49 protein-coding genes are annotated in these 57,466 nt (G+C 68.5%); 34 read left to right on the plus strand and 15 right to left on the minus strand.

Going from position 1 to position 57,466, the window contains the following annotated elements:
- Positions 1-31: 31 nt before the first annotated feature.
- The 5 genes from CIK77_RS11975 to CIK77_RS11995 form a co-directional block, all read right to left on the minus strand.
- Positions 32-760 (minus strand): SDR family oxidoreductase, encoded by a 729-nt coding sequence (locus CIK77_RS11975; protein WP_087054046.1) that lies wholly within the window; start codon positions 758-760, stop codon positions 32-34.
- A 76-nt stretch (positions 761-836) separates the two neighbouring features.
- The gene (locus CIK77_RS11980; protein ID WP_087054047.1) at positions 837-1,826 is read right to left on the minus strand and encodes an ABC transporter substrate-binding protein; all 990 of its coding nucleotides are present in this window, start codon (positions 1,824-1,826) and stop codon (positions 837-839) included.
- A gap of 88 nt (positions 1,827-1,914) precedes the next feature.
- Complete coding sequence (locus CIK77_RS11985; RefSeq protein ID WP_212647441.1) at positions 1,915-3,003, minus strand: ABC transporter permease; 1,089 nt, start codon at positions 3,001-3,003, stop codon at positions 1,915-1,917.
- The gene (locus tag CIK77_RS11990; RefSeq protein ID WP_087054048.1) at positions 3,000-3,764 is read right to left on the minus strand and encodes an ATP-binding cassette domain-containing protein; all 765 of its coding nucleotides are present in this window, start codon (positions 3,762-3,764) and stop codon (positions 3,000-3,002) included. The genes CIK77_RS11985 and CIK77_RS11990 overlap by 4 nt, the downstream gene beginning before the upstream one ends.
- A 13-nt stretch (positions 3,765-3,777) precedes the next feature.
- Positions 3,778-4,827: a class I mannose-6-phosphate isomerase gene (locus tag CIK77_RS11995; protein WP_140403492.1), complete on the minus strand. Its 1,050-nt coding sequence runs from the start codon at positions 4,825-4,827 to the stop codon at positions 3,778-3,780.
- Positions 4,828-5,157: 330 nt separating this feature from the next.
- On the opposite strand from CIK77_RS11995, the gene CIK77_RS12000 reads away from it, so the two are divergent.
- From CIK77_RS12000 to CIK77_RS12025, 6 genes are all read left to right on the plus strand, one after another.
- Positions 5,158-6,027, plus strand: coding sequence for an SIS domain-containing protein (locus CIK77_RS12000; protein ID WP_087054255.1), 870 nt, complete (start codon positions 5,158-5,160; stop codon positions 6,025-6,027).
- A 93-nt stretch (positions 6,028-6,120) separates the two neighbouring features.
- Positions 6,121-7,461 (plus strand): ABC transporter substrate-binding protein, encoded by a 1,341-nt coding sequence (locus CIK77_RS12005; protein ID WP_087054050.1) that lies wholly within the window; start codon positions 6,121-6,123, stop codon positions 7,459-7,461.
- A 2-nt stretch (positions 7,462-7,463) separates the two neighbouring features.
- A complete protein-coding gene (locus CIK77_RS12010) occupies positions 7,464-8,375 on the plus strand; it encodes a carbohydrate ABC transporter permease (RefSeq protein ID WP_258861475.1) in 912 nt (303 codons plus the stop codon).
- A complete protein-coding gene (locus CIK77_RS12015; RefSeq protein ID WP_087054052.1) occupies positions 8,372-9,283 on the plus strand; it encodes a carbohydrate ABC transporter permease in 912 nt (303 codons plus the stop codon). The genes CIK77_RS12010 and CIK77_RS12015 overlap by 4 nt, the downstream gene beginning before the upstream one ends.
- The gene (locus CIK77_RS12020; protein WP_087054053.1) at positions 9,280-10,245 is read left to right on the plus strand and encodes a carbohydrate kinase family protein; all 966 of its coding nucleotides are present in this window, start codon (positions 9,280-9,282) and stop codon (positions 10,243-10,245) included. Before CIK77_RS12015 ends, CIK77_RS12020 begins: the two co-directional genes overlap by 4 nt.
- Positions 10,242-11,195: a PfkB family carbohydrate kinase gene (locus tag CIK77_RS12025; RefSeq protein WP_114347261.1), complete on the plus strand. Its 954-nt coding sequence runs from the start codon at positions 10,242-10,244 to the stop codon at positions 11,193-11,195. Before CIK77_RS12020 ends, CIK77_RS12025 begins: the two co-directional genes overlap by 4 nt.
- Positions 11,196-11,206: 11 nt before the next feature.
- Here the strand turns inward: CIK77_RS12025 and CIK77_RS12030 are convergent, their stop codons facing one another.
- Positions 11,207-12,025, minus strand: a complete 819-nt coding sequence (locus CIK77_RS12030) for a DeoR/GlpR family DNA-binding transcription regulator (RefSeq protein WP_087054256.1) — start codon at positions 12,023-12,025, stop codon at positions 11,207-11,209.
- A 125-nt stretch (positions 12,026-12,150) separates the two neighbouring features.
- Between CIK77_RS12030 and CIK77_RS12035 the strand changes: the two genes are divergently transcribed.
- The 6 genes from CIK77_RS12035 (at position 12,151) to CIK77_RS12060 (ending at position 17,887) form a co-directional block, all read left to right on the plus strand.
- Positions 12,151-13,467: an alpha-glucosidase/alpha-galactosidase gene (locus CIK77_RS12035; RefSeq protein WP_087054055.1), complete on the plus strand. Its 1,317-nt coding sequence runs from the start codon at positions 12,151-12,153 to the stop codon at positions 13,465-13,467.
- On the plus strand, positions 13,464-14,315 hold the full coding sequence (locus tag CIK77_RS12040; protein ID WP_087054056.1) for a class II fructose-bisphosphate aldolase: 852 nt from the start codon (positions 13,464-13,466) through the stop codon (positions 14,313-14,315). The genes CIK77_RS12035 and CIK77_RS12040 overlap by 4 nt, the downstream gene beginning before the upstream one ends.
- Before the next feature lie 41 nt (positions 14,316-14,356).
- Complete coding sequence (locus CIK77_RS12045) at positions 14,357-15,226, plus strand: endo alpha-1,4 polygalactosaminidase (protein ID WP_087054057.1); 870 nt, start codon at positions 14,357-14,359, stop codon at positions 15,224-15,226.
- Positions 15,227-15,258: 32 nt separating this feature from the next.
- Positions 15,259-16,383: an amidohydrolase family protein gene (locus CIK77_RS12050; protein ID WP_087054058.1), complete on the plus strand. Its 1,125-nt coding sequence runs from the start codon at positions 15,259-15,261 to the stop codon at positions 16,381-16,383.
- Positions 16,384-16,421: 38 nt separating this feature from the next.
- Complete coding sequence (locus CIK77_RS12055; protein WP_087054059.1) at positions 16,422-16,958, plus strand: AAA family ATPase; 537 nt, start codon at positions 16,422-16,424, stop codon at positions 16,956-16,958.
- A 203-nt stretch (positions 16,959-17,161) separates the two neighbouring features.
- Positions 17,162-17,887: an SDR family oxidoreductase gene (locus CIK77_RS12060; RefSeq protein ID WP_087054060.1), complete on the plus strand. Its 726-nt coding sequence runs from the start codon at positions 17,162-17,164 to the stop codon at positions 17,885-17,887.
- Here the strand turns inward: CIK77_RS12060 and CIK77_RS12065 are convergent.
- Positions 17,881-19,056: a Gfo/Idh/MocA family protein gene (locus tag CIK77_RS12065; protein WP_087054061.1), complete on the minus strand. Its 1,176-nt coding sequence runs from the start codon at positions 19,054-19,056 to the stop codon at positions 17,881-17,883. The genes CIK77_RS12060 and CIK77_RS12065 overlap by 7 nt on opposite strands.
- On the minus strand, positions 19,053-19,895 hold the full coding sequence (locus CIK77_RS12070; RefSeq protein WP_087054062.1) for a class I fructose-bisphosphate aldolase: 843 nt from the start codon (positions 19,893-19,895) through the stop codon (positions 19,053-19,055). The genes CIK77_RS12065 and CIK77_RS12070 overlap by 4 nt, the downstream gene beginning before the upstream one ends.
- A 108-nt stretch (positions 19,896-20,003) precedes the next feature.
- On the opposite strand from CIK77_RS12070, the gene CIK77_RS12075 reads away from it, so the two are divergent.
- Both CIK77_RS12075 and CIK77_RS12080 read left to right on the plus strand, forming a co-directional pair.
- Positions 20,004-21,047 (plus strand): carbohydrate kinase family protein, encoded by a 1,044-nt coding sequence (locus CIK77_RS12075; protein WP_170934056.1) that lies wholly within the window; start codon positions 20,004-20,006, stop codon positions 21,045-21,047.
- 228 nt (positions 21,048-21,275) lie between these two features.
- Positions 21,276-22,271 carry a LacI family DNA-binding transcriptional regulator gene (locus CIK77_RS12080; protein WP_087054064.1) on the plus strand — a complete coding sequence of 332 codons (996 nt, stop codon included), beginning with the start codon at positions 21,276-21,278 and terminating at the stop codon, positions 22,269-22,271.
- Positions 22,272-22,360: 89 nt separating this feature from the next.
- Here the strand turns inward: CIK77_RS12080 and CIK77_RS12085 are convergent, their stop codons facing one another.
- The gene (locus CIK77_RS12085) at positions 22,361-23,296 is read right to left on the minus strand and encodes a sugar-binding transcriptional regulator (protein WP_087054065.1); all 936 of its coding nucleotides are present in this window, start codon (positions 23,294-23,296) and stop codon (positions 22,361-22,363) included.
- A gap of 168 nt (positions 23,297-23,464) precedes the next feature.
- Between CIK77_RS12085 and CIK77_RS12090 the strand changes: the two genes are divergently transcribed.
- From CIK77_RS12090 to CIK77_RS12125, 8 genes are all read left to right on the plus strand, one after another.
- Positions 23,465-25,045, plus strand: coding sequence for a sugar ABC transporter ATP-binding protein (locus CIK77_RS12090; RefSeq protein ID WP_087054257.1), 1,581 nt, complete (start codon positions 23,465-23,467; stop codon positions 25,043-25,045).
- Positions 25,042-26,025 carry an ABC transporter permease gene (locus tag CIK77_RS12095; protein ID WP_087054066.1) on the plus strand — a complete coding sequence of 328 codons (984 nt, stop codon included), beginning with the start codon at positions 25,042-25,044 and terminating at the stop codon, positions 26,023-26,025. The genes CIK77_RS12090 and CIK77_RS12095 overlap by 4 nt, the downstream gene beginning before the upstream one ends.
- Positions 26,026-26,067: 42 nt before the next feature.
- Positions 26,068-27,126 (plus strand): substrate-binding domain-containing protein, encoded by a 1,059-nt coding sequence (locus CIK77_RS12100; RefSeq protein ID WP_087054067.1) that lies wholly within the window; start codon positions 26,068-26,070, stop codon positions 27,124-27,126.
- A 248-nt stretch (positions 27,127-27,374) separates the two neighbouring features.
- Complete coding sequence (xylB, locus tag CIK77_RS12105) at positions 27,375-28,856, plus strand: xylulokinase (protein WP_170934057.1); 1,482 nt, start codon at positions 27,375-27,377, stop codon at positions 28,854-28,856.
- Positions 28,853-29,554: a hypothetical protein gene (locus tag CIK77_RS12110; protein ID WP_087054069.1), complete on the plus strand. Its 702-nt coding sequence runs from the start codon at positions 28,853-28,855 to the stop codon at positions 29,552-29,554. Before xylB ends, CIK77_RS12110 begins: the two co-directional genes overlap by 4 nt.
- A complete protein-coding gene (locus CIK77_RS12115; protein WP_087054070.1) occupies positions 29,551-30,600 on the plus strand; it encodes an NAD(P)-dependent alcohol dehydrogenase in 1,050 nt (349 codons plus the stop codon). Before CIK77_RS12110 ends, CIK77_RS12115 begins: the two co-directional genes overlap by 4 nt.
- Positions 30,597-31,361, plus strand: a complete 765-nt coding sequence (locus CIK77_RS12120; protein WP_087054071.1) for an SDR family NAD(P)-dependent oxidoreductase — start codon at positions 30,597-30,599, stop codon at positions 31,359-31,361. The genes CIK77_RS12115 and CIK77_RS12120 overlap by 4 nt, the downstream gene beginning before the upstream one ends.
- 125 nt (positions 31,362-31,486) lie before the next feature.
- Positions 31,487-32,509, plus strand: coding sequence for a zinc-dependent alcohol dehydrogenase (locus CIK77_RS12125; protein ID WP_087054072.1), 1,023 nt, complete (start codon positions 31,487-31,489; stop codon positions 32,507-32,509).
- A 92-nt stretch (positions 32,510-32,601) separates the two neighbouring features.
- Here CIK77_RS12125 and CIK77_RS12130 read toward each other — a convergent pair whose 3' ends face one another.
- Positions 32,602-33,186, minus strand: coding sequence for a hypothetical protein (locus tag CIK77_RS12130; RefSeq protein ID WP_087054073.1), 585 nt, complete (start codon positions 33,184-33,186; stop codon positions 32,602-32,604).
- 243 nt (positions 33,187-33,429) lie between these two features.
- On the opposite strand from CIK77_RS12130, the gene CIK77_RS12135 reads away from it, so the two are divergent.
- From CIK77_RS12135 to CIK77_RS12160, 6 genes are all read left to right on the plus strand, one after another.
- On the plus strand, positions 33,430-34,299 hold the full coding sequence (locus CIK77_RS12135; RefSeq protein WP_087054074.1) for a sugar phosphate isomerase/epimerase family protein: 870 nt from the start codon (positions 33,430-33,432) through the stop codon (positions 34,297-34,299).
- Between the two features lie 38 nt (positions 34,300-34,337).
- Positions 34,338-35,312, plus strand: coding sequence for an ABC transporter substrate-binding protein (locus CIK77_RS12140; RefSeq protein WP_087054075.1), 975 nt, complete (start codon positions 34,338-34,340; stop codon positions 35,310-35,312).
- Positions 35,313-35,320: 8 nt separating this feature from the next.
- Positions 35,321-36,883 (plus strand): sugar ABC transporter ATP-binding protein, encoded by a 1,563-nt coding sequence (locus CIK77_RS12145; protein ID WP_087054076.1) that lies wholly within the window; start codon positions 35,321-35,323, stop codon positions 36,881-36,883.
- The gene (locus CIK77_RS12150) at positions 36,883-37,884 is read left to right on the plus strand and encodes an ABC transporter permease (RefSeq protein ID WP_087054077.1); all 1,002 of its coding nucleotides are present in this window, start codon (positions 36,883-36,885) and stop codon (positions 37,882-37,884) included. Before CIK77_RS12145 ends, CIK77_RS12150 begins: the two co-directional genes overlap by 1 nt.
- A gap of 119 nt (positions 37,885-38,003) precedes the next feature.
- The gene (locus CIK77_RS12155; RefSeq protein ID WP_087054078.1) at positions 38,004-38,531 is read left to right on the plus strand and encodes an adenine phosphoribosyltransferase; all 528 of its coding nucleotides are present in this window, start codon (positions 38,004-38,006) and stop codon (positions 38,529-38,531) included.
- A gap of 134 nt (positions 38,532-38,665) precedes the next feature.
- Positions 38,666-39,745, plus strand: a complete 1,080-nt coding sequence (locus tag CIK77_RS12160; protein WP_087054079.1) for a VanZ family protein — start codon at positions 38,666-38,668, stop codon at positions 39,743-39,745.
- 25 nt (positions 39,746-39,770) lie between these two features.
- Here CIK77_RS12160 and CIK77_RS12165 read toward each other — a convergent pair whose 3' ends face one another.
- The gene (locus CIK77_RS12165) at positions 39,771-41,207 is read right to left on the minus strand and encodes an NCS2 family permease (RefSeq protein ID WP_087054080.1); all 1,437 of its coding nucleotides are present in this window, start codon (positions 41,205-41,207) and stop codon (positions 39,771-39,773) included.
- Between the two features lie 143 nt (positions 41,208-41,350).
- On the opposite strand from CIK77_RS12165, the gene CIK77_RS12170 reads away from it, so the two are divergent.
- On the plus strand, positions 41,351-42,103 hold the full coding sequence (locus tag CIK77_RS12170) for an SDR family NAD(P)-dependent oxidoreductase (RefSeq protein WP_170934058.1): 753 nt from the start codon (positions 41,351-41,353) through the stop codon (positions 42,101-42,103).
- Positions 42,104-42,118: 15 nt separating this feature from the next.
- On the opposite strand, the gene CIK77_RS12175 is transcribed toward CIK77_RS12170, so the two are convergent.
- The 4 genes from CIK77_RS12175 to CIK77_RS12190 form a co-directional block, all read right to left on the minus strand.
- Positions 42,119-43,054, minus strand: coding sequence for a 2-hydroxyacid dehydrogenase (locus CIK77_RS12175; RefSeq protein WP_087054081.1), 936 nt, complete (start codon positions 43,052-43,054; stop codon positions 42,119-42,121).
- Positions 43,055-43,176: 122 nt separating this feature from the next.
- A complete protein-coding gene (locus CIK77_RS12180) occupies positions 43,177-47,946 on the minus strand; it encodes a metallophosphoesterase (RefSeq protein WP_087054082.1) in 4,770 nt (1,589 codons plus the stop codon).
- Between the two features lie 215 nt (positions 47,947-48,161).
- A complete protein-coding gene (locus CIK77_RS12185) occupies positions 48,162-49,178 on the minus strand; it encodes a LacI family DNA-binding transcriptional regulator (RefSeq protein WP_087054083.1) in 1,017 nt (338 codons plus the stop codon).
- Positions 49,179-49,301: 123 nt separating this feature from the next.
- Positions 49,302-50,981 (minus strand): glycoside hydrolase family 13 protein, encoded by a 1,680-nt coding sequence (locus CIK77_RS12190; protein WP_212647442.1) that lies wholly within the window; start codon positions 50,979-50,981, stop codon positions 49,302-49,304.
- Between the two features lie 138 nt (positions 50,982-51,119).
- On the opposite strand from CIK77_RS12190, the gene CIK77_RS12195 reads away from it, so the two are divergent.
- The 5 genes from CIK77_RS12195 (at position 51,120) to CIK77_RS12215 (ending at position 57,408) form a co-directional block, all read left to right on the plus strand.
- Entirely contained in the window at positions 51,120-52,355 is a 1,236-nt protein-coding gene (locus tag CIK77_RS12195; RefSeq protein ID WP_087054084.1) for a sugar ABC transporter substrate-binding protein, read from the plus strand.
- 112 nt (positions 52,356-52,467) lie between these two features.
- A complete protein-coding gene (locus tag CIK77_RS12200; protein WP_087054085.1) occupies positions 52,468-54,090 on the plus strand; it encodes an ABC transporter permease subunit in 1,623 nt (540 codons plus the stop codon).
- Positions 54,090-54,971, plus strand: coding sequence for a sugar ABC transporter permease (locus tag CIK77_RS12205; protein ID WP_087054086.1), 882 nt, complete (start codon positions 54,090-54,092; stop codon positions 54,969-54,971). The genes CIK77_RS12200 and CIK77_RS12205 overlap by 1 nt, the downstream gene beginning before the upstream one ends.
- Before the next feature lie 207 nt (positions 54,972-55,178).
- Positions 55,179-55,718, plus strand: a complete 540-nt coding sequence (locus CIK77_RS12210) for a PadR family transcriptional regulator (RefSeq protein ID WP_087054087.1) — start codon at positions 55,179-55,181, stop codon at positions 55,716-55,718.
- A gap of 10 nt (positions 55,719-55,728) precedes the next feature.
- Complete coding sequence (locus tag CIK77_RS12215) at positions 55,729-57,408, plus strand: ABC1 kinase family protein (RefSeq protein ID WP_170934079.1); 1,680 nt, start codon at positions 55,729-55,731, stop codon at positions 57,406-57,408.
- Positions 57,409-57,466: the final 58 nt, after the last annotated feature.

Genomic DNA, 57,466 nt, shown 5'->3' on the forward strand with positions numbered 1-57,466 from the left:
TAGGAACGAGTGAGTCGCGGGGCGCCATCGCTCAGATGTCCTGGTCGGTGGGCAGGATCACGACGTCGCGCAGAGTGACGTGGCGCGGACGGGTGAGCATGTAGTCGATCGCATCGGCGACGTCGTCGCTGGTGATGCCCGTGCGGTCGGCGACCTTCTCCGCGACGCGGTCGGTCTCGTTCTCCTGATAGCCCCACAGCTCGTTGAGCACGACGCCAGGCGCGATCGCACCCATCCGGACGCCCGTGCCGACGAGCTGCTGGCGCACCGCGTGGGTGAACGCCTGCATGGCGTGTTTGGTGGGGGAGTACACCGGTTCCCACTGCACGTCGATGTGCCCGGCGACCGAGCTGGTGACGACGACGTCGCCCGTGCCATGGGCCACGAGGTGGGGAAGCGCCCCGCGCACCGTGGTCATCACACCGGTGACGTTGGCCTGCACAGTCGCGGCGATCTCGTCGTAGCTGGCGGTGAGGAAGTCGCCGCCGAGATACAGCCCCGCATTGGCGAGCACGATGTCGAGACGGCCGAACCGCTCCGTCGCGGTGCGCACCGCGAGCTCGATCGTGGCGCCGTCTGCGACGTCGCCCTCGACGACCGCCGACTCGGATGTGAGGGAGGCCGCCACCGGCTCGAGGCGTGCGGCCGAGCGGCCGACGAGCACCGTGCGCACGCCGCGGTCGGCGAGTCGGCGTGCGGCGGCGCGCCCGATGCCCGAGCTGGCGCCGGTGATGATCGCGACCTGTCCGTCGATGGTCATGGTTTCTCCTTCGAATCAGCGTGGGTCCGGTGGGCGCCGCGCGAGGCGCAGGCGACGCCCACCGGAGTCGGAACGATCAGCAGGTCGACTGGTAGACGGCTTCGCCGCCTTCGCCATCGATGTTGTCCTGCGTGATGACGGTGAACCCGGTCTGGATCTCCGCCGTCGTCTCCTCGCCGTCGAGAGCGGCGACGGCCTGCTCGACCGCCTGCTCGCCGATCGACGCGGGCTCCTGGGCGACGAGCGCCTGCACGATGCCGTCGCGCAGCTGCTCCACCTGGGCGGGGCCCGCGTCGAAGCCGACGACGGTGACGTCGTCGCGGCCGGCCTGCTGCACACCGGTCGCCGTGCCCTCGGCTGCGAACAGGTTCGCGGCGAAGATGCCGACGAGGTCCTTGTCACGCTGCAGCGCGGCCGTCACGATTCGGGCGGCCTCATCTGGCTGATTGTGGCTGTACTCGATGCCGACCGATTCGAACTTGTCGTTCTCGGCGACGGCGGCCTCGAAGCCCTCGGCACGAGCATCCGACGTGGTGATGCCGGGGTCGATGGAGACGACGAGCACCTTTCCGCCCTCGGGGTGGGCCTCCTCGATCGCCGCGAAGGCGGCCTCGCCCCCGCCGTAGTTGTCGCTCGCGATGGCGGATGCCGCGAACGACGGGTCCTCCACCGTGGTGTCGACGAGCACGACCTCGACGCCGGAGTTCGCCGCAGCCTCGATGGGCGCCTGCATGGCCGACTGATCCGTCGCGGCGATGAGCAGAGCATCCGGGCTCGAGGCGACAACCGAGTCGACGAGCGGCTTCTGCAGGGCGGGGTCGAACTGCTTCGCGCCCTGCGTGTCGACCGAGACGCCGAGCTCTTCGGCTTTCGCCTCGACGCCGCACTGCATCGAGATGTAGAACTCGTCGCCGGCGACGCCCTGTACGAACGCCAGTTCGTAGCCGCCGTCGCCGTCTCCGCCGGCATCGCCGCCGGATCCGCCGTCGCCTGACGAGCATCCGGCGAGGGCGAGAGCGCCGACCGCTCCGATTGCTGTGATGGACAGTGCCTTGGACCACTTCATCGTGTCCTCCTTGTTGGTGAAAGGTGAGGGATATGGGCTGTTGGGGGCTGTGGCGGGCGCCCGCGTTCGCGGCGGAGGCCCGCCTGGCTCATCCGCGTCTGCGGGCGAACAGGTGCTTCCAGACGCTGACGTCGCCGCCGCGGGACGCCTGTGCGCGACGCACCTGGTCGACGTACACGGCGACGATGAGCACGGCGCCGACGGCGACCTGCTGCCAGAAGGGCTGCACGCCGAGGATGACGAAGCCGTTCTGCAGCACGGCGGGGATGAACAGGCCGACGATCGAACCGATGATCGTGCCGATCCCGCCGAACAGCGAGGTGCCTCCGATGACCACCGCGGTGATCACGTTCAGGTTGGTCTCGGTCTGACCGGCGATCGCCGTCGTGGAGAACTGCGCCAGCGACATGATCCCGGCAAGGCCCGCGAGTCCGCCGGTGAGGGCGTACACCGCGATCAGCCGACGGTCGACCTTGACGCCGACCCGCCTGGCCGACTCCTCGTTCGAGCCGACGGCGTAGGTGTGCAGGCCGAATCGCGTCCGATGCAGCACGATCGCTCCGATGACGATCACGACGAGTGCGATGACCGAGATGATCGGGATCGTGCCGAAGACGTTGCCGTAGCCGATGGACTCCGTGAGCACCTGAGGCACCTCGCGGATGTCGACGCCGCCTGTGAGGATCTGTGCGAGGCCGAGCGCGATCCCCATCGTGCCCAGCGTCACGATCAGCGGCGGCACCTTCAGCTTCGCGATCACGAAGCCGTTGAAGAAGCCCCAGAACAGGCCGGCGGCGATCGAGACCACGATCCCGACGATGGCGGTTCCCCAGCCGTCGCCGCCGATCGTGCGCATGGCGATCGCCGCGGCGACGCCGGAGAAGACCAGGACGGAGCCGATCGACAGGTCGATTCCGCTGGTGATGATCACGAATGTGATCCCGACGGCGAGGACGGCGAGGATCGATGCGTTCTGGATGATCAGGCGCACATTGCCCCAGTGCGGGAACGTGTCAGGCGCCATGACCGAGAAGACCACGACGATCGCGATCAGCACGATCAGGATCTGCAGCCACTGGGTGCGCGCGAGCCGCGCGAACAGGGTCTCCTTCGCATCGACCCCCGCGATCGCGGTGGTCTCCGGGCCCATCTTCGGTGTTCTGGCGTCGAGGCTCATGCTGCCGCGTCTCCCGCGTTCGCGCCGGTCATCAGACCGACGAGCTCTTCCATGCTGGTCTTGTCGGCTTCGAGCGTGGCGACGCGATGACCGAGACGGATCACCTGCACCCGATCGGCCACCTCGATCACGTGCGGCATCGAGTGGCTGATCAGGACGACGGCGATGCCGGTGTCGCTGACGCGCCGGATGAGGTCGAGCACGTTCTTCGTCTGACGCACGCCGAGCGCGGCGGTCGGCTCGTCGAGGAAGACGAGCTTCTTCGCCCAGTGCACGGCGCGCGCAATCGCGATCGCCTGGCGCTGCCCGCCCGACATCGACCCGACCTGACTGGTCAACGAGCGCACGGTGGCGCCGAGGTCGTCGAACGCGCGGCGGGACTGGCGCCGCATCTCCCCGTCGTTCATGAACCCGAATGCGCCAGCCAGCCCGCTGCGCATCACCTCCCGCCCGAGGTACATGTTCTGCACCGGGTTCAGGTGAGGGGCGAGTGCGAGGTCCTGGTGCACGGTCTCCATGCCGAGCGCGCTCGCGGCCGCCGGCGTCGGGAGGTCGACGGGGCTGCCCTCGAACTCGATGGTGCCGTTGTCGACGGCGAGGTTTCCGCTGAGAGCCTTCACGAGCGTGGACTTGCCCGCTCCGTTGTCACCGATCAGGGCGGTGACCTCGCCGGGATACACCTCGAAGTCGGCATCGTCGAGCGCCCGCACGTGACCGAACTGACGGTTCAGGCCGCGAGCTTTCAGGATGGGGGTTGTCATGAGTTCCTTCCGATCAGGCGACGTCGCTGTCGCCGAGTGTCTGGGGCCATCCGGAGCCCGGTCGGTGCACGATGAGGTTCGCCTCGGCGCCGGAGGCCCGCCACGGACCGAACGCCGCAGGCACCGCGAGCACGTCGCCGCGGGCTGCGGAGACCGACTCGCCGCGGGCGCCGTGCAGCTCCGTGTCGGCCACGGCGAGGACGACGGCGAATCCGGCGTCGAACTCCGCACCGGAACCGGCTCGGTCGAGCCGGAAGTAGGCGTCGGCGGCCGGCGGGAGCAGGCGGGCGGATCCGGATGCCGGGGAGTCGAGGTCGTTCGAGCGCACGAGAGCGTCGACGTCGGTGAGAGCGGACGTGCTCACGGCGCCCATCGCGGTGTCGAAGCCGAGATCGAGATGCGACTCCTCGCGCGTGGACGTCGTGATCGACCACTCCAGCAGCAGCGAGAAGTCGGTGGGCTCCTGCACCTCGGCGACGAAGATGCCTGAATCGATGGCGTGTACGGTGCCGGCGGGGACCAGCACGCCCATGCCGCGGTGCGCCTCGAAGCGGTTCATGCGGGAGAGCATCCACTCGGAATCCTGCGCGTCGCGTCGGCGGTCGAGCTCATCCGGATCGACGGCCTCGCTCCACCCGAGGTGGAAGGCCGATCCCGGTTCGGCGTCGAGCACGAGCCATGATTCGGTCTTGCCGTAGGGGCAGTCGAGATGCGACAGCGCGAACTCACGGCCGGGGTGGACGTGAACCGGGAGTCGCTGGCGCGCGTCGAGGAGCTTCACGAGCACGCCGGTGTCGCTGGGGCGCGCGGACAGCGAATGGTCGCCGCCGATCCAGGCCTCGGGGTCGGCGGCGACGAGGTCTCGCAGCAGCTCGCCGTCGGTCGTGCTGGCCAAACCGGTCTCGCCTTCGCCGGCGCGCGGCACGGTCGCCGCCAACCATTCCTCCGGCTGGAACGGGTTCGACTGCTCGATCCCGCGCAGCGACGCGATTCTGTCGCCGCCTCGATAGAAGTGGTCGATCAGGTTCGGCGCCATCCTGCGCGGGTGCAACTGTGGGTCCACGTTCGTCTCCCGTCATGACATCGATGTCATTTGGGAAGGCCTCTCTGCCTTCCGACTTCTGATGACCAAGCATGTGGGCATCAGACAACGTTGTCAAGACCTCTTCTCGGACAGTCTGAGGTGGGCGCTCCGGGCGTCCGTCGGAGCCGGAGCTGTGCGACTGTGATGGCGGCATCTATTCAGTCACAAAAGTGAGCGAATCACGCAGTTATGATGACAACAATGTCGTGAATGCGCAATATGGGGGCACGACGGTTCCGATCACAGGTGGACCGACCAGACGAGGCCCTCTCGGCCGGAAGGACAAGGCCCCAATTGCGCACGAGCAACGTGACCGAACGTGAGATTCTGAGCCAGCCGACGGTGTGGCGGCAGGCGCTGGAGCTCGACACCAGCGTCCCCGCCTTCGGCCGGCGGGGAGAACGCGTGCTCTTCCTCGGGTGCGGTACCAGCGCCTACGTGTCCGAGTCGATTGCGGCGCTGCGCGAGACCGCGGGCCACGGCACGACCGACGCCGGATACGCGTCGGAATGGCTGCCTGGGCGCATGTACGACCGGATCGTCGTGATCAGCAGGTCCGGCACGACGAGCGAAGTGCTCGCCGTGCTCGAGCAGGTGCCGTCGGGAACAGCGACGACGGCCATCGTCGGCGTCGAAGGCTCACCGGTCGCAGCCGCCGTCGATCAGGCGCTGGTTCTCGACTTCGCCGACGAGAGCTCCGTCGTGCAGACCCGGTTCCCGAGCACCGTGCTGGTGCTCGCGCGCCGCGCATTCGGGGAGGAGCTGACGGATCTGGCCGCGCAGTGCGAAGCCGCGCTGACGCGCCCGCTGCCCGTGCGCGTCGCCGATCACTCCCACTTCGTCTTCCTCGGCCGCACGTGGACCAGAGGGCTGGCGCAGGAGGCGGCACTGAAGGTCCGCGAGGCGGCGCAGGCGTGGTCGGAGGCATATCCTGCGCTCGACTACCGGCACGGTCCGATCGCCGTCGCCGGTGCTGGGTCGCTCGTCACGCTCTTCGGTGACCTCGACTCCGCGCTCGCGGCCGACGTGCGACGCACGGGCGCCGAGGTCCTGCACCACGACGTCGACCCCTTGATCCAACTGGCTCTCGCCCAGATGCTCGCCATCCGCTTGGCGGAGGAGCGGGGGCTCGACCCCGATTCGCCCAGGCACCTGACGCGATCCGTCGTTCTGAGCTGAGATGGGACTCTGACGGCGGGAGTCCCGGCGACTCGCCGCAGACCGGTCGATGAACAGTCCGCAGAGGAAGCACAACCCGCAGAGGAAGCAATCATGATTCGTCACCACCACAGCGCATTCCGTCACAGCCGCACGATCCGCCGCCGCGCCGCGGCCGTCGCGATCGCCGCATCCGCCGCCCTCGGGCTGGCTGCCTGCTCGTCCGGCGCACAGCCGGCGACGAGCCTCGATCCGGATGCCGACGTCACGCTGACCTGGTGGACAGGGCAGGCGGATCAGGCCCAGACGATCCTGGAGGGCCTCGCGGACGAATTCGAGCAGGAGCATCCGAACGTCACGATCGAGATGTCATCAGGCGCTCCGTCGACCGAGGACCTGCTGCAGAAGCTGTCATCGTCGTTCGCGGGAGGCACCTACCCTGACATCTCGTACGCGTTCGGATCGTGGGCGAGCGAACTCGCCGGCTCTGACCGGACGCTCGACATCACGGATCGGCTGAACGACGATCCCGATGTGGGATGGGAGGAGTTCTCCGGTGCGGCACAGGCGACCGCTCAGCCGGAGGGCGGGGCCACCATCGGATTTCCTGCGGTCGTCGACAACATCTCCCTGATCTACAACAAGACGGTCTTCGACTCCGCGAGCGTCGAATACCCGACCCAGGACTGGACGTGGGAGGACTTCCGTGAGGCCGCGGCCGAGCTCACCGACCCCGCCACCAAGACCTACGGGTACGGATACTCGGTGTCGGGTTCGGAGGAGACGACGTGGCAGTTCTGGCCGCACCTGTGGCAGCGAGGCGGACAGATCCTCGACGGCTCTGAGGCGACGTTCGACTCCCAGGAGGGCGTCGACGCGCTCACCTTCCTGCGGGAGATGGCCGTCGAAGACGAATCCGTGTACCTGGATCAGACCGACACCAAGTTCGGGCAGTTCTTCGCCAGTGACCAGATCGGCATGATCACTTCGGGCCCGTGGACGCTCTACGACCTGCAGACTGCGGGCACGGACTACGGCGTCGTCCCGCTGCCAGGCACGGACGGCGACCACACCACGATCTCCGGTGCGGACATCTGGGTGATGTTCGACCATGAGGACCCGAACCGTGAGCACTGGTCGTACGAGTTCATGAGCTGGCTGACGGCGGCGGAGCAGGACGTGCGCTGGAACGTGGTCTACGGGAATCTGCCGCTGCGCGAGAGCGAGACGGAGACGCCAGAGTTCCAGGAGCAGGTGGAACAGATGCCCGGCCTCGACGTGATGGCCGCGAACAGCGAGAACGCGACGATTCCGCGGCCGACTGTTCCCGGCTACGTCAACCTGTCTGAGGCGATCGGCACGGCGATCTCACAGGTCCTGCAGGGACAGGCAGAGCCGCAGGAGGCTCTGGAAGGCGCAGCGGATGACGCCACTGCGGCTCTGGAGGACGAATGACGGTGAGCGCGCCGGCGCGGCGGCCGGGCATCCGGCTGCGCCGCGCGCGCGACACCGCGACGGGGTGGGGATTCGTCGGGCCGGCGACCCTGATCGTGCTCGGCCTGTCGATCTTCCCCGCGGTGTGGGCGTTCCTGCTGTCGCTGCAGGAGTGGAACGGATTCTCCGAGCCCGAGTGGGTGGGGGCGGGAAACTACGCCGACATGGCCTCAGACGCCGATCTCGGCGCCGCCGTGATGCACACGCTCGTGTATTCGGCGATGTTCGTGCCGGCGTCCGTGCTGCTCGGCCTCGGCCTGGCCGTCGCGCTGAACCGACGGATCATCCTCGTCGGGCTGTATCGCACGCTCATCTTCCTGCCCTTCGTCGTGTCGGCCGCCGCGACGGGAATCCTCACGACGTACCTGTTCAACCCTCAGTTCGGGCTGGTCAACAATCTGCTCAGGATCCTCGGGCTGCCTCAGCAGGGATGGCTCGAAGACCCGGCGCAGGCGATGCTCGTCATCGCGATCATGTCGGTGTGGGGTCAGGCAGCGCTCACGACGGTGATCTACCTCGCGGCGCTGCAGGATATTCCCGCCGAGCTGTCGGAAGCGGCCAGGGTCGACGGCGCGAGCCGCTGGCAGACGTTCTGGCGCGTGATCTTCCCGCAGCTGGCGCCGGTCACCGTCTTCGTCACGATCTGGCAGGGCATCCAGGCGATCCAACTCTTCGACGTCGTGTACACGACGACCCGCGGCGGTCCGCTCGGCGCGACGGAGACGATTGTCTACTACCTCTGGAACGCCGCGTTCCGAGAGCTCGAGTTCGGATACGCGTCAGCCGTCGCATACGGCCTGTTCGCGCTGACGCTCGGCATCACGCTCGTCGTGGTCATCAAGCAGCGGCGCGCGGCGAAGGGAGATTCCGTATGACGACGCTCATCGACAGAGGGCTGCCGCAGAACCCGAGTCCGAACCCGAGCACGGCTCCGACGACGACGCGCGCGATCACCGTGCAGAAGAAGCGTCGGCGTCGCCGTTCCTGGGCGCACCTGCTGCTCATCCCGGTCTCGCTCGTCTTCGCGATTCCGTTCCTGCAGATGTTCATCACATCTCTCACGCCCGAGTCCGAGATCAACCGGTTCCCGCCGAGCTTCATCCCGTCAGTGCTGACGTTCGACGGCTATGCGAAGCTGTTCCAGCAGTCGGACATCCTGCTCTGGCTGGGCAACTCCGTCATCGTCTCCGGCGTCGGAATCGCCTCGCACATCGTGCTCTGCTCCCTGGCGGGGTACGGATTCGCCCGGCTGCGATTCGCCGGCCGGAACGTGAGCTTCCTGATGATCGTGGCGACGATCATGATCCCGACGCAGCTGCTGATGGTCCCCACCTACGTGATGTTCGCCTCCGTCGGCATCATCGACACGCTGGTGGCCGCGATCGTGCCGTGGCTCGCGACGACCTTCGGCATCTTCCTGATGCGACAGTTCTTCCTGTCGCTGCCGGCGGAGCTCGAGGAGGCGGCGCTGCTGGACGGCTGCTCGAAGTTCGGCACGTTCTGGCGGATCATCTTTCCGCTCGCGCGGCCCGCCCTTGCCACGCTCGCGATCTTCACGCTGCTGGGGTCGTGGAACGACCTGGTGTGGCCGCTCATCGCGATCAACGATCCCGGCGCGTTCACCGTGCAGCTGGGCATCACGAACTTCCAAGGAGCGCGGCGCACCGACTGGTCGCTGCTGATGGCGGCGAACGTGGTCGCCACGCTTCCGCTCATCGTCTTCTTCGTGATCGCACAGCGGCAGTTCATCGCCACCATGTCGTTCTCGGGGGTGAAGGGATGACCCATTCGGCTCCGGATGTGCGTCCGATCCTCGTGGTCGGGGACGCGAACGTCGACCTGGTGCTCCGCGGTGACGTCGTGCCGCGGTTCGGTCAGGCCGAGCAGCTGCTCGATCGTGCGGACCTGGTGCTGGGAGGCTCTGCCAGCATCGTCGCCAGCGGCACGGCGAGACTCGGAGCGCCGACCGCCCTGATCGCGAGGGTGGGGGACGACGCCTTCGGCAGATTCACGCTCGATGCGCTGCGCGGAAGCGGCGTCGACGTGACGGGTGTTGCGGCCACGGGCGCCGCTGCGACGGGAGTGTCGGTCATCCTGTCCGCGCCGGAGGACCGCGCGATTCTGACGGCGCCAGGTGCGATCCCGCTGCTTGCCGCAGACGACGTGATCGCCGGCCTCGAGGCCTGGCGAGGGGCGCCGGGCATCCTGCACGTGGCGAGCTACTTCTTGCAGCCGTCGCTGGCGGCCGAACTGCCTTCTGTGCTCGCAGCCGCACGCGCCGGCGGATGGACCACATCACTCGACACCAACTGGGATCCGGACGAGAACTGGCACGGCGTCGAAGGCGCACTGCCCCACCTGGACCTGCTGCTGCCCAACCGCAACGAGCTGCAGGCGATCGCCCGATCGCTCGGCGACACGGGTGGGCACGACGAGGAGCTCGCACGCGGGATCTCGCGCTGCGGCCCTCGAGTCGTCGTGAAGGACGGCGCGCGCGGAGGCTGGTCCGTGCGCGCTGATGAGGAGCGGGAGAGCGCACCGGGCCTCACCGTCGACGTCGTCGACACGACAGGAGCGGGAGACAGCTTCGACGCGGGATACCTCGCGGCGCTCGCGCACGGCGTCGAACGCGAGCAGGACCGGCTGCGCTGGGCGGCGGCGGCCGGCTCGGTGTCGACATCGCGGTCCGGCGGAACCGCCGGCCAAGCGGACCCGGCCGAGCTGCGCGCGGCGATGGCACCATGATCACGGCACTCGCGCTGAGCCCGGCGCTCGACGTGACCTACGTCGTCGACCGTCTGCAGGGAATCCAGCGTCCCCGCGAGGCCGTGAGGGTCGCGGGCGGGAAGTCGCTCAATGCAGCCCGCGGCCGTGGCGCTCGGCGCACACGACGTCTCCGCCGTCGCCGTGCTCGCGCGGCGCGCGGGGGGACGTGCGGCGCGCCGCTCGCGGCGACGGCCTCTGCTGACCGCGATGACGACGGGGCGACGCCGACGCGCACCTGTGTCTCGATCTTCGACGCGGGCGCGGGAGAGCTCACCGAGATCTACGAGCGACCGGTCGCGGTCTCCGCCGCCGAGGCCGATCTCGTGCTGGACGCCGCGCTGGGAGCGCCGGGTGCGGCAGGCGACTGGTTCCTGCTCTCCGGAGGCCTTCCGCAGAGCCTTGCTCCCGAGACGGTCGCCGGCGCGGTGCGCCGCGTGCACCAAGCGGGAGGTCGGATCGCGATCGACACCCACGGACGCGCCCTGCGAGCGGGAGCCGCGGCCGGGCCGGATCTCGTCAAAGTGAACCGTGCCGAAGCGGTGGAACTGCTCGGCTGCGCCCCCGACGTTCCCGGCGACCGTCTGGTCTCCGGCCTGCACGGATTCGTCGCCGGCGCGGGGCGCTCGTCCTGCGTCGTGGTCACGGACGGCGAGGACGGGGCATGGGGGTTCGACGGGGGAGAGGTGCTCAGGGCGCGCAGAAGCGGACCCGTCGGAGCATTCCCCGTCGGCAGCGGCGACTCGTTCCTCGGCGGGCTGATGGTCGCGTTCGAAGCGTCGTTCTCGCTGCGAGAGGCGCTCCCGTTGGGCGCCGCAGCCGGCGTGGCGAACGCACAGCTTCCCGGTGCCGCGCGGCTGGACGCCGCCATGGCGCGCCGGCTTGCGGCGGGCATCCGGGTGGATACGTTCTCCGGCTCTGCCGCGCGCTGACGCGCGACGGCTCAGTCCTCCGACGCGTCCGCGACGACCTGCACGTCGACGCCGGCCGCCGCGATGGCGTCGAGCTCGCGCTGGTCGGCCGACGAGTCGGTGACGAGCACATCGACCTCGGACAGCTCTGCGACCTTCGCCAGCGTCGCCCGCCCGATCTTCGACCCGTCCGCCACCACCACGACTCGATCGGCCTGCGTCACCATCGCGTGATTTGTGCGCGCCTCGGTCTCGTTGTGCGTGGTCGCACCGCCACGGGCGCTGATGCCGTCCGTGCCGAGGAACGCCGTGCCCACATTGATCGCTGAGAACGTCTTCTCCGCGAGCACCCCGACGGCCTCCAGCGAGCTGGACCGGATGAACCCGCCGGTCATGATGACCGTGAGCCTGCTGCGGGAGGCCAGTTCCGTCGCGGTGGTGAGCGCGTTGGTCGCGACGGAGAGATCGTCACGCACCGTCAGTGCTCGGGCGACCGCCGCGGCTGTCGTACCGCCGCTGATCGCGACGGAGTACTGGCCATCGGGAAGCAGACCTGCCGCGTGCTCCGCGATGCGCAGCTTCGCCTCCCTGAATCGGGAATCGCGCAGCTGGACGGGGACCTCGGTCGCCGGGTCGAGCGCGCGCGCTCCACCGTGGGAGCGGATCAGCAGGCCCTGTTCGTCCATGTCGGTGAGGTCTCGGCGCATGGTCGCCGTCGAGACGGCGAGGGCTTCCGCGATCTCCGTGAGCCGTGCGGAACCGCGTTCGTTCACATAGCCGAGGATCCGAGCCATCCGGTCGGCGCGCCGACGAGACGTCGCGTGCGGTGCCGCTGCCTGTGCGATGGACATGTCGACGCCTCCTGTGTTCGTGCCCCAACGAGGCATGCAATCGGATCAGTCAGAAAAGTGAGCGAATCAAGCAAACTCTGCGTCGATTATTGCACGTTACGCGCGAACTCGGAGATGATCGACGCATGGTCAACATCGCATTCATCGGAGCGGGCAGCGTCGTCTTCACTCGGCAGCTCGTCACCGACATCCTGCGCTTCCCCGAGCTCGCCGATGCGCGCTTCGTGCTGCACGACATCGACTCGGCGCGGCTCGCCGTGGCGGAGGCGACGGCGAGCCACGTCAGCGACCGACTCGGCGCGCGCGCCGTCGTCGTCGGAACGACCGACAGGCGCGCGGCTCTCGACGGAGCCGACTTCGTCATCAATATGATCCAGGTCGGCGGCATCGACGCGACGCTCGCCGATCTGGAGATCCCGGCACGGCACGGGCTGCGACAGACGATCGGCGACACGACGGGCATCGGCGGGGTCTTCCGTGCGCTGCGCACCTTCCCTGTGCTGAGTGATCTGGCCTCGGACATGCGCGACCTGTGCCCCGACGCCTGGCTGCTCAACTACACGAACCCGATGGCCATGAACGTCTGGTGGCTGTCGGTCACCGCCCCTGACATCAAGGTCGCCGGCCTCTGCCACAGCGTGCACTGGACCGCACACGACCTCGCCGAACTCATCGACGTCCCGTTCGAGGAGACCCGCTACCGTGCCGCAGGAGTCAACCACCAGGCATGGCTGCTCGAGTGGACGCACCACGGGCAGGACCTCTACCCGCAACTGCGCGAGCGCATCCGCGGCGACGACGAGCTCTCCCGCCGAGTGCGGGTGGAGATGTTCCGCCGTCTCGGCAGGTATCCGACGGAGACGAGCGAGCACTCGGCCGAGTACCTTTCGTGGTTCCTGCGCTCGGACGAGCAGGTCGAGCGCTTCCGCCTGCAGCCTCTCGAATACGTCGACATCAGCCGTGAGAACGTGGCGGAGTTCGAAGCGACGCGTGACGCGCTCGCCGCGGGGCGCGATCTCGAGCTCCCGGACGGCGCGAGCGAATACGCACCGCAGATCATCCATTCCCTCGTCACCGGCACGCCGAGCGAGGTGCACGTGAACGTGCCCAACCGCGGGCTGATCGACAACCTGCCGGAAGACTGCGTCGTGGAAGTGCCGGCGACAGTCGACGCAGCAGGCGTTTCGCCCATGCCGATGGGCTCCCTGCCCGTGCAGTGCGCAGCGGTGAATCAGCCGTATGTGTCGGTCGGGCGCCTGACCGTCGAGGCAGCCCGCACCGGAGATCCCACCCTGATCAGGCAGGCCGTGCTGATGGACCCGAACGCACAGTCGACGCTGACTCCGGAACAGATCTGGCGGCTCTGCGATGAACTGACTCGGGCCCACGGGCAGCTGCTCCCTCCGGCGCTGCGGGCCAGCGTCCCGGCGACTGCGCTGTGACTCTCGCGGCCACGGGAGCGCTCGTCGATGCGGCTGCCGGCGACGGCGGCGCTGTGCTGGCGTTCAACGTGATCGGCCTCGAGCACGCAGAAGGGATCGTCGCAGGGCTCGAAAGCGCCGGAACGCCCGGCATCCTGCAGATCAGCGAGAACGCGGTTCGCCACCGTGGCGGCCTGCACGGCCCGCTCGTCGCCGCCTGCCGCGAACTCGCCGCGGCATCGTCGTGCTCGGTGTCGATCCACCTCGACCATGTGCAGGACGCCGATCTCGCGCAGACGGTCATCGACGAAGCGCGGCAGCGCGGAACATCCTCGATCATGGTGGACGCGGCGCATCTCGACTACGACGACAACGTGCGCACCACTGCAGCGTTCGCGCACGAGGCCCACGGTGCATCGCTGTGGGTGGAGGCGGAACTCGGCGAGATCGGCGGGAAGGACGGCGCGCATGCGCCGGGCGTGAGGACGGACCCGCGTGAGGCGGCGTCGTTCGTCGCGTCGACGGGTGTCGACGGGCTCGCCGTTGCGGTCGGCAGCAGCCACGCGATGACATCGGCGACTGCGCAGCTCGACCTCGACCTGATCGGGCGCATCGCCGCCGTGGTTCCGGTTCCCCTCGTTCTGCACGGATCATCCGGCGTCCCGATCGAGACGCTGCGCGCCGCCGTTGCGCGCGGGATCCGCAAGATCAACATCGGTACGGCGCTCAACGTCGACTTCACCCGCCGCGTGCGGGAGACGCTGAATGCGGATCCCGCGGTGACCGATCCGCGCACCTACCTGGCGCCGGCACGAGATGCCGTCGCCGAGTCCGTCGCCGGCGTGAGCACCTCGGTGCTGTCGCGGTGACAGCCCGCACGAAGGAGCGAAGACGCATGAGAGGCAGTGGGATGAACAGGACGATGATTCTCGCGGGAGCGGCCGTTGCCATGACCGCGGTGTCTGCGTGCGCCTCGACGCCGCAGAGCAGCGAGCAGGGCGACGAGCCCGTACCCGCGGCGGCCGATATCGTGCTGCCGCCGACGAGCGGCGTCTTCGACTATCAGCTCGGCGGTGCGTACGACGAGCTCGACCTGGGGGACGGGCCGGTCGGGATCGACGTCGTCGTGCGTGATTCGACGGCGGAACCGCTGGCCGGCGCCTACAGCGTCTGCTACGTCAACGGTTTCCAGACGCAGCCGGATGATGCCGACCTGTGGTCGGAGCACGAGGATCTCCTGCTGCACGACGCGGACGGCGAGCTCGTCATCGATCCGGAATGGCCGGACGAGTTCGTCCTCGACCCGGGTACGAGCGGGCAGCGCGACGGCATCGTGGACGTCATCGGTCCTGTGATCGACGGCTGCGCGGCGGGCGGCTTCGACGCGGTCGAGATCGACAATCTCGATACCTGGACACGCTTCGACGAGATCGATGCGGAAGGTGCCCATGCCCTCGCTGCGGCGTACGTCGCACGTGCGCACGATGCGGGGATGGCGATCGCCCAGAAGAACGCCGCAGAGATCACGGAGTTCGCGCACGACGACCTCGGGTTCGACTTCGCTGTGACGGAGGAATGCGGGGTATGGCAGGAGTGCGCGTCGTACACGGATGTGTACGGAGACCATGTGCTCCAGATCGAGTACCCAGGAGCGCTGGAGGACGAGGGCATGACGTTCGACCAGGTCTGCGAGCTGCCGGATCGCGCGCCGCTGACGATCCTGCGCGACCTCGATCTCGTCGCGGCGGGTGACGACGACTATGCGTATCGCGCGTGCTGAACGCCGCGACGACTCGGATCCGGTGACCTGCCATGCATGACCCGCTCATCGACGGTGGGGAAGACCTCCCGCCCGTGCCGAGCCTGAAGCTGGCCGATTGGCAGCCCCGCGCGCAGCTGGAGCTGCCGACGACGGCGGTCGAACGACCGGCCGCACCTGCGATCGACGTGCACAACCATCTCGGCCGGTGGCTCACCGATGACTGGTGTGCCCCGGATGTCGGCGAGCTCATCGACCTGATGGACGAGACGGCTCTCGAGGCGATGGTGAATCTCGACGGGCGCTGGGGCGGCGAGCTCGATGCGAACCTCGATCGATACGACCGTGCGCACCCGGGCCGATTCCTCACCTTCTGCCAACTGGACTGGGATCTGCTCGGCACGTCGGGCGGCGCGGCTGCACTGGAGCGACAGCTGCGCGAGTCGGCGGATCGGGGAGCGCGCGGCGTGAAGGTGTGGAAGAATCTCGGGCTCTCCGTTCGAGGGCGCGACGGTGCACTCGTGCGGCCGGACGCACCCGAGGTGGTGGACGTCCTCTCAGCGGCGGGTGAGCTCGGCCTTCCCGTACTGATCCACGTCGCCGACCCCAAAGCGTTCTTCGACCCGCTCGATCACCGCAACGAACGGTTCGACGAGCTGTCGGAGCAGCCGCAGTGGTCCTTTGCCGACCGTTCTCGGTTCCCTTCCTTCGAAGAACTGCTCACGTCGTTCGAGCGGCTGCTCGGCTCGACCCCTGGCACGCAGTACATCGGTGCGCACATGGGCTGCGTCGCGGAGGATCTCGACCGCGTCGAGCAGATGCTGGACGCGGCGGCGAACCTGTCTGTCGACATCGCAGGGCGCCTCGCCGAGCTCGGCCGTCAGCCTCGTCGATTCCGACGACTCCTGGAGCGGCATCCGGATCGAGTGCTGTTCGGCACTGACGCGTTCCCGCTGCACAGGAGCGACCTGACGACGCACTTCCGCTTCCTCGAGACCGACGACGAGAGCTTCGACTACGCACCGGGGTCAGCCGTCCCGCCGCAGGGCCGCTGGTCGATCTCCGCTGCCGACCTGCCGCGGAGGCTGCTGCCTGGCGTGTACGCGGACAACGCTCGCCGTGTGCTGGGGCTGCATGGTGCGAGCGGGACCGAAGTCGCGGCGCAGATGCTTCGGTGACTTGACAACCACTGGCGGCGCGGGGATCGTGCAGAGCGATGACACACGAACACTCCGCCCGCGTCGTTCTCGTGGCCGGCCCCGCGGGAAGCGGAAAATCGACGCTGGGAGAAGCACTGGCCGCTGAGCTCGGCGCCGCGCTGCTCGACCTCGACGTCGTGACGAATCCGGTGCTCGACCAGCTGCAGGCTGCGGGGCTGTTCGGCGACAGGCACTGGAACGACGAGTCGCTGCGGCCGCTGCTCCGCCCGGCCAGGTACGCGGCGCTGCGCGACACGATGGCTGCGCAGACCGTGCAGGCCGTCGCGGTCGCGCCGTGGACGGCCGAGCTCGCAGGCGGCGAGGAATGGCGCGCGCTCGTGGAGTCGCTGAGCGGCGATCCCGTCGTCGTGTGGCTGAACGCGGGGAGCGAGCTGCTCGCAAGCCGGCGCGAGAACCGCGGGTTGGACCGTGACGCACACATCATCGACGGCGGTGCGTCGCCCGCGGTCGCCCACATCGCTGTGGACGCCGCAGCGCCCACGGTCGACCAGGTGCGATTCGTGGTGGAGCGGCTCGCCTCGTTGTCGCGCTGAGCCCGGGCGAGCGCGATCGCGCAGGAGGCCGTCCGATTCGGCGCGTATCGTGTTCGCCTCTGCCGGTCGTTCACGCCTCGGAAGCGGAGGTGCCTTCCGTGCCGCGCGGCACGGAATCAGCGAACTTGCGCCGTGCATGTCATCGATGTCATTGTGGGTGCGGACGACTCGCGAAGGCGCGGGCGAAGAGAGGACGACAGCTGATGGCTGGATTCGACGGACGCACGATTCTCGTGACGGGAGCGTCGGGAGGCATCGGCGGCACGACGGTGCGACGGCTGGTGCGCGACGGCGCCACAGTGCTCGCCGGCGGACGCAACCTCGATGAGCTGGCCGCACTCGCGGAGGAGACCGGCGCGACGCCGCTGGCCTTCGATCTCACCAGTGAGGACGAGGTGCGCACCGCGATCGAGGGTCGCGACATCTGGGGCGTGGTGAACTGCGGCGGCTGGGGCGGCACGATCGAGACGCCGCAGGAAGCTGACATCGACGTGTTCGACAAAGTCATGGCCATCAACACCCGCGGCTCGCTGCTCGTGACGAAGTACGCCTCGCGCGAGATGATCCGGCTCGGCGGCGGTGCGATCGTGAACGTCTCCAGCCAGGCCAGCCTCGTCGCCCTGCACGGTCACATCGCCTACGGCTCGTCGAAGGCGGCGCTCGACAACATCACCCGCGTCTCGGCTCTCGAACTGGGGCCGCACGGCATCCGGGTCAACAGTGTGCATCCGACCGTGGTGATGACGGAGATGTCCGCCTGGTACTGGGGTCGCCCGGACATCGAGGGGCCGTTCCTGAAGGCGATGCCGCTCGGGCGGTGGGCGACCGAGGACGAGATCGCCGGCCCCATCGCGTTCCTGCTCAGCGACGAGGCCAGCATGATCTCCGGCGTGCACCTGCCGATCGACGGCGGCTACACGGCTCAGTGAGCCGCTCGCGGTGGCTGCACCGTCTCGAAGGATCCTGAGGCGTTCGAGGCGATCGCCGCGGCGTAGAGGGCGTGGGTGCGGGCCGCCTCGTCCGGGCGCACGGTGCCGAAGCGCTCGCCCAGCGCGCCCTCGCGCTCGGCGAGGAACGCGGCCCACATCTGCAGGATCGCGTCGGAGAACCCTGCTTCGAAGATCCCGCCCGTCACGGTCGGCCACACCGACTGGCTGCCTGCATCGATGGTGGCCCACGCCTGTTCGCGACCGATTCCCGGCACATCCGGCATCTGGAACACCTCGACGGCTTTGGGGTTCTTCGTCGAGAACCGCACGCCGCCTGACATGCCGATCGCCTCGAAGAACCACGTGTTCTTCTGGCCGGGCGCGATGCGCTTCGTCTCGATCGCGAGCGGGAAGTCGGCCCCGCCGTCCTGCGCGACGCGCGCGTGCACGACCGCGTTGTCCCAGGTGTCGCACGGCACGGGCGTCCCATCAGGGCCCGGCCGTTCTGTGACGATGTTCTGCAGCATGCCGAGCACGCGATCCGGGTTCCAGCCCAACCGCAGCGGCACGTGCCACGCGTGCAGACCGAGATCGTTCATCACACCTGCCTCGCCGCAGAAGCGCGCCTGCCGCTTCCAGTTGACGGGCTTGGAGCGATCGGTGTCGCTGGCGTGCAGGAAGCCGCACCGCGCCTCGACGATCTCGCCCAGTGCACCGGATCGGACGTGGTCGATCGCGGCCTGGGCGCCGGGCAGGAACGGCATCTCGCTCGAGCAGCGCACGAACGACTCCGGATGCTCGGCGACGGCCGCCATGATCTCGTCGGAGGCGGCACCGTCGATGCCGAAGGGCTTCTCGGCGAACAGCGATTTGCCCGCCCTGATCACGTCGGAGTAGATCTGCGCGTGCAGGTCGTGCCGCACGGCCACGTAGACCACGTCGACGCGGTCGTCCGCGAGCAGGTCGCGGTAGTCGGTCGTGGTCAGCTCGACGGTGGGCAGCTCGGAGAACCAGCCCAGGGCATCGGGGTTGATGTCGCACACGGCACGCACCTCCGGCGTGACCGGATGATCGATGAGTGCCGGCCAGCGCGCGATCGCGGCGGCCATCTCGCGGCCCATCAGGCCGCCGCCGATGATCGCGACGCCGACCCTCTTCTGCGCGGTCACGAGCGCACCTCGTCGACGAGCTTCAGCGCCTCGTCGACGCCGACGCCCTTGTGCAGCACGGCCATCAGCGCCGCCGTGATGCCGTAGGGGTTCTTGTGCTGCACGACGTTGCGGCCGTAGACGATGCCGGCGGCGCCCGCGTCGAGCACCGCAACGGTGCGTTCGAGCAGGGTGCGGTCGTCGACGCGCCCGCCGCCGCGCACCAGCACGGGCACGGAGCCGGCGACCCGGATCACGCGGTGGTACTCCCGCGGGTCGTCGCAGGGGTCGGCCTTGATCAGATCGGCGCCGAGCTCGACGCCCTGCCGCACCAGGGTCATGATCTTGTCGAGGTCGCCGTCGACCATATAACCGCCGGCGACCGAGTTGTCCTGCATGACGAGCGGCTCGACCATCAGCGGCATGCCGTACTTCGTCGCCTGCTCGCGCAGGGCGAGGATCGACCGGATGTTCTCGCCCTTGATACCGGGATGGCCCGGCAGCTGCATCAGGTTGACGCACATCGCGACGGCGTCCAGGCGCACCGCCTCCTCCACGGCGAACGGCACGTGGTGGCTGTAGAGCTCCTCGTCGAGGGGCGAGTTGTAGACGTTGGCGATATCGGTGCGCATAACCAGGCCGGGCTTCTGCTTGCCAGGTACCTCCTGCAGGTGGTGGGCCTGGCCCAGTGTCATCTGCACGGCATCCGGTCCGGCGTCCACGAGCGTGCGAACCGACGCGGCGATGTCCTCGATGCCGTCGAGGAAGCTGCGCTCGCCGAAGAATCCGTGGTCGATCGCCACGTCGAGGGCCTTGCCGGAATCGGGGTTGAAGAGTCGGTTGAGGCGGTACGGATGCATGGCGCTGCTCCTTTGCTTCGCTTGTGCGCGTCGTCGCGTGGTGTCAGGATAGGCAGATAAAGACAACGTTGTCTAATGTCGGTCGACGAAGACCGCGGGAGGAGCATCATGCACGGTCGTGCGGTGGGCGACGTTCTGGTCGCCGGGCATATCTGCGTCGATCTCGTACCGGAGTTCCCCGGCGCAGCGCGGGTCGAACCCGGCGCGCTGTTCAACGTCGGAGCGCTCGGAATTCGCGTCGGCGGCAGCATCGCCAACACCGGATCCGCGTTGGCCGGCCTGGGCGTCCCGGTGCGCGCGCACGGACTGGTCGGCGACGACGCGCTCGGTGCGATCGCGCGCGATCAGCTCTCCGCGATCGACGGGGTGCAAGCGGACCTGGTCACGACGCGGGATCACGCCACCTCGTACTCGATCGTCGTGCAGCCGCGCGGTGAGGACCGTTCGTTCTGGCATCACACCGGCGCCAACGACGCCTTCGACGGCACAACGCTCGACCCCACGGGTGCGCGGCTCGTGCATCTGGGCTACCCGCCGCTGCTGCCGGGCATCGCGGCCGACGGCGGGGCGCCGCTGGCAGCGACTCTTGCGGCGTCCAAGGAAGCGGGTGCGACGACGTCACTCGATCTGGCAGTGGTCGACGAGGCATCCCGCGCGGGCGGATACGACTGGAACTCGATTCTGACGGAAGTGCTGCCGCACACCGACGTGCTGACGCCATCGCTCGACGACCTCATCTCGGCGCTCCGAATCGCACCGCGTACGGGCCTCGCCGATGAGCTCGCGGAGGATCTGCTCGCTCGCGGGGCGGGCATCGTCGCGATCTCGGTGGGTGAGGAGGGGCTGCTGCTGCGTGCTGCGGGAGCCGAGCGACTGGCCAGGGGCGGGCCGGTGCTGCGCGCGCTCGGCGCGGAATGGGCGGGTGCGCGCGTGCGCGTCGACCCCGTGCCCGTCGACCGGCTCGGCACGACCAACGGTGCGGGGGACGCGGCCACAGCGGGTCTGCTGGCGGGCCTGCTGCGGGGTGCTCCGCCCGCAGCGGCGGTGAAGCTGGCCACTTGGGCGGCGGCCGACTGGATCGAGTCATCCTCGTGCAGCGGTGTGCGCATCGCCGCACGAGCGTCGGGTCTCACCCCGTGGGCCAGAGGATGAGCATCCGTACTGCCGGCATCCGGGACCGGCTCGCCGCTGACCTCCTGGCTGCACGGGAGAGCGGGCCAGGCGCATGCGGGTCCGAGCGCAGAAGCGGGCCCGACCGTGAGCGCGCGGGCGGGGCCGAATATGGTTCCTGCCGGAGACGCACGTCGACTGCGCGCCGGTACGCGCAAGAGAAGGCCCGACCGACCATGCCGATATGGGAATATTGACGCGGGAGGGGTCATGAGCGAGGCCGGAGCATCCGCGGACGAGTGGGCAGGGCGCGTGCCGACGATGCGCGACGTCGCCGAGCGCGCGGACGTCGGCCTCAAGACCGTTTCGCGCTTCGTCAACGGCGAGACCAACATCGGTCCGCAGCTCGCCGAACGCATCGCGCGGGCCATCGACGATCTCGGGTACCGGCGCAATCTGGCGGCCGCGAGCATCCGGCCCGGCCAGCAGTCGCGCGTTCTCGGGCTGATCATCGGAGACCTGGGCAACCCGTTCTGGTCGGGAATGGCGCGCGCCGCCGAGCAGGTCTGCGCGGAGCGGCGCTGGCTGCTGCTCACGGCGAGCAGCGAAGAGGACCCGGATCGCTTCGCGCGGCTGACCGACCGCCTGGTCGAGCAGCGCGTCGATGCGCTCATGGTCGTGCGCCCGCCCGGCGAGGAGCTGCCGGCGCTCGAGCGGGCGGCGGGCGACGTGCCCGTCGTCGCCATCGATCGTCCGAGCGAGCACGCGGCGTGCAACGTGTACTACGACAACGCCCACGGCGCCAGGGCGGCGGTCGAGACCCTTCGCACGCACGGCAGGGTCGGGTACGTCGGCGACACGACGGGCATGTGGACGATGAGCGAGCGGTTCCGCGGCTATTCGGAGGCCGTCGGTGTCGTCGACGCGGAGATCGTGCGGCACAGTGCGCACACCATGGAGGATGCGCGGACAGCCGCAGCCGAGCTGCTCGACGCAGGCGTCGACGCTCTGTTCACGGCCAACAACCGCGCCTCCGTCGGCGCGCTGCTGGCGTTCGCCGCGGCTGGGCGGCGAGTGCCCATGATCGGCTTCGACGAGTTCGAGGCCGCGAAGCTCGCGAACCCGCCCGTCTCCGTCGCGAACGCCGCACCGGAGGTGCTCGGCCGCGCCGCCGCCGAAGCGGCCTTCTCGCTGCTCGACGGTGCAGCCCCACCCGACGTGCTCCTCGAGCCCGACCTCGTCCTCCGCGGCAGCGAAGCACGCTGACCCGCGCCGACCTGCCCTATCTCTTCATTTCTGGCACATCTCCGGTGGTGCGCCCACCCGGAGATGTGCCAGAAATGAAGAACTGACGGCTATGCGGCGTCGAGGAGGGCTCGGGCCGTGCCCGTGTCGGTGATGAGCGAGGTGATCAGGCCGCCGAGCAGGGCGGCGCGGATGGCCTCCACCTTCGTCGTGCCTCCGGCGACGCCGATGACCTCGGGCACGCGGCGCAGCTCGTCCGCCGTGATCGCCAGCGAGCGGTGGTCGAGGGTCGAATCGACATTGCCGTCGCGGTCGTACAGCGTGGCGACCACCTCGCCGACGACGCCGCGGTCGACGAGCTCCTGCGCGATCGCCCCCTGATTCGCCGAGTCGTACAGCTGCGAATCCGGCGGGTTCCAGCTGCCGATCGCGACGACGCCCTTGGTGACCCGTCCGAACCGGGAATAGGCATCGCGGATGAGCGGATCGGCCTTGAGCGCCTCGGCCGTCGCCTCGTCCTGCACGAGCAGCGGCGCGAAGATCGGGTAGCTCTCACCTCCCGACGCCCGCGCGACGCGGCGCACGATCTCGATGCCGTGCTCCCGAACAGGCCCCGCGATCCCACCGAGCGCCACGACATCGCAGCGGGGGAGATCGACGAGCAGCTTGGTCGCCTCGTCCAGAGTGCGCCCCGCAGTGAACCCCAGCGTGTCGGCCGGTGTCACGATCTCCTGCAGCAGGGTGGCCGTCGCCTCTCCGAGCGACTGCCGGATGGCCTCTGACGTCTGACTCGGCGAGGTCACGGCGATCGAATGCACGAGTCCGAACGCGTTCTTCAGTCCGATGGACAGCTCGGGGTCGATCGCGTCGGGCAGCTGCACATCGATCGTGACGATGCCGAGCTCTCGTGCCTTCTCGAGCATCCGGGCGACCTTGAATCGCGACACGCCCAGCTCGGCCGCGATGTCGACCCTGCTGCGGTCCTGCAGATAGTACCGGCGCGCCGCGTGTGCGATCCGGATGAGTTCGTCTGGGCCCATGATCATCTTCGCTTCCTCGCGGCGCGCTCCCGTGCGCAACCGTGCACCCACCGTACAGCACGTCCGCTCATCTGAGCGGACGATGTGCACACTCGAGCGAGGTGGGGTACAGTCGATCCGTCGATCTGAGCACGCACCGTGAGCGTGCTCGCGGAAGGACCAGTTGTGGCAACGATGCAGACGACGCCCGTGCCATCGGGCGCGACCGAAGCTCCGGTCGCCCTTGAGGTGCGTGACATCTACAAGGGATTCGGCGGAGTGCCGGTGCTGAAAGGGATCAGCCTCGCGCTCGAGCCTGGCACCATCACAGCCCTCGCCGGAGAGAACGGCGCTGGCAAGTCGACGCTGATGAAGATCGCGTCCGGCCAGTACAGGGCAGACAGCGGCACCGTGCTCGCACGCGGCACCGAGCTGCCCACCGGGAGCACGCAGGCCGCGGCGAGGGCCGGTGTGGCGATCGTTCCCCAGGAGCTCGCTTCGCTTCCGGATATGACCGTCTACGAGAACATCTTCATCGGTCGTGAACTGCGAGGGCCCATGGGGCTGCGCAGGCGCGAGATGATCGATGAGGCCCGCAGGAACCTTGCGGAGTTCGATCTGACGATCGACCCGAGCATCCGGATGGGCACGCTGCCGGTGGGTGTGCGGCAGATGATCGAGATCATCAAGGCCACCAACACCGGTGCCCGCGCGATTCTGCTCGACGAGCCCTCGAGCGCGATCGCCGCGCGCGAGGTCGCTCGCCTCGTCCAGGTGATGCGCAAGCTGCGCGACCAGGGCGTGGCGCTGCTGTTCACGACCCACAAGATGGAGGAGATGCGCGAACTCGCCGACAAGGTGGTCGTGCTCCGTGACGGCGGCCTCGTGATGGATTCGCCGATACGTGACGTCTCGGACGATGACATCGTCACGGCGATGATCGGCCGTGAGCTCGAGGACCTCTTCCCGGATGTCGCAGAACCGGCCGACGAAGTCGTTCTCGAGGTGAAGGACCTTCAGATCGAGGAGGCGCACAACACGGTCGACCTCTCCGTGCGCAGGGGCGAGATCGTCGGCCTGTCCGGGCTCGTCGGAGCGGGGCGCTCCGAACTGATGGAGGGCATCTTCGGCATCCGCAGGGTCGAGTCGGGCGAGGTGCGCATCGCGGGCAAGAAGGTGCGCCGCAACGATCCCGGCGCGTCGATCGTCGCAAACGTCGCCTTCGTGCCGGAGGACCGCAAGGGCGCGGGCGGCGTGCTGCAGATGGACGTGCTCGACAACGCCACGCTGCCGCGCATCGAGCAGTTCAACATCGCCGGATGGCTGCGCCAGCGCAAGCGCCGTGCGGATGTCGGGGCGGCGACGGAGTCGGTGCGTCTGAAGAGCCGCGGCCTGAACCAGCCGATGGAGACGCTCTCCGGCGGCAACCAGCAGAAGGTGGTGTTCGCGCGCTGGCTCGTCGGCGACGTCGATGTGCTGTTGCTCGACGAGCCGACCCGCGGCGTCGATGTCGGCGCCCGCAGCGAGATCTATCGCATCGTCGTCGACCTGGCTGCCAAGGGCATGGCCGTGCTGATGGCCTCCAGCGACATGCCGGAGATCCTCAGCCTCTCGCACCGCGCGCTGGTGATGCGCGACAGCGGCGTGGTCGCCGAACTCAGCAAGGAAGAACTTCAGCAGGAGGACGCGCAGGATCGCATCTTCCGCTACGCGAGTGGCCTCCTGGAGGGCACCGCCACCACCACCGCAGACACCCAGGAGGAAACGGAACGATGAGCACCGACACCGCCGTCGAGAAGCGGCGCGCCTTCAGCGCCAAGTGGCTGCAGGACATGGCGATCCGCTATGCCATGGTCCTTGTGCTGATCGTCGTGATCGCATTCTTCGCCTACCGCAGTGCGCGATTCGCCACGCCGGACAACGTGGTCACGATCCTGATCGCCGCCGCGCCGTTCGCCCTGATCGCGCTCGGGCAGACCCTCGTCATCCTGACCGGAGGCATCGATCTCTCGGTCGGCAGCGTGATCGCCCTCAGCGCGATGGCCGGTGCGTACGCGGCGAAGGCGATGCCCGACCAGCTGTTCCTCGCACTCGCCGTTGCGATCCTGGTCGGAGCAGTGGCGGGAGCGGTGAACGGGTTCGTCGTCTCCGTCCTCGACGTACCGCCGTTCATCGCCACACTCGGAATGCTGACACTGGCATCCGGTCTCGCCTACGTGATCGGCGGCGGCGCCCCGATCAACGGCCTGCCCCAGAACTTCAGCCAGTTCGCCAACACCGAGATCCTCGGCCTCACCATCCCGGTCATCCTGATGATCATCGGGATCGTCGGCTTCGGCATCATGATGCGCCGCACCAAGTTCGGCATGCACGTGTACGCCGTCGGCGGCAACGAGCAGGCGTCCCGCATCGCCGGCATCAAGACCGGACGCGTGAAGTTCCTCGTCTACACCATCAGCGGCGCGCTCGCCGGCGTCTCCGGCATCATGCTGGCCTCGCGCACGATCAACGGCTCGCCCAGTCTCGGCGTCGGCTACGAGCTCGACGCGATCGCAGCGGTCGTGATCGGCGGTGCCAGCCTGATGGGCGGCCGCGGCACCATCTGGGGCACGGCGCTCGGGCTGCTGATGATCCAGACGCTGAACAACGGCCTCGACATCCTCACCGTTCCCGCCTACTGGCAGGACGTGGTCAAGGGCCTGCTGATCGTCGCGGCCGTCTCGGTCGACGTCTGGGCAGCGAAACGCCGAAGCTGACCGTCTCACTCTTCACCTGACCCGTACCCAAGGAGAATCACAATGAAGTTCCGCAGCCTTATCCGTGGCACCGTCGGCGTCGGCGCCGTGGCCACCACCGCCGTCGCGCTCACCGCCTGTGGCGCGGGGGACCCGAACGCCGGGAACGAAGACACGATCACGATCGGTGTCAGCGTCTACGAGATGTCGTCGTTCATCACCGAGGGCAAAGAGGGAATCGACCGCTATGCCGAGGAGAACGACATCGAGATCCTCTGGAACTCGGCCTCGATGGACGTGCCGACCCAGGCAGACCAGGTCGACCAGTACATCAACGCGGACGTCGACGCGATCGTGGTCGTTCCGGTGCAGCAGGAGACGCTGCAGCCGCAGGTGACCGCGGCGGCGAACGCCGACATCCCGCTGCTCGACGTCAACGCGACGCTGAACAACGACGAGGTCGCCGGTTCCGTGCAGCCGGATGACGTGGCCGCGGGCGCCCAGGAGGCGCAGATGATGGTCGACGAACTCGGCGGCGAGGGAAACGTGGTCGTGCTGCAGGGTCCGCTCGGCGGCTCGGGCGAGATCAACCGCGGTGCGGGCATCGACGAGGTGCTCGAGGAGAACCCCGACATGGAGGTGCTCGCCAAGGACACCGCCAACTGGAGCCGTGAAGAGGCCATCAACAAGATGAGCAACTGGATCTCGGCCTTCGGCGACGACATCGACGGCGTCATCTCGCAGAACGACGACATGGGCCTCGGCGCCAAGCAGGCACTCGACGAGGCCGGCATGGACGACGTTCCGGTCGTCGGCATCGACGGCATCGAGGACGGGCTGAACGCCGTCAAGAACGGTGACTTCATCGGCACCTCGCTGCAGAACGGCACAGTGCAGCTCGCTGCAGGCGTCGCGCTGGCCGGCAAGATCGCCCGCGGTGAGGACGTCGCGGACAACCACCTCGTCTACACCATGCCCGCTGTCACGACGGAGAACGTCGACGACGCGATCGGCCACGTCGTCACCGAGCGCGACGCGTTCCTCGACGGCCTCACCGAGCTGACCGAGGGCAACCTCGAGACCGGCGACGTCGCCTACGAAGGCCTGCCCGGACAGCAGTGAGCCTGAGCCTACTGCGCAGGGTCTGAGCGCACCTCTCGCGGCGTTGTCGTCGGTCGGCGTACGCAGTACGCCTCCCTCCTCCGCCTTGCGATAGGCACACTCAGACCCTTGCTCGCTACGGCTCAGGTCGCCTCGCCGCGACTCAGTCGGGCGTCCCGGCGGTTCACGCGTGAATCCGGGCCGGATCCGCATTGCGGGTTCGGCCCGGGCCACGGACACCAGAAGACCCTCCTCATACAGGACGTGATGTGACCAACCCCACCGCACCTGCCCGCGCGCTCGTCGCGGGCGTGGACTCCTCGACGCAGTCGTGCAAGGTCGAGCTGCGCGACGCGGCATCAGGCGCGCTCGTCGCGACCGGTTCGGCGGCGCACCCGCCGGTGACTCCGCCGGCCAGCGAGCAGGACCCACGGGCGTGGTGGGACGCGTTCGTCTCCGCGTTCCGTGAGGCGCGCTCGGCCGCAGCGCTCGGTGACCGCGTCATCGCGATCTCGGTCGCGGCGCAGTGCCACGGCCTGGTCGCGCTCGATTCCGCGGGGGAGCCCGTGCGAGCCGCCAAGCTCTGGAACGACACCACCAGCGCCGAGCAGATGACGCGCCTGCTCGACACCATCGGGCGCGAGCGCTTCGTGCGCGCCACGGGCACGCTTCCGACCGCAGCCTTCACGATCAGCAAACTGGCCTGGCTCGCTGAGCACGAGCCTGAGAACTTCGCGCGCACGCGCACCGTGCTTCTGCCGCACGACTACCTGACCTTCCGCCTGACAGGCGAGCGCGTCACCGACCGCTCCGACGCATCCGGCACCGGCTACTACGATGCCGCCCACGGGCGCTATCTGCCGGAGTTCCTCGCGCACATCGATCCGGATCGTGCGTGGGATGCCATGCTTCCGCGCGTGGCACATCCGGATGAGGCCGCGGGAACCGTGCACGCCGAGGCTCTCGGCGCCCTCGGCATCGCCGGTACCGTGCTGGTCGGCGCCGGCGGCGGCGACCAGCACGCCGCAGCCCTCGGGCTCGGGCTGCAATCCGGCGACGTCGCCTACTCGTTCGGCACATCCGGGGTCGTCTCGGCGCTCAGCGCGGACCCCACCTTCGATCTGTCAGGCGACGTCGACGGCGTCTCCGACATGACGGGCGGCTACCTGCCGATCTCATCGACGCTCAACGCCGCGAAGGTCACCGATGCCTTCGCCCGCATCCTCGGCGTCGGCCACGCCGAGCTCGACGCACTCGCGATGTCGGCGCCGCTGGACCGCAACGGTCCCGTGCTGGCTGCGTACCTCGACGGCGAGCGCACCCCGAACCTGCCGAACGCGGTCGGCATCCTCAGCGGGATCCGCACCGACTCGACGCGCGAGGAGGTCGCGCGCGCCGCGTACGAGGGCGTGGTGCTCGGCCTCATCGCCGCCCACCGCGCCATCGCACGCGAGGGCGTGGACACCTCGGCCGACGTGATCGCACTCGGCGGGGGAGCCCGCTCCTCGTCGTACCCGCAGCTCCTCGCCGACCTGCTCGGCCGCCCGGTGCACCGCACCGACGCCGAAGAGGCCACCGCGCGCGGTGGGGCAGTGCAGGCCGCTGCCGTCGCGACGGGTCGCTCTGTCGCAGAGGTGCGCACCGCGTGGGCACCGGCCCGTGAGGTCATCGCCTCACCGCGCGAGATCGACCGAGACCCGGCCGCCGCCTACGCCGCGACCGCGGCCGTGCGGACGTTGGACGACGCGTGAGTGCCGCCCGACCGGCCGAAGCCGTGGGAATAGCAGAGTGGGCCGTCGCGATCTCAGCTGATGCGCCGGACGGACCTCGTGCATCAGGGAGCCTCTACGCGGTCGCTCCCGCCGAGCGCGAGGCCGCTGCAACGGCGCTCGCCGCCCGAGGGCTGAACGTGCACGTCGACGTCGTCATCGATCCGGCCGGGCGCCACCGTGGGCTCACACCGGATGAGATGCGCGCCGCACGCGAGGCTGCGCCGGATGCGCGGCTCGAGGTGCACCTGATCGTCGACGGCGCAGAGCCAGGCGCCGATTCCGATCGCGCGGTCGGCGAGACGATCGCCGCGGCGATCGAGACGCGAGCGGCCGTCGTGATGCTGCCGCCCGAGCTGTGCGCAGATCCCGGTGCGCTCGTGGCCGCGCTGCGCAGCGCCGGCGTCGCCGTGTGGACCGCGATCGGCCCGCACGATGCGGCCGTCGTCCCCGCAGGTGCGGACGGTGCCCTTGTGATGCTGATCGAACCGGGCACACTCGACAGTGCGGACCCCGCACTCGTCGACCGGGTCGCCGAGCTGAGCAGGCGTCGCCCCGTCGGCGTCGACGGCGGCGTCACAGAAGAACTCGCCGAGCGGTGCATCGCCGCCGGTGCCACAACCATCGTTGCGGGGCGTGCACTGTTCGCCGCCGCACGCACAGGAGAGGAACAGCCATGACCACCGCCCTGCCAGACACCATGCGCGCCAGCGTGCTCACCGGTACGCAGTCGCTCGAGATCCAGGAGCGCCCCGTTCCCCGGGCCGGCCACGGTGACGTCGTCGTCGAGGTCGCCGCCGTCGGCGTGTGCGGTTCCGACACGCACTACTTCCGGCACGGCCGCATCGGCGACTTCGTCGTCACCGACCCGCTTGTGCTGGGGCACGAGCTGTCAGGGCGCATCGTCGCCGTGGGCGACGGCGTCGACCCCGCCCGCGTCGGACAGCGCGTCGCGGTCGAGCCGCAGCGCCCGTGCCACACCTGCCGCGAGTGCCTCGCCGGCCGCTACAACCTGTGCCCGCACATGGAGTTCTACGCGACGCCGCCGATCGACGGCGCCTTCTGCGGCTACGTGACGATCGAGTCGATCTTCGCCCACGCCGTGCCCGATGAGGTGTCTGACGAGGCCGCAGCGCTGCTCGAACCGCTGTCTGTCGCCATCACGACGGCCCGCAAGGCGCACATCGTGCCTGGTTCGCGCGTGCTCATCGCCGGCGCGGGGCCCATCGGCATCATCTGCGCTCAGGTCGCGCGGGCGTTCGGCGCGACCGAGATCATCATCAGCGACCTGGTCGCCGAGCGGCGCGAGCGCGCGCTGGGCTACGGGGCGACGAAGACGATCGCCCCGACCCAGGTCGACATCGCCACCGCGGGCCTCGACGTCGACGCGTTCATCGATGCCAGCGGCGCGCCGCGGGCCGTGTTCGACGGCATCAAGGCGATCCGCCCCGCGGGATACGCCGTGCTGGTCGGCCTCGGCAACTCCGAGATGAGCCTGCCCGTCGAGCACATCCAGAACCTCGAGATCTCGGTGACGGGCATCTTCCGCTACACCGACACCTGGCGCGTCGGCATCGAGCTGGTGGCGAGCGGTCAGGTCGACCTCGACTCGCTCGTGACCGGCCGATTCGACCTCGAGCACGCCGACGAGGCGCTCGACAGCGACAAAGACCCGAACAGCCTCAAGGCCGTCGTCTACCCGAACGCACAGAAGGAAAACGCATGACACAGATGTTCAGCCTCTCCGGGCTCACCGCCGTCGTCACCGGAGGGAACCAGGGCCTCGGCAAGGCGTTCGCGCTGGCGCTGGCCGAGAACGGCGCACGCGTGGCGATCGTCGCCCGCAACGCCGAGCGCAACGAGAAGATGGTCTCCGATGCCCGTGCGGCCGGTCACGAGATCCTCGCGATCACGGCCGACATCACCGACGACGAGCAGGTGGTCAGGATGACCGCGGAGGCCGTCGAAGGCCTCGGCGGCCGCGTCGACATCCTCGTCAACAACGCGGGAACCTGCTACCACAACGAGTCGTGGGACGTCACGGACAGCGAGTGGGACGACGTGTGGCAGCTCAACGTGCGCGCGCTGTGGAAGGCGTCGCTCGCCTTCGGCGCGCACATGCGTGAGAACGGCAGCGGCTCTGTCGTGAACATCGGCAGCATGTCGGGCCTGATCGTGAACCGCCCGCAGATGCAGCCGGCGTACAACGCCTCCAAGGCGGCAGTGCACCACCTCACCAAGTCGCTCGCCGTCGAGTGGGCGCCCCTGGGCATCCGGGTCAACGCCGTCGCCCCCGGCTACGTGAAGACCGAGATGGCCCCGGTCGACAAGCCGGAGTTCCAGCGCTACTGGATCGAGGACGCCCCCCAGCAGCGGGCAGCATCGCCCGAGGAGATCGCCCCCAGCGTGGTGTTCCTCGCCGGCCCCGCTTCGTCCTTCATCACCGGATCGGTCCTCGTCGCCGACGGCGGCTACACCGCGGCCTGAGCCACCCGCGCCCCGCTGCCGAGATGCGCACTTCTCGCCGAGATGCGCCGCTTTGGACGCAGATCTGAACGAAAAGTGCGCATCTCGCGAGCAGCGGCCGCACCAGAAACACCAGGGAGAACATCATGAAGGAGATCAGGAGAATCCTCGTCGAGGGCATCGACGAGGTCTCGGTGGAGACGGTTCCCGCTCCGGAGCCGGCGGCGGGCCAGGTGCTGGTGCGCAGCACGGTCGTCGGCATCTGCGGCTCAGACGTGCACGCGGCGCACGGCCGCCATCCGTTCATCGATCTGCCGTTCCGGCCGGGCCACGAGATCGTGGGCGTCGTCGCCGGCGTGGGTGAGGGCGTCGATCCGGATGTCGTCGGCAAGCGGGTCGTCATCGAGCCGAACCTCGCGTGCGGCGAATGCGAGCCGTGCCGCGAAGGGCGCTACAACATCTGCGCGACGCTCGATGTGTTCGGATGCCAGACCCCCGGTGGTCTCGCCGACGAGTTCGTGATCGGTGCGGACCGCGTCATCGAGCTGCCGGACGACCTCGACGACACCTGGGCATCTCTGATCGAGCCGCTCGCGACGCCGGTGCACGCCGTGCGCCGCGCCGGCGACCTGGCGGGACGCCGCGTCGTCGTGTTCGGGGCGGGCCCGATCGGGCTGTTCCTCGCGATCGCGGCGAAGGACGCAGGGGCCGAAGCCGTTGTGGTGGCCGACCTGGTCGCGAGCAAGCGCGAGCGCGCGGAGCGCCTCGGGGCGACGGGCACGTTCGACCCGACGTCGCCGACCGCGGCCGCCGACGCGAGGGCCGCGCTGGGCGGTGACGCGCACGTGGTGTTCGACGGCGTCTCGCGCGAGTCGACGGTGGCGCTCGGGATCGACCTGCTCTACAAGGGCGGCAGGCTGATGACTGTGGGCGTTCCGGCCGGGGGCACGCTCGTGCCGCTCGACCTCATCCAGGACCACGAGATCGAACTCATCGGCAACCTGATGTACGTGCGCGAAGACGTCGACCACGCCATCGCCCTGCTGCGTCGCAAGACCTTCGCGATCGACGAGCTGGTCACCGCGACCTTCCCCCTGGCGCAGACGGGCGACGCGTTCCGCGCCTCAGACGATCCGGAGCAGGTGAAGGTGCTCGTCACCGTGCCGTAGTCCGCCCGCCGAGATGCGCCGTTCTCGTCGAGATGCGCCGTTCTGGACGTGATTTCGGACGAGAACGGCGCATCTCGTGAGCGGTGCGCGCGTCAGGCGGGGTCGATGCGGAGCGTGTTCGACTCGCCCACGGTCTCGTCGCCGACGATCCGGATGGTGCGAGCGAGGTCGTCGAGGGGTGCGAGCACGGTGCCGAACCGCTCGCGGTCGGAGCACATCGCGCTCAGCGTGATCAGGTGCGTGCCGGTGTCCCAGGTGTAGGTCGCCGTCGGAGGCTGGTTGCGGTCGCTCGGCAGATCGAGCACCAGCTTCTCGCCCGTACCGAGGAACGGATTGCGGAAATCCTCGGTGTCGTCGTACTCCATCGGAGCCATGGCACGAGCCGCGCGCAGGTTCGGCGTCATCTCCTGCGTCTGCGCGATCGCCACGAGCAGCTCCGCGTCGTCGCGCCACACCCATGCGAGCATCCGGCCGTCCGCCTTCTTCAGCAGGGCAGGCGCGGCCTGGCTCAGCACCCACGCCCCGAACCTCCCCGCTGACCCCTCGAGCCCGAGCTGCTTGCGCGTCTGGGTCATCAGCATCCGGATGGCCGCCTTGCGATGCCTGCGCCCGGCGAACCCCATGGAACCCGTGACGGGGACCCAGAGCATCTCATCGGCGACAGCGGTCAGTCTCATGCCCTCAGCTTAGATGCCGCGTCGGGACGTGCGGCTCTGCGCGCCGAGTCGACGAGCAGCATCGGACCAGCTCGCGAGATGCGCACTGATTCGACGGATCGGCGTCCGAAGCGGCGCATCTCGACGAGAGGTGCGCATCTCGGCAACGGGGCGCGGGGGTGGCGCCGGAGGGGCGTGCGTGCGTATAGTCGGCACCGAAAGGCAACGTTGTCTTTCCATCTCAACGAGGAGAGGATCACTGCTATGCAGATCGGATGCCACGGGCTGGTATGGACCGGGAGCAACGACCCTGAGAGCTTCGAAGAGGCGGTCACCAAAACCCTCGCCGCCGGATTCGACCTGTTCGAGATGGCGCTGTTCGACCCCGAGACCTTCGACGTGGGCGCGGCACGCGAGATCCTCGCGAAGCATCCCGTCGCGGTTTCGGCGTCGATGGGGCAGGCGCGCGACAGTGACCCCAACAGCGAAGACCCCGCCAAGGTCAGAGCAGCCGAGAAGAAGCTGATCGCGGCGATCGATGTGCTCGAGGCACTCGGGTCAAAGTACTTCGTCGGCGCCCTCTACAGCGAGCTGCGCAAGTTCATGGCGCCTGCCTCGGCGACCGCCCGCGCGAACGCCGTCGGCGTCATCCGGACAGCGGCCGATCGCGCCGCCGATGCCGGCATCACCCTCGGTATGGAGGTGATCAACCGCTACGAGACGAACCTGTTCAACACCGGCCGCGGCGCCCTGAAGTTCCTCGACGAGGTCGATCGCCCGAACGTCGGTGTGCACCTCGACACGTACCACATGAACATCGAGGAGTCCGATATGGTGCAGCCCGTCGAGGACTGCATCGACCGACTCGTGTACGTGCACGTCGGCGAGAGCCACCGGGGGTACCTCGGCTCGGGCAACGTCGACTTCGACAACTTCTTCAAGGCGCTCGTCCGCTCCGGCTACGACGGCCCGGTCACGTTCGAGAGCTTCTCGTCGGCAGTCGTGCATCCGGAGCTCAGCGGCATGCTCGGCATCTGGCGCAACCTCTGGGACGACTCCGAGGACCTCGGAGCGCACGCGAACGCGTTCATCCGGGGCCAGCTGCGCGCCGCACAGACCATCGGAATGCACTGAACCGGGCGCGCACGCGCCCACTGAGAAAGGAAACGACAATGACGTCGAAGCGATTCATGATTGCCGCCATCGCGGGGGTCGGCCTGCTCGCGCTGGCCGGATGCTCTGACTCCTCCCCGGTCGATCCCGGTGAGGAAGAGGGCGACAGCGGCGAGATCACGAACGTCGGACTGATGGTCCAGGACATCTCCAACCCGTTCTTCGCGTCGATGCAGAGCGCGATGGAGGAGATCGCGGGCGAGGACGGCTTCACCCTCAACGTGCAGGACGGCCAGCAGGACCTCGGCGCGCAGAACAATCAGATCGACGCGATGATCCAGCAGGGCACCGACATCATCCTGCTCAACGCGGTCGACAGCGAGGGAATCGGTTCAGCGGTCGAACGCGCGATCGACGCCGGCATCACGGTTGTCGCAGTCGACGTCGACGCCGCCGGAGCACAGGCGGCGGTGTCGACGGACAACGTCGAAGCGGGACGGCAGGCCTGCACCGCACTTGCGGACAAGATGGGCGGCGAGGGCAATATGCTCATCGTCGACGGCACCCCGATCACCTCGGTGCAGGAGCGCGTCATCGGCTGCGAGGAAGTGCTGGAGGACTACCCGGACATCGAGGTCGTCGGCCATCAGAACGGCAACAACGACCGCGCCACGGGCCTCGATCTGACGACGCAGATGCTCACGGCGAACGACGACATCCAGGGCATCTTCGGCATCAACGACCCGACGGCGCTCGGCGCGACGCTGGCACTCGGCCAGGCCAGCCGCGAGGATGTCTGGGTCGTCGGAGTCGACGGGTCGCCTGAGGCGGTCACCGCGATGGAGGACGACGAGTTCCCGAACTCGAGCTTCTGGGCCACACCGGCGCAGCACCCGAACGAGATGGTGGCGCAGGCCTTCGAGGTCGCCAAGGACGTGCGAGACAACGGCGCTCCGGATGAGGCGGACCGGATCACGCTGGTCGATCCGTCGCTCGTCACCCGCGACACCGTGTCGGACTACGCCGGCTGGTGAGCTGAGCCATGACGGCTGCAGAGCACGTGCCGGGCGGCGCAGCGTCGCCCGGCACGGCGGCTGTCGCCGAGCCGCTGCTCGAGGTGCGCGGCATCTCGAAGCGGTTCGGCGCGACGCCCGCGCTCACGGATGTCGGCTTCGACATCCGGCCGGGCGAGATCCACTCGCTCACCGGCGAGAACGGCGCGGGCAAATCGACCCTGATGAAGATCATCACCGGGAACTATGCACCCGACACCGGAACGATCCTGGTGCGGGGCCAGCCGGTCACCTTCGCATCGCCGCGCGAGGCACAGGCGGCGGGCATCGCGATCATCCACCAGGAGCTGAACACGATCCCTGAGATGACCGTCGCCGAGAACCTCTCGCTCGGTCAGGAGCCGAACACCTTCGGCGTGCTCAACAGGCGCAGGCTCGTCGAGGAGGCCAAGAAGAAGCTGGCGCTGGTCGGCAGCGACATCGATCCGCGCACGCCGATCGGTCGGCTCAGCGTCGGCATGCAGCAGATGGTCGAGATCGCCCGCGCGCTCGCAGAGGACGCGCAGGTGCTCGTGCTCGACGAGCCGACCGCCGCGCTCAGTCAGAGTGAGAGCGCCAGACTGTTCGCACTGCTGGGGAAGATGCGCGAGCGGGGCATGGGGCTCGTCTACATCTCGCACCGCATGGAGGAGCTGTGGCGGCTCTCCGATCGGCTCACGGTGCTGCGCGACGGCAAGTTCGTCGGCACGAAGCGGATGTCGGAGACGAGCTCGCAGGAGATCGTCTCGATGATGGTCGGCCGCGAGATCAACGACCTCTACGGCCACACCGCCCGCGAGATCGGCGACGTGCGGCTCGAGGTGCGCGACGTCGCGGGCCGCGGCGGCATCGGGCCGGTGAGCTTCGACGTGCGCGGCGGCGAGATCGTCTCGCTGGTCGGGCTGATCGGTGCGGGTCGAACCGAGGTCGTCCGGATGATCTACGGCGCCGACAGGGCGACATCAGGTCAGGTGCTCCTGGACGGTGAGCCGCTGCGTTCCACCGATCCGAAGCGCAGCATCCGCGACGGCGTCGCACTGCTCCCGGAGAGCCGGAAGGAGCAGGCGCTGTTCCTCGAGCAGTCGGTGACGGAGAACATCGAGATCTCGACGCTGGGGCGGCACTCCACGTTCGGGGTGACCTCGAAGCGCCGGATGCGCCGGATCGTCCAGCCCATCTGGGACTCGCTGCGCGTGAAGGCCTCGTCGCCCGAGATCGAAGTGAAGTCGCTCTCGGGCGGCAACCAGCAGAAGGCCGTACTGGCGCGCATGCTGCTGCAGCAGCCACGGCTGCTGATCCTCGACGAGCCCACGCGCGGCGTCGACATCGGAGCCAAGAGCGAGATCTACCGGATCATCGACGAGATCGCAGCGGGAGGCGCCGCCGTGCTCATCGTCAGTTCCGACCTGCCGGAGGCGCTCGGCATCTCCGACCGCCTGCTGGTGATGCACGAAGGAGGGCTGGTGGCCGAACTCGACGCGGAGCAGGCCACGGAGGAATTGGTGATGGAGCATGCGACCGGCACGTTCCATGGTGATGAGAGGGAGGCGTGATGAGTACTGCCACAACCGCCCCGAGCGCGGCGACGTCGGTCGCACGCCGCGAGGAGCGCGTCCGGAAGCTGTTCTACTGGTGGGATCGCGTCGGCATTCTCGGCGTGCTCGTGCTGCTGATCGTGGTCGCGTCGTTCGCGTCGGACAACTTCCTATCGTTCAGCAATGCGATGGACGTGCTCCGCGCGATCTCGATCAACGCGATCATCGCCGCCGGCGTGACCATGATCATCCTGACGGCGGGGATCGATCTGTCTGTCGGATCGATTCTGGCGGTCGCCGGATGCGCAGGCGTGCTCCTGCACGTGGCAGGCCTGCCTGCACCCATCGCCGTGATCGGCGGCATCCTGGCAGGCGCACTCGCCGGAGTGCTCAACGGCACGCTCGTCGCCCTGCTCGTGCTGCCGCCGTTCATCGTGACGCTCGGTGCGATGACGTATCTGCGCGGCACGGCGTACGCGCTGCTCGACGGACAGCCGCTGATCGCGAACGACCTGTCGTACGAGGCGCTCGGGTCGAGCTACGTGTCGGTCGTGCCGACGCCGGTCATCATCATGCTGATCGTCTACGCGGTCGTGTGGTTCGTGCTGGAGCGCACCACATTCGGGCGGCACGTCTACGCGGTGGGCGGCAATCCGGAGGCCGCGCGCCTGGCGGGCATCAACGTGAAGAAGACGCTCGTGTGGGTGTACACGATCGGCGGCGCATGTGCAGGGCTCGGGGGCATCCTGTTCTCGGCGCGCGTGCTGTCTGCGCAGCCGAACGCGGGCCAGAGCTACGAGATGGACGCGATCGCCGCTGTCGTGCTCGGCGGCACGGCGCTGGCCGGCGGTCGCGGACGGATCCTCGGCACGCTCATCGGCGCGATGATCATCGGAGTGCTCTCGAACGTGCTGGTGCTCACCAACGTGCCGTACTTCTACCAGCTGATCATCAAGGGCGCGGTGATCGTGCTGGCGATCACGCTCGACTCGCTGCGCCGGTTGGGCCAATCCCGATAGTCACGAGTCGTCGAGATGCCCCGGAATGGTCCGAAACTGCGACCATACCGGGGCATCTCGACGATCGCCAGGCGGTTCGCGAGTGTGGCGTGGGGTGCGGGCGCGGGTAATCTGGCGGAGTGACGAACGCCGCGCTGGAACGTGCTGAATCGCTGATCGCCCAGATCCCGGACTACCCGGAGCCGGGGGTGCTGTTCCGCGACATCTCGCCGCTGATCGCGGACGGCGAAGCCATGCGCGCCGTGTGCGATGCGATCGTCGAGCCGTTCCGCGGATCGTTCGACATCGTCGCGGGCATCGAGGCGCGCGGCTTCCTGCTCGCCGGCTACATCGCAGCGCAGACCGGCGTCGGCATGCTGCCGATCCGCAAGGCAGGCAAGCTCCCGCGCCCGGCCGCCGCGGTGTCGTACTCCCTCGAATACGGCACCGCCACGATCGAGGGCCCGGATGTGCTGAAGCCCGGTGAGCGCGTGCTGCTGCTCGACGACGTGCTCGCCACCGGCGGCACCCTCGCCGCGGCGCATCAGCTGGTGGCAGATCTCGGCGCCGTCGTGGCGGGGACCGGGGTCATCCTCGAGCTCACAGGCCTCGGCGGCCGCGAGCGCGCAGGCGACGTGCGCACGGTGTTCACCGCACCCGCGTTCTGACGCCGCAGCGGCCGCGCACTCGCCGCAGGCTCACCCTCAGCGCAGCCCGGGCATCCGGAGACTTGAAGAAATGAGTCTGCACGGGAGACGTCTCCGGTGGGCGGGAGCCGCACGTCGCCCAGTAGCGTGAAGGGGTGAGCTCACAGGTCTATCCCGCCGTCGTCGCGATCATGCTCGGCGTCGGTCTCGCCATCGTTCTGTTCATCCCGTTCGTCGCGGTGCAGTACCGCAGGGCGGGGCGGCTGTCGCTCGTGCAGATGATGGTCTGGGGGAGCTTCCTGGTCTACGGACTCGCGCTGTGGACCTACACGCTGCTGCCGCTGCCGAACCCGGCGACGATCAGATGCGTCGGCGCGCAGACGACGCCGTTCCAGTTCGTCGACGACATCCTGAGCTATCCGATCGGCTCTCTCGGCGCGATCGCGCGCAACCCTGCCGTGATGCAGGTCCTGCTCAACATCGCGCTGTTCGTACCGTTGGGCTTCTTCCTCCGGATGGTGTGGCGCCGAGGGGTCGTGGTCACGACCATCGCCGGGCTGGCGATCTCATTCCTCATCGAGTGCACGCAGTACACCGGTGTGTGGGGCATCTACTCCTGCGGGTACCGACTCTTCGACGTCGACGACCTGATCGCGAACACCGCAGGAGCACTCGCCGGAGGCGTGCTCTCGCTCGCGCTGAGACCGACCCTGGCGCGGTGGGACGCGGCCTACGAGCCGCCGACGGCACGCCCCGTGACGTTCTGGCGCCGGATGCTCGGCATGCTGTGCGATGCCGTCGCGTACTGGCTGGTCGGCGCCGTCGCCGGTGTCGCGGTGAGCGGGTTCCTGCTCGTCGTCCTGGGCCGCGACCTCGGTGGCGAGTCGAAGCTGGCCGATATCGCCTTCACCGCGGTTCCGCTGGTGCTGTTCGGCCTGATCACGCTGACCACCGGACGCACCATCGGCGACGCGGCCATCGCCATCCGGTGGCAGGGCGGAGCGCGCCCGGAGATCGTGCGCAATCTGCTGCGCTACGTCGGGGGAGTGGGCGGGTGGCAGCTCGTGATCGCGTTCGCTCCTGGCCTCGATGCGCTGTTCGTGCTCGTCGTGGTGATCGCGCTGATCGCCACACCGGCCCGCGGCGGGCTGGCAGGCCTGATCTCCGGTGCCCGCCCCGTCGATTCCCGCGCCGAACCCGCCCGCACCGCCGAGCCGCCTGCCTCCGCTGACTGACCCGCGCCCCGCGCGTCCGGCCGCCTCAGACGCCGAGCAGCGCGCTGATCGGGTCGATCGTGAAGTAGATCACGAACAGTGCGCCGACGACCCACATCAGCGGGTGGATCTCGCGGGCCCGGCCTCGGGCGAGCTTGACGATGATGTAGGCGAGGAACCCGGCGCCGATGCCATCGGCGATCGAATAGGTGAACGGCATGAAAGCGATCGTGAGGAACGCGGGAAGTGCCACGTCGATCGACTTCCAGTCGATGCCTGAGACCTGTGTCAGCATCAGGAACCCGACCAGCACCAGCGCCGGCGCCGCCGCCTCGTACGGCACCAGCGCCACCAGCGGTGCGAATAGCGTCGACAGCAGGAAGGCGATGCCGGTCACGACGGAGGCGAGGCCCGTTCGCGCCCCCTCCGCGACACCGGCGGTCGACTCGACGAAGGCGGTGTTCGACGACACCGAGCCCGCGCCGCCGGCGATCGCGCCGACCGAGTCGACGATCAGGATCTGCTTGGTGCGCGGCGGGTTGCCGTTCTTGTCGAGCAGCTTCGCCTCACCGCCGATGGCGACCATCGTGCCCATCGTGTCGAAGAAGTCGGCGAGCATCACCGTGAACACCAGCAGCACGAGGGCGACGGGTCCGATGTGCACGAAAGCGCCGACGATGTCGAACTGGCCGAGCAGCGAGAAGTCGGGCAGCGCGAAGACTCCGTCGAAGGTCGGCGGCGAGTTGAAGCCGCCTGGATTGTCCTCGCCGCGCCCGCCGATGTGCATGGTGTTCTCGAGGATCACCGCGAGCACGGTCGAGGCGAGGATCGAGATCAGGATGGCGCCGCGCACCTTGCGCACGTGCAGCACGATCGCGAGCACCAGGCCGAAGACGAACACCAGGATCGGCCAGGTGCCGAGGTTGCCGAGCGAGAGGATGGTGCCGCCGTCGCCGACCACGAAGCCGGCGTTGGTGAGCCCGATGAGCGTGATGAACAGGCCGATGCCCACGCCGATCGCGGTCTTCAGCGGCGCGGGAACGGCGCGGAAGACGGCGGTGCGGAACCCGGTGAGCACCAGGATCAGGATGAGCACGCCTTCGATCACGATGACGCCCATCGCGTCCGCCCAGGTGACGTCGGGCATCGTGGCGATCGAGTACGCCACGATCGCGTTGATGCCCAGGCCCGCGGCCATCGCGAGAGGGAAGTTGGCGAGCAGACCCATCAGGATCGACATCACGCCGGCGATCAGCGCGGTCGCCGAGGCGATCATGCCGAGGTTCGGCGCGTCGCCGCCGCCGAGGAATTCGCCCGTGCTGTCGGGGGAGGTGCCGATGATCAGCGGGTTCAGCACGATGATGTAGCTCATCGCGAAGAAGGTGACGAGACCGCCGCGGATCTCGGTGCCGATCGTGGAGCCGCGCTCCGAGATTCTGAAGAAGCGATCGATTGCGTTCGGGCGCGCCGTGGTCGTCGTCATGAGGTCATCGTTCCATTGCTAGGGGAGAACCGCGAGAGGAATGCGCGGAACAGAGGCCGGATCTCCACGCCGGGCGTAGCATGAGAGGAAGAAGAATCATGCGTTCGCATGAAGTTCAGGCGCGGGAAACCGGAGGTTCAATTATGGCATTCGACGGAAGAGTCGCACTCGTGACCGGCGGAGGATCGGGCATCGGCGAGGCCACGGCGAAGGAACTCGCCTCGCTCGGCGCGAAGGTCGTCGTCACAGACATCAAGCTCGCCTCCGCACAGCGCGTGGCCGACGAGATCACCGAGGCCGGCGGTGAGGCTTCGGCGTTCGAGGGGAACACCGCGGTCGCCGCCGACAGCGAGAAGGCCGTCGCCTTCGCGGTGGACACCTACGGAAAGCTCAACTACGCCGTCAACAACGCCGGCATCGGAGGCGCCAGCGCCCCGGTCGGTGAGATGGACCTCGACAGCTGGGACACGGTCGTGGGCATCAACCTCAACGGCGTCGCCTACGGCATGCGCCACCAGATCCCCGCAATGCTCGCCGCGGGCGCCGAGGAGTCGGCCATCGTGAACATGGCATCGATCCACGGCACGGTCGCCGCTCCCGGCAACGCCGCGTACGCGGCGACGAAGCACGCGGTCGTCGGCGTCACGAAGAACGCCGCAGCCGAGTACGGCGCGCAGGGCCTCCGCGTCAACGCAGTCGGCCCCGGCTACATCGACACGCCGCTGCTCGCCGGCGCGCCAGCGGAGGTGAAGGACGGACTGGTCGCCAAGCACCCGCTCGGTCGCCTCGGCCGCCCGGAGGAGATCGCCACGGTCATCCGGTTCCTGCTCTCCGACGACGCCTCGTTCGTCACCGGCTCGTACTACCTGATCGACGGCGGCTACACCGCGGTGTGACGCCGGTACGTCGGCTCAGCCGCCCAGCACGACATTGGTCGGCGCCTCGCCGCGTGCGAGGCGCCCGGCCTGTGCGGCGACCAGGCGTGCGATCCGGGTGAACATGGCCCGGCTGATGCCGCCGGCGTGCGGTGCGACGATCGAGCCTGGCAGCGACCACAGCGGGTGGTCGGCGGGCAGCGGCTCCGGGTCGAAGACGTCGCTGGCCATCCGGATGCGGCCTCGGCGCACGTGATCGACGAGCGCATCGGTGTCGACGCTGGTGCCGCGGCCGACGTTGACCACGAGTGCGTCATCCGGGAGCGCGCTGAGCACGGTGTCGTCGATGATGTGGCGGGTCGCGTCGCCCCCTGGCAGGGCATTGATGAGGATCTCGGCGGTGGGTGCGAGATCGTGCAGCTCGCCGAGTGCGTGCACCTGCACACCGTCCTCGACGCGGGCGGAGGATGCCACGGGAACGATCTCGACCTCGAACGGCGCGAGCCTTGAGGCGATCGCCTTTCCCACGCCGCCGTAGCCGAGCAGCAGCACGCGGCGGTCGGCGAGGCCGCGCGACCACGACTTGGTCCATTCCGCGCGGTCCTGCTGGCGCACGAAGTCGGCGAGCTGGCGCTGGGCCATCAGGATGAGCCCGATCGTCAGTTCGGCGGTCGCCGTCTCGTGCACGCTCGACGCGTTCGCGAACGGCAGCCCGTCCGGCAGGTAGGCGTGCACGTCGTCGTACCCGATCGACTGCCCCTGCACCAGGCGCGGTGCGAGTGCGGCGAGGTGCTCGGCCATCGAACCGGGCTTCGCCATGTACGGCATCACGACCATATCGGCGCGCTCGACGGGCGGATTCTCATCCGGGCTCCACAGCACGACATCGACGTCGAGGCTCGGATCCAACTCGCGGCGCACGTCCGCGACGAGGTGCTCAGTGGGGACAGTGACGACAACGTGCTCAGCCATGTTTCCACGCTAGTCCACCGGCCGTCGCCCGCGCGTTCGGCAACAGACCGCGCGTTCCGCAACACCGATTCCGGATGATCGTGTGCGGGAACGCGCAATCTGTTGCGTTGTGCGCGGTGAGGCTAACTCAGCCGACGCTGTCGCGCGACGAACCACGCGCCGAGTGCGAGCAGGGCCACACCCGCGAGGCTGAGCGCCCCGACGGCGATCGCGTTTCCTGTGGCGGGGAGGGAGTCTCCGGATGCCGCGGGGCCGGAACCGTCGTCGGCGCCGTCCGTGCCGGTGCCGTCTCCGTCAGCGCTGCCGTCGCCAGAGTCGCCAGAGCCGTCTCCGTCGCCTGTGCCGCCCCCGTCGCCGGAGTCGTCGGTCCCGCCGTCGTCACCCGTCCCGTCGCCGTCACCGGTGCCGTCCGAGTCGTCGGCTGCGACCACCTCGATCGCCGCCTCTGCGCTGACATCGCCGGACGCGGCCTGCAGCATGTAGGCGCCGGGTGACGTGCCTGCGGGGATCGTCAGCCCGCCCGTGGCCCGGCCGTCCGCATCAGCAGTCAGCACACCGAGGGGAGCGTTCGCCGCGAAGGCCGCGGCGACCATCGCCCGCGTTTCGGCGCCGTCGGGCGAGACCAGCGCGAAGTCGATCTCCGCGCCTGCGGGGAAGCCCGTCACACTCACGCGCACCGATTCTCCCGCGGCCACCCGCTCGGCGCCGATTGCGAGCTCCGGCCTCTGCGGCTCATCCGGTTCGTCGGCCTCGACGAGCGCGAAGGTCTGCACGGCTGAGTCGTCGACGCCGCCGTGCTCGTCACTGGTGTGCACGTACCAGCCGTAGTCGCCCGGCTCCTGCAGCGACCACACCGCGGTCGCGACGTCGCCAGCCGCCACGCCGCTGTCCGCACCGATCTCGGCTGACTCCAGCACCTCCGCGGTGAACGATGCCGTCTCGAGCTGTTTGTCGCTCGGTGTGATGCCCAGGTCGGCGTAGGAGACGACGAAGTCCTGGTACGCGTACGGATCGTCATCGGTGCCGAGCAGCGACTCGTCCTCGGAGTTGTACTGCCCGAGCGACGGCGAGTACGTGCGCACCCGCATCCGCTCGCCGTCGTTGTCGAACTGCAGCATGCGCAGGAAGCCCTGGCCGCCCTCAGGCAGGCACTGGTAGTCGAACAGCATCGAGTGCACGGTGCGCTCGGGCGTGCCGTCGCCGTCGTCGTCGAACTCGTCGACCCTGGTGAAGGCGTCGTGGTAGTGGCCGGAGAAGACCATCTTCACGTTCGGGTTCGTCGCCACGACCTCGTCCATGATCTGCTGGGGCACCGGGCCGAGGCCGCCCGTGGTCAGCATGAACTCGTGCAGGTTCACGATCGCGACGCGCTCGGGGTAGCGGGCGAGCACGTCGTTCATCCAGTCGATCGCGTTCTGCTGCGGGTCCCACCCCATGTACACGGTGATGAAGTCGATGCCGCCCGCGGTGAACAGGTCGTAGTGACCGCGGTTGTTCTCGAAGCTCTCGCCGTACCAGGGGTTGCCCGCGTAGCGGTCCTCGCCGAAGAACTCCCCGTACTTCGAGTAGTCGCTGGCGCCGCTGCCCACGTCGTGGTTGCCTGCCAGCACGCCGTACGGCAGGCCGGCGTCGTCGAGCCGCTGGTACTCGGGGTCGGCGTTGTCCCACTGATAGGGCTGGTCGTAGTCATCGACGATGTCGCCCGTGTGGATCAGATACTGGATGTTCTGCTCTTCGCGCTGGTCGAGCACGTAGTCGTGGATCGCGACCTGGTGGTCGTAGAACTCCTCGTTGTAGTACTGCGTGTCCGACTCCCACGCGATAGAGAAGTCGTACTCAGAGCGCGGAGTGTCATCCGGATGGGCGGGAGCCACCTCGGTCTCACGGGTCGAGAGGTCCTCGCCGGCGAAGCCCTCCGAGTGCTGCACGAGCGCCGTGATCGTGCCGTCGACGGCGTGCTCGGCCAGCGAGGCCGACCCGGACAGCGAGAACTCTTCGCCGTCCCCTGTGGTGCGGAACCGGTCGAGCTCGACCCACTCCTCGCCGTCCGCGCGCAGCGCGTAGAGGATCACCTGCGAGTCGGCGTCGGCCGACCCCTGCCACGTCACGCGAGCGGCGGCATCCGGATCGTCGAGCTCTGGCACGTCGACCTCGAACAGCTGGTAGGGCAGCCCGTTCTCGGCGACGACCGGCTCCAGGCCGTCCGTCGTGGCCAGCTCGGTGTCGGCGGCCAGCAGTGCGTCGGCGTCAGTGGTGGTGCCGCCGCCGGCGCGCACGTCGTCCTCGCCCAGGCGCGTCACGCTGCCGCGGCGGAACGAGGCGTCGAGCACGTCGTCCGTCGGGTCGCTCAGCGTGGCCTGCAGCACGACGTCGCCTGATTCGACCTCTGCACCGTCGTTCGGCGAGAACCCGTCGGACCCCGGCTTCTCCTCCGGAACCAGGAACCTCACCTCTTCCTCAGCGGAGTTCCCGACGGCGTCGTTCGCCACGACCCGGAAGGAGTGCTCGCCGGCGTCGAGTTCGGTCGAGCTGGTGCTGTGTCCGAGCTCGATGCGCTCGTCGTCGAGGAACGCCAGCGCCTCGACCGGCGAGGCGTCGGTGATCTCGGCGTCGAGCGTGAACTCGCCCTGGTATGCCTCGCCGTCGGCGACGGATGGCGCAATCGACGGTGCGGTGTTGTCGACGATCGCCTCGGCCGTCGCCTCGTCCTGACCGTCGCTCGCCGCGACCTCGTGCGCGCCATCCGGAACCGCCGTCGTGTCCCAGTCGTTGGCGACCGCCGTGAACGCATCATCAGGCAGCGAGAACGTCGAGTCGAAGAAGTCGTGCTTGCCTGAGCTGTCGCCCATCGCCACGATCTCGGTCGGGTCGTCGTATCCGGCGGGGCGCAGCGTGCGGCCGTCTGGCAGCACCAGGCGCATGCCCGATATCACGAAGTCGTCGTTGTTCTCCGCCTCGTCGATCCACGGCCCGGCCTTCGTCCCCGCCCAGATGCTCACCGTCACAGGCTCGCCCTCATCGATGTGCCCGAGCGGCACCGGAACCGCGATCGTCTCGGTGCGCTCGTAGGTGCCCTCGTCGAAGATGTGCAGCACCTCCTCGCCGATGCGCACCCCGTTGCGGAAGTAGAAATCGGTCTGCGAGGTCTCGAACACGAACTGCGGCTCGCTCTCGAGCGACGGGTAGGTGTCGACAGCGGTGCCGTCGATCGTCAGGTCGAGCGGCGAGGGGTAGGCGTCGCCGCTCGCCGACACGGTGGCGGTGCCGCCGACGAGGTCTCCGTCGTCGACGTTGAGCCGCACCGGCGCGGCGTCGGAACCGGCGACGCTCACCCGCCGGGTCTCGGTGGTCACCTCGTGGGTGCCGTCGCTGGCCGTGATCGTGTACTCGTACCAGCTCTTGCCCGTGAGGTCCGCGGCCGCGACGGTGTGCTCGTAGGCGTCGTCGCCGGCGTGCAGCAGGTTCACCGTCTGCACCGCTTCGTCGACGTCGTTGCGCAGCTCGACTGAGACGGTGCTGACCCGGATGTCGTCGGTCACGCCGAGCGAGAGCAGGAAGTCCTGAGTCGGGTCGATCTCGGCCGCCGTGCGGTCCTCGATCACCGGCTCCGCCTCATCCGGAGCGGGCACGATGAGCCCGTCGCGCACCTGATCCACCTGCACTCGCCCGGGAGTGGCGGGGAACGACTCGAGCTGTTCCTGCAGCTTCTCGTCGTCGGCGGGCGTGTACCGGATGCCCTGATCCGGGTTCGTGTCGTCGACGTCTGTCATGTTGTAGTACGCGCGGTTGACGTCGAAGCCCGTGTTCGTGCGGATCGCCAGTCCGCGCGCCGATCCGTTCGCCATGCCGGCCGCGTGGATCTCGACGAGGTCCTCACCGAGCGTCAGCTCGCTGGAGAACTGCGCGTTGAAGTCGGTGTCAGTGAGGTCGTCGTTCGGGCCGTTCTTGACCCACAGCACCAGCGTCTCGCCCGCGGGGATCGTCACGTCGGCGGGGTCTGCGGGCCAGAGCGCCTCGTTCGTGTTGGTCTCGTAGTCCTGCGGATACAGGTAGCTGATCGCGTACTCGCCGAAGTCGGCATCGCGGGCGGAGGCGTTGAACACCTCGATGAACTCGTAGCCGTCGGATCCGCCGACGTTCGTCGAGTCAGGCAGCACTTCGGTGATCTGAAGCTCGGCTCCCGTGACGTCGGCGTTCGGTTCGAGCGTTCCGATGTCGTCAGGGGCGCTGTCCTCCGGGCCCTCGCCGGGAACGAGCTGCTCCGCCTCGACGGTGCCGGGCGAGTACGGCGCCTGCTCCCGGTACACCGCCGATGCGGCGCCTGCGGCCTCCGGCACGTGGAAGTCGACACCGGCATCCGGGGAGGCGGAGCCTGCAGGATAGTGCGACCAGGTCAGGTTTCCCGATGCGTCGTTGACTCGCACGGTGCGGGAGCCGCCGTTGGCGAAGCCGTTCTGCCCGGTCACGCGCACGACCTGAGTGTCGGCGCTCGCCCCGGTGAAGTCGCGGAAGTCGTCGACCGTATGCGCGAACGAGTCGACCGTGCTGGTCTCGTAGCTCAACCAGAGTGCGACCGATTCGCCGGCGGCCAGTGTCACGTCGTACTCCACGGCGAGCGGAACCTCCGTACCGGTGTCGCCGGAGTCGTCGTACGCGTAGGCGAAGGTGATGCCGGCCTCGGCGAGCGACAGCTCGGCATCCGAGGCGTTCGTCACCTCGAAGTACTCGAAGTCGTCGTACCCGGAGTTGTCGGGCACGATCTCCGAGATGAACACGGCAGGCGCCTCGGCCGCGGCCGCGGGGGCGGCGAAGCCGATGACGGGAACGAGAACTGCTGCGGCGGTCGCGAAGGCGGCGATCCGTGCCGCTCCTCGTCGTGACGTGTGGGGCATGGCGTCTTCCGGTGGCTCTGGCGCCGCGCTGGCGGCCTGACCCTGAGCACGCTATGAGCACCGCGTAGCGCCGGGGTGAACGACGAGTAGCCGGATGGAACGGGGCGGCGCGCGTTCGGCAACGGAACGCGCGTCCGACGGCACCGATTCCGGATGATCGTGTGCGGGTATGCGGAGCTTGTCGCGCAGTGCGCGGGGGCGGGCGCCGCGCTCGTCTACTCGGGCTTGGGACGGGCGGTCGATGAGCGCACGATGAGCTCGAAGGGCAGCAGCGTGTCGATCGGCTCGTGCGTCTCGGGCTCGAGCTCGGCCAGCAGCGACTCGGCGGCCAGCGCGCCTTGGCTGGAGGGGAACTGCGCGATCGTGGTGAGCCCGAAGAACTCGACGAGATCGTGGTCGTCGACGCCGATGACCGACAGATCATGCGGCACGACGAGCCCGAGATCCCTCGCGGCGAGGATGGCGCCGATCGCCATCTCGTCCGATGCGGCGAAGATCGCCGTGGGGCGCTGCCCGGCAGGGGCGCCGAGCAGCTGCTTCGCGGCACGGTATCCGTCTGGCAGGGAGAAGTCCGCGGCCGCGAGCAGCGCGCGATCCGGCGTCACTCCCGCGGCGATGAGCGCCGCCTCGTAGCCCTGGCGGCGCTTGGTCGGCAGGTGGAAGTCGACATCGCTGGCATCGTCTCCGCCGATGTGCGCGATGCGGGTGTGGCCCAGCCCCAGCAGGTGCTCCGTGGCCAGGCGAGCCGCGAGCACATCGTCGATCGCGAGCGTGCGTACGCCCTCGATCGGGCCGCCGACGCCGACGAGCGGCTTGTCGAGTGCGTGCAGGCGCTCGATCTCGTCGTCGGTGAGTTCGAGCGACACGGCGATCACCGCGTCGACGCGGCGCCGCAGCAGGAAGTTCTCGAACACCTCGCGCCGTTCGAAGCCGCGGCCTGCGAGGTTGTACAGCGTCACGTCGTAGCCTGCGCGCATCAGGCGCTCCTGAGCGCCGGCGAGCACCTGGGTGAAGAACCACTTGTCGAGGAACGGCAGCACCAGACCGACGTTGCGGTTGCGGCCGCTGGCGAGGGTCGATGCCGCCTGCGAGACGACATAGCCCAGGTCGGCCGCCGCCCGCAGCACCCGTTCACGCGTCTTGGGTGAGACCGAGCCGCGGCCGGACAGCGCCCGCGAGACGGTTGCGTTCGACACCCCGGCCGCGAGGGCCACCTCGGCGATGTTCACGATCGCATCCTCTCAGGTCGTGGTCGCCTAGCTGCACGCCGCAGCCGGACAACTCTTCATTTCTGGCACATCTCCGATGCTGTGCCCACCAGAAATGTGCCAGAAATGAAGAATTGGCGGGGGCTGTTACGCTCCGCGCAGCCACACGGCGGTGTCGTTCGGCAGAGCGCCGCCGTCGAGCGGGCCGCTGCTGACCAGCACGTCCGCGCCCTGCGGCAGCGGCACTGCCTGCTCGCCCAGGTTGGCGATCACCGTGACCTCGCCCACGCGGAACGTGACCACGTCATCCGGTGCCGCTTCCGCCCACTCCAGCTCGCCGCTGGCGAGACCGAATTCGCGGCGCAGGCGCAGCAGCGTGCGGTACAGCTCCAGCGTCGATCCCTCGACGCCCGCCTGACGGTCGCGCGCGTACTCGGCCCAGTCATCCGGCTGCGGCAGCCATGTCTCACCGGTCCGGTTGAACCCGTACGCCGGCACGCCCGCCTCCCACGGAATCGGCACGCGGCATCCGTCGCGCCCGTAACGCTCGCCGTTGTGCCGGAACCAGGTCGGATCCTGCCGCGCGTCATCCGGAAGGTCGACCGCCTCCGGCAGGCCGAGCTCTTCGCCCTGGTAGAGGTACGCGGATCCGGGCAGCGCGAGCATCAGCGTCGTCGCGGCGCGTCCGCGGTGCAGGCCGACCGCCGTGTCGGGGAGATCCGGGGTTTTCGGACCGATGCCATGGCCCTGCGGCACATCGGCGGGAAGCGCAAGACGTGTGGTGTGCCGGATGACGTCATGGTTCGACAGCACCCAGGTCGCCGGTGCGCCGACGTCCGGGAACGCTCGCAGAGAATCGATGATGACCTCGCGCAGGTCGCCGGCGTTCCACCTCGTCATCGCGTAGGCGAAGTTGAAGGCCTGGTGCATCTCATCCGGGCGCACCCACTTGGCGATCTCGTCGACGGTCGGCATCCATGCCTCCGCACACAGCGCTCGCTCGCCGTCGTACTCGTCCAGCACCTTCCGCCAGTCGCGGTACACGTCGTGCACGCCGTCCTGACCGAAGTACGGCGCAGGCTCGATGCCGCCCATCGAATCGCCGTCCTCGGGCGGGGTGTAATCGGGAAGGCCATCGCGCTTGACGAGGCCGTGCGCCACGTCGACGCGGAAGCCGTCGACGCCGCGGTCGAGCCAGAAGCGCAGAATGCGGCGGAACTCCTCGCGCACCTCTTCGTTCGACCAGTCGAAGTCGGGCTGCGACGCGTCGAACAGGTGCAGGTACCACTGGCCCTGCGTGCCGTCCGCTTCGGTGACCCTCGTCCACGCGGGCCCGCCGAACAGCGACTGCCAGTTGTTCGGCGGTTCTTCGCCGCCCTCGCCCCGGCCGTCGCGGAACATGTAGCGGGCGCGCTCTCGGCTGCCGGGAACCGCGGCGAGCGCGTCCTGGAACCACGGGTGCTGATCGGAGGAATGGTTGGGAACCAGATCGACGATGACGCGCAGATCGAGCTCCTTCGCTCTGGCGAGCATCGCGTCGAAGTCGGCGAGCGTGCCGAAGATCGGGTCGACGTCGCAGTAGTCGGCGACGTCGTAGCCCGCGTCCTTCTGCGGCGAGGTCATGAACGGCGAGAGCCAGACGACGTCGACGCCGAGGTCGCGCAGCGAATCGAGCCGATTCGTGATGCCGATGAGATCGCCCACTCCGTCGCCCGAGGCGTCAGCGAAGGAGCGGGGGTAGATCTGATAGATCACGGCGGAGCGCCACCATTGGCTTGTCATGGCATCAGAGTACGGGACGATCACGAAAATTGGAAACGTTTGCATTCCGTTCCGAATGTGTGCATGCTGGTGACTCAGTCCCGGATGGAGCGAGCAAGCAAAGCGCGCACGCCTTCTTCGAGGCAGATACGGAAACGCTTTCATCTCCGGCACAGGAGCCGGTCACGACGAAGGAGCACACCAATGATGGTGAAGCAGACGGGTCGCACAATCGCGGTCATCGCTGTCGCATCGACGCTCGCTCTCGCGGGCTGCGCGGCGGGCGACGACGGCGGCGAACAGTCCACGGGCGACGGAGAGACCTCGACGACGCTGACCGTGTGGGTCGACGCCGAGCGCGTCGATGCCCTGCAGGGCGCGGCGGACGCGTACGAGGACAGGACCGGCGTCGCCGTGGATCTGGTGGGCAAGGACACCGCCGACATCAAGGACGACTTCATCCAGCAGGTGCCGACGGGGGAGGGGCCCGACGTCGCGATGGGCGCGCATGACTGGCTCGGCGAACTGTCGACCAACGGCGTCGTCGCGCCGCTCGAGCTGGGCGACTCGGCCAGCGATTACCTCGACGTCGCGATCCAGGCGGCGACGTATGACAGCAATGTCTACATGCTCCCGTATGCGGTCGAGAACATCGCGGTGCTGCGCAACGCGGAGCTCGTCCCGGATCGGCCGGAGAGCTTCGATGAGATGATCCAGCAGGGTCAGGACGCGGGCCTCGATGCCCCGTTCGTCGTCGAGCAGGGCGCGGAGGGCAACCCGTACCACCTGTACCCGTTCCAGACCGCGTTCGGCGCACCGGTGTTCGGCACCGACGACGCGGGCTACGACTCGACCGATCTGCAGATCGGGAACGCAGGCGGCGAGGAGTTCGCCGCCTGGCTCGGTGAGCAGGGCAAGGGCGGCACCGGTGTGTTCAACACCGACATCGACGGCGACATCGCCAAGCAGGCGTTCCTCGATGGCACCGCCGCGTTCTGGCTGACGGGCCCGTGGAACGTGGGCGCGGCAGTCGACGCCGGCATCGACGTCGCAATCGACCCCGTGCCGAGCCCGACGGGTGAGGTGGCATCGCCGTTCGCTGGTGTGAAGGGGTTCTTCCTCTCGTCGGAGTCGGAGAACAAGGTCGCCGCGACCGACTTCCTGGTGAACCACCTCGGCGCCGAGGAGGCGCAGCTGTCGCTGTTCGAGGCGGGCAATGTTCTTCCTGCACTGTCGGCCGCTGCCGAGACGGCGTCGAGTGACGACATCATCGCGGGCTTCGCCGAGGTCGGCGCGGACTCGGTCGCCATGCCGGCGATCCCCGAGATGGGCGCGGTCTGGGAGTACTGGGGCGTTGCGGAGGCCGAGATCATCAACGGTGAGGACCCTGCGGCGCGGTGGCAGAAGCTCACCAGCGACGTCGAAGACGCCATCGGCTAGCGCGCGCCCAGCTCGTCGGCACCCGCTGCGCCGACGAGCCGAACGCCCCCATCCCGGGTCGCGGCCTCCTCGCCTGGAGGCCGTACACCCGCTCATCCGGAGTGGAGAACTGATGGCCTTCCCGAATACGGAGACCGAGGCGGTCACAACCGACCCGAAGCGCCGCCGTCGCCAGCGCACCGCGCGAGGCATCGCCGACGAGGCATCGGGCGGCGTGCGCACGCTGATCGTCAAGCTGGTGCTGCTCGGCATCGTCGACGCGATCGCCGTCTATGCCGTGCTGGTGCTCGTCGGCTTCGGCGAATGGGGCATGATCGCGATCGTCGTCGCTGTGGCGACGCTGGTGAACTGGATCTACTTCTCGAGGCGCAGGCTGCCGGCGAAGTACCTCACCCCTGGCGTGCTCTTCCTCGCGGTGTTCCAGATCTTCGTGCTGCTCTACACCGGGTACATCGGCTTCACCAACTACGGCACAGGCCACAACGGCTCCAAGGAGCAGGCGGTCAGTGCGCTGCTCGCCTCGGCGCTCGAGCGCGTGCCCGACTCGCCCGCCTATCCGGTCTCCGTCGTGGAATCGGGCGGCGAGCTCGGCCTACTGGTCACATCGACGAACGGCAACGCGCTGCTCGGAACGGCAGAAGACGCGCTGCAGGCGGTGCCGGGCGCGGAGTTCGACGGCGACACCGCGGTGGCCGCCCCCGGATGGACCACGCTGCAGTTCGCCGACGTCCTGGAGCGGCAGGAGCAGGTGACCGGCCTCTCGGTGCCGTTCTCCGAAGACCCGAACGACGGTGCCCTGCGCACACCGGACGGATCCGTCGCGTACCAGTACGTCTCGACGCTCGAGTACGACGAGGCAACCGGATCGATCACCGACACCGACTCCGGTGAGGTCTACAGCGACATCGGCACCGGCGCCTTCACCTCAGACGACGGCGAGGAACTGCTGCCGGGGTGGAAGGTCGCCGTGGGCCTGGAGAACTTCGTCAAGGCCGTCACCGACACCAGGCTCGCGGGGCCGCTCGTCTACGTGACGCTGTGGACCTTCGCGTTCGCGCTGATCACCGTCGGGGCCACCTTCGCGGTCGGGCTGTTCCTGGCGATCACCTTCAACAACGCCAGGATGCGCGGACGCCGCATCTACCGCTCGCTGCTGATCCTGCCGTATGCGATCCCGTCGTTCCTGTCGGCGCTGGTGTGGGCCGGCATGATGAACCAGAGCTTCGGGTTCCTGAACGAGGTCATCTTCGGCGGGGCCGAGATCCCCTGGCTGACCGACCCGTGGATGGCCAAGGTCTCGGTGCTGATCGTCAACATCTGGCTCGGGTTCCCGTACATGTTCCTGGTGTGCACGGGTGCGCTGCAGTCGATTCCTGATGAGCTGCAGGAGGCGGCGACCGTCGACGGCGCGAAGCCGTTCCAGGTGTTCCGACTGATCAAGCTGCCGCTGCTGCTGGTGAGCATCGCGCCGCTGCTGATCTCGGCGTTCGCCTTCAACTTCAACAACTTCAACGTCGTCTACATGCTCACCGATGGCGGGCCGAGGGATTCGGATGCGCCGATACCCGTCGGCCACACCGACATCCTCATCTCGATGGTCTACAAGGTGGCCTTCACGGGGCAGACGCGTGACTACGGGCTGGCCAGCGCCTACACGATAATCATCTTCGTCATCGTCGCGGTGATCTCGATCATCGCCTTCCGACGCACCAAGTCGCTCGAGGAGCTGAACTGATGAGCACTCCCATCGCACGGCGCCGCAGCCCGTTCCGCCGCTGGATCGTCGACACCGGATGGCGCCACATCGTCGGCATCGCAGTGCTGGTCGTGGCGATGCTGCCGATCGTGTTCGTGATCTCCAGCTCGCTGAACCCGAGCGGCACGCTGACCGGTTCGAACGCGCTGTTCAGCGCCATCGGCTTCGACAGCTATCTGCGCATCCTGAACGATCCGAACGCGCCGTTCCTGGACTGGTTCGGCAACACCCTGCTGATCTCGGGCATCACCGCGGTGCTCACGGTGTTCCTCGGCGCGCTCGCCGCGTACGCCTTCTCGCGGATGCGATTCGTCGGGCGCCGGATCGGTCTGATCTCGATCGTCGTGGTGCAGATGTTCCCGCAGCTGCTCGCCGTTGTGGCGATCTTCCTGCTGCTCAGCGCACTCGGCGACTGGTTCCCCGCGATCGGCCTGAACAGCCGGATCGGTCTGATCATGGTCTACCTGGGCGGCGCGCTCGGCGTGAACACGTACTTGATGTACGGATTCTTCAACACCATTCCGACCTCGATCGACGAGGCCGCCAGGATCGACGGCGCCGGTCACGCCCGCGTGTTCTTCACGATCGTGCTGCCACTGGTGACGCCGATTCTCGCCGTGGTCGCGCTGCTGAGCTTCATCACCTCGGTGAACGAGTTCGTGGTGGCATCGGTGGTGCTGATCGACTCCGACGTGCAGACCCTCGCTGTCGGGCTGACCAAGCTGGTGTCGAACCCGCGCTACGCCGACTGGAGCGCGTTCTCCGCGGGAGCGGTGATGGCGGCGATCCCTGTGGTGCTGCTGTTCCTGTTCCTGCAGAAGTACATCGTCGGCGGCCTCACCGCCGGCGCTGTGAAGTAGCCGCCGCGCCCCCTCCGCGAGGTATATCTTCATCTCTGGCACAAATCTGGTGTGCACAGCATCGGAGATGTGCCAGAAATGAAGAGTTCAGAGGACAGCCGCGTTTCGTGACGATGCATGTGCTGCGTCCTTGCGTGTCCTGGTCCCTTGTGCTCGATGGGTCGGCGACATATCGTTGAGTATCGTTCACTCACACGGGAGGTCATCATGCACGGATCGCATTCGGCCGGATCCTTCGGATCAGGCCACACGGACGGACTCTGGCGGGCGATGGAGCAGCTGCGCGGCTCCTTCGACACCCGGATGGGCGGGCCGCGCAAGGCAAAAGGCGACGTGCGCTCCGCCGTCCTCGTGCTGCTCGCGGAGGAGCCGATGCACGGCTACCAGATCATCCGCGAGATCGAATCGCGCTCAGGCGGTGCGTGGAAGCCGAGCGCTGGCTCGGTGTACCCGACGCTGCAGCTGTTCGCCGATGAGGGCCTCGTCAGCGTCGAAGAGTCGGGAGGGCGCAAGGTCTACGCGCTGACGGACTCCGGGCGCGAGGAAGCGGAGGGCGCTGAGGTGCCGTGGGACGACGCCGCGGCCGGCGACGGGGGACGGATCTCCGCGCTGGCGAAGGCAGGCATCGACCTGGCGAGCGCCGTGGGCCAGATCGCGCGCACCGGCACCACCGAGCAGTCGGAACGCGCCGTCACGGTGCTCTCCGATGCACGCAAGCGCGTCTACGCGATCCTCGCCGAGGACTGATCAGGTGACGATGTCCACGGCCCGCGTGCCGAGCGGCGCGCGGGATTCGCGCGCGAGATACCGACGCATCGTGCGCTTCGCCGCACGGCAGCTCGCGATCGAGTGGTGGCACGAGATCTTGTTGCCCAAGGTCGGTCTGGGACGCATCACGGAACGGACGCGGGCGCGCCGGATGACGCGCTTCGCGCGCGGATTCCGAGAGATGGCGATCGGCCTCGGCGGTCTGATGATCAAGGTCGGACAGTTCATGTCGTCGCGTCTGGACGTGCTTCCGCCCGAGCTGACGAAGGAGCTCGAGGGGCTGCAGGACGAAGTGCCAGCCGAGTCGTTCGACGACATCCGCGCTCTTGCCGAATCGGAACTGGGCATGCCGCTCGAGCGGGCGTATGCGTGGATCGACGACGCTCCGCTCGCAGCGGCATCCCTCGGGCAGGCACACCGCGCACGACTGACGCCCGCCGACGCAGCCGATGCCGGCTTCACCGACGTGGTGGTGAAGATCCAACGACCCGGCATCGACAGGATCGTCGACACCGACCTGAGGGCGCTCCGGAAGGTGGCCGGATGGCTGAATCGGGTGCGAGCGGTCTCAGAGCGCGTCGATGCGCCGGCACTGGTCGACGCGTTCGCCGAGGTCTGCCGCGACGAGATCGACTACCTGCACGAGGCATCCGGGTGCGAGCGCTTCGCCGAGGAGTTCGCCGACGATGACCGCGTGGGCGCTCCCGAGGTCGGATGGGAGCGCACCACCCGCCGCGTCCTCACCCTGCAGGACGTGACGGCGATCAAGATCAGCGACGTCGACTCGCTGCGCGAGGCCGGTGTCGACCCGGCGGAAGTCTCACCCGTGTTCGCCGCTGTCATGCTCGATCAGCTGTTCTCGAACGGCTACTTCCACGCCGATCCGCACCCGGGCAACATCTTCGTCGTTCCGGACGCCGACGGCTCGTGGCAGTTGATGTTCGTCGACTTCGGGATGATGGGCGAGGTGCCCCCGTCGACCAGGCGGGGGCTGCGACAGCTCGTGATCGCCATGGCGGCGCGCGATGGTGCCGGGCTCGTGCAGGCGGCGCGCGAGATCGGCGTGCTGCTGCCGACGGCCGACACATCGGAACTCGAACGGGCGCTGACGAAGCTGTTCGACCGCTTCGGCGGCATGGCCTTCGCTGAGCTGAGGGACGTCGATCCGCGCGAGTACCGAGACTTCGCCGCGGAGTTCGGTGACGTCGTTCGCACCCTGCCGATCCAGCTCCCAGAGCACCTGCTCCTGGTCATCCGGGCCGCGTCGCTCACCTCGGGGGTCGCCACCGCGCTCGATGCGGAGTTCAACATCTGGGAATCGGTGGAGCCGTATGCGGAGCGTCTCATTCGCGACGAGAGCGCCGGCTTTGCGCGGGATCTTCTCACTGACGGCGTCGAGAACGCCCGGTTGCTGTGGCGGATGCCGAAGCGGGTCGACGCACTCATCAGCCGGATCGAGAACGGTGACATCGCCGTGTCGACCCCACAGGTCGAACGGCGCCTCTCGCGCCTCGAGTCCGCCCTCCGGCGCACCGTGTCGGCTGTGCTGTTCGCCGGCCTGCTGGTGGGAGGCGCGGCTCTCTACGGCACCGAGCCCACCCCCGCCGTCGTGCTGATGTCCGCGTCGTCGCTGCCGCTCCTGCACGCGCTGTTCGCCCGCCGCCGCTGAGCGCGAGTCACTGGAGGGCGCCGCGGTGGTGCGCGTTCGTTTGTGCGTTCGTCAGTGT

The organism is Microbacterium sp. JB110, from assembly GCF_003335195.1.
Classification (GTDB): domain Bacteria; phylum Actinomycetota; class Actinomycetes; order Actinomycetales; family Microbacteriaceae; genus Microbacterium.

What these genes read in the sequence shown, in the direction of transcription:
- CIK77_RS11975 (WP_087054046.1), bottom strand. Translation starts at nt 760, where the DNA reads ATGACCATCGACGGACAGGTCGCGATCATCACCGGCGCCAGCTCGGGC.
- CIK77_RS11980 (WP_087054047.1), bottom strand. Translation starts at nt 1,826, where the DNA reads ATGAAGTGGTCCAAGGCACTGTCCATCACAGCAATCGGAGCGGTCGGC.
- CIK77_RS11985 (WP_212647441.1), bottom strand. Translation starts at nt 3,003, where the DNA reads ATGAGCCTCGACGCCAGAACACCGAAGATGGGCCCGGAGACCACCGCG.
- CIK77_RS11990 (WP_087054048.1), bottom strand. Translation starts at nt 3,764, where the DNA reads ATGACAACCCCCATCCTGAAAGCTCGCGGCCTGAACCGTCAGTTCGGT.
- CIK77_RS12005 (WP_087054050.1), top strand. Translation starts at nt 6,121, where the DNA reads ATGATTCGTCACCACCACAGCGCATTCCGTCACAGCCGCACGATCCGC.
- CIK77_RS12015 (WP_087054052.1), top strand. Translation starts at nt 8,372, where the DNA reads ATGACGACGCTCATCGACAGAGGGCTGCCGCAGAACCCGAGTCCGAAC.
- CIK77_RS12020 (WP_087054053.1), top strand. Translation starts at nt 9,280, where the DNA reads ATGACCCATTCGGCTCCGGATGTGCGTCCGATCCTCGTGGTCGGGGAC.
- CIK77_RS12025 (WP_114347261.1), top strand. Translation starts at nt 10,242, where the DNA reads ATGATCACGGCACTCGCGCTGAGCCCGGCGCTCGACGTGACCTACGTC.
- CIK77_RS12030 (WP_087054256.1), bottom strand. Translation starts at nt 12,025, where the DNA reads ATGTCCATCGCACAGGCAGCGGCACCGCACGCGACGTCTCGTCGGCGC.
- CIK77_RS12035 (WP_087054055.1), top strand. Translation starts at nt 12,151, where the DNA reads ATGGTCAACATCGCATTCATCGGAGCGGGCAGCGTCGTCTTCACTCGG.
- CIK77_RS12045 (WP_087054057.1), top strand. Translation starts at nt 14,357, where the DNA reads ATGAACAGGACGATGATTCTCGCGGGAGCGGCCGTTGCCATGACCGCG.
- CIK77_RS12050 (WP_087054058.1), top strand. Translation starts at nt 15,259, where the DNA reads ATGCATGACCCGCTCATCGACGGTGGGGAAGACCTCCCGCCCGTGCCG.
- CIK77_RS12055 (WP_087054059.1), top strand. Translation starts at nt 16,422, where the DNA reads ATGACACACGAACACTCCGCCCGCGTCGTTCTCGTGGCCGGCCCCGCG.
- CIK77_RS12060 (WP_087054060.1), top strand. Translation starts at nt 17,162, where the DNA reads ATGGCTGGATTCGACGGACGCACGATTCTCGTGACGGGAGCGTCGGGA.
- CIK77_RS12070 (WP_087054062.1), bottom strand. Translation starts at nt 19,895, where the DNA reads ATGCATCCGTACCGCCTCAACCGACTCTTCAACCCCGATTCCGGCAAG.
- CIK77_RS12075 (WP_170934056.1), top strand. Translation starts at nt 20,004, where the DNA reads ATGCACGGTCGTGCGGTGGGCGACGTTCTGGTCGCCGGGCATATCTGC.
- CIK77_RS12080 (WP_087054064.1), top strand. Translation starts at nt 21,276, where the DNA reads ATGAGCGAGGCCGGAGCATCCGCGGACGAGTGGGCAGGGCGCGTGCCG.
- CIK77_RS12085 (WP_087054065.1), bottom strand. Translation starts at nt 23,296, where the DNA reads ATGATCATGGGCCCAGACGAACTCATCCGGATCGCACACGCGGCGCGC.
- CIK77_RS12090 (WP_087054257.1), top strand. Translation starts at nt 23,465, where the DNA reads ATGCAGACGACGCCCGTGCCATCGGGCGCGACCGAAGCTCCGGTCGCC.
- CIK77_RS12095 (WP_087054066.1), top strand. Translation starts at nt 25,042, where the DNA reads ATGAGCACCGACACCGCCGTCGAGAAGCGGCGCGCCTTCAGCGCCAAG.
- CIK77_RS12100 (WP_087054067.1), top strand. Translation starts at nt 26,068, where the DNA reads ATGAAGTTCCGCAGCCTTATCCGTGGCACCGTCGGCGTCGGCGCCGTG.
- CIK77_RS12115 (WP_087054070.1), top strand. Translation starts at nt 29,551, where the DNA reads ATGACCACCGCCCTGCCAGACACCATGCGCGCCAGCGTGCTCACCGGT.
- CIK77_RS12120 (WP_087054071.1), top strand. Translation starts at nt 30,597, where the DNA reads ATGACACAGATGTTCAGCCTCTCCGGGCTCACCGCCGTCGTCACCGGA.
- CIK77_RS12125 (WP_087054072.1), top strand. Translation starts at nt 31,487, where the DNA reads ATGAAGGAGATCAGGAGAATCCTCGTCGAGGGCATCGACGAGGTCTCG.
- CIK77_RS12130 (WP_087054073.1), bottom strand. Translation starts at nt 33,186, where the DNA reads ATGAGACTGACCGCTGTCGCCGATGAGATGCTCTGGGTCCCCGTCACG.
- CIK77_RS12135 (WP_087054074.1), top strand. Translation starts at nt 33,430, where the DNA reads ATGCAGATCGGATGCCACGGGCTGGTATGGACCGGGAGCAACGACCCT.
- CIK77_RS12140 (WP_087054075.1), top strand. Translation starts at nt 34,338, where the DNA reads ATGACGTCGAAGCGATTCATGATTGCCGCCATCGCGGGGGTCGGCCTG.
- CIK77_RS12145 (WP_087054076.1), top strand. Translation starts at nt 35,321, where the DNA reads ATGACGGCTGCAGAGCACGTGCCGGGCGGCGCAGCGTCGCCCGGCACG.
- CIK77_RS12150 (WP_087054077.1), top strand. Translation starts at nt 36,883, where the DNA reads ATGAGTACTGCCACAACCGCCCCGAGCGCGGCGACGTCGGTCGCACGC.
- CIK77_RS12165 (WP_087054080.1), bottom strand. Translation starts at nt 41,207, where the DNA reads ATGACGACGACCACGGCGCGCCCGAACGCAATCGATCGCTTCTTCAGA.
- CIK77_RS12170 (WP_170934058.1), top strand. Translation starts at nt 41,351, where the DNA reads ATGGCATTCGACGGAAGAGTCGCACTCGTGACCGGCGGAGGATCGGGC.
- CIK77_RS12175 (WP_087054081.1), bottom strand. Translation starts at nt 43,054, where the DNA reads ATGGCTGAGCACGTTGTCGTCACTGTCCCCACTGAGCACCTCGTCGCG.
- CIK77_RS12180 (WP_087054082.1), bottom strand. Translation starts at nt 47,946, where the DNA reads ATGCCCCACACGTCACGACGAGGAGCGGCACGGATCGCCGCCTTCGCG.
- CIK77_RS12190 (WP_212647442.1), bottom strand. Translation starts at nt 50,981, where the DNA reads ATGCAAACGTTTCCAATTTTCGTGATCGTCCCGTACTCTGATGCCATG.
- CIK77_RS12195 (WP_087054084.1), top strand. Translation starts at nt 51,120, where the DNA reads ATGATGGTGAAGCAGACGGGTCGCACAATCGCGGTCATCGCTGTCGCA.
- CIK77_RS12200 (WP_087054085.1), top strand. Translation starts at nt 52,468, where the DNA reads ATGGCCTTCCCGAATACGGAGACCGAGGCGGTCACAACCGACCCGAAG.
- CIK77_RS12205 (WP_087054086.1), top strand. Translation starts at nt 54,090, where the DNA reads ATGAGCACTCCCATCGCACGGCGCCGCAGCCCGTTCCGCCGCTGGATC.
- CIK77_RS12210 (WP_087054087.1), top strand. Translation starts at nt 55,179, where the DNA reads ATGCACGGATCGCATTCGGCCGGATCCTTCGGATCAGGCCACACGGAC.
- CIK77_RS12215 (WP_170934079.1), top strand. Translation starts at nt 55,729, where the DNA reads ATGTCCACGGCCCGCGTGCCGAGCGGCGCGCGGGATTCGCGCGCGAGA.